Below are 47,708 nucleotides of genomic sequence, written 5' to 3'. Positions count from 1 at the left end.
CCCCGGCCCTCTTCGTTTGCAGACCGAAAGACCGGCGCCGTCAGGCCGTCCGGTCGACCTGCGCCGGCTGGGTGCCGGAACGCGCCGTCTGCGCGGCCTCGCGCTCCGCGTAGGCGCGGGCCTTCAGCACCGTCACGCTCGGCAGCTGGACGACGATGTCGCCGGAGGCCGGATCGACCACCTGATAGACCATCTGCCGCGCCTCGGCGTCGCGCACGTACTGCGCGCGGTAATCCGCCTCCGTCGGCGCCGGGGAGGGGGTGTCCGCGTCCGCGCTCAGGTCGAGCTTCACCGCCGGCTCCAGCGGGGTGCGCTCGGGCTCTGCCGCGACCGCGCGCGCCGGCGGGGCAGCCGGGACGGGCGCGACGACGGGCGCCGGCCGTTCCGCCGGTTGCACGCTGCCGATCTCGCTCATGGCCATGGGCCTCCGATAGATTACTGAGCTCCATCTGGCGCCCGGATGATGACCGCGGCTTTAACGCGGGCGGGGGCTTTCGGAAGAACCGTTAACGCGCGGTGACCGGCAGCGGAGAAATTGTACGGGCTCGGACCGAGCACAAAAAAGGCGGCGGGCGCCTATCGGAACCCGCCGCCCTCCCGCTCAGGAATTGTTCGACCCGCCTACTCGGCGGCGTCGACGTAGAGTTTGCCGCCCTCGGCCAGGAACTCCTCGGACTTCGCCTTCATGCCGGCCTCGCGCTGGGCCTCGGACATGACGGGCGCCGTGTGGATCACCGCGCCCGCCTCCTCCATGGCCAGCACCTCGGCGCGCAGATCCTGCGTGATCTTCATCGAGCAGAATTTCGGCCCGCACATCGAGCAGAAATGGGCGACCTTGTGGGCGTCCTTCGGCAGGGTCTCGTCGTGGTAGCTGCGCGCCGTGTCGGGATCGAGGGAGAGGTTGAACTGGTCCTCCCAGCGGAAGTCGAACCGCGCCCGCGACAGGGCGTCGTCGCGCAGCTGCGCGGCCGGGTGGCCCTTGGCGAGATCGGCGGCGTGGGCGGCGATCTTGTAGGTGATCACGCCGGTCTTCACGTCGTCGCGGTTCGGCAGGCCGAGATGTTCCTTTGGCGTGACGTAGCAGAGCATCGCGGTGCCGAACCAGCCGATCATCGCGGCGCCGATGCCGGAGGTGATGTGGTCGTAGCCCGGCGCGATGTCGGTGGTCAGCGGGCCGAGCGTGTAGAACGGCGCCTCGCCGCACTCGCGCAGCTGCTTCTCCATGTTCACCTTGATCTTGTGCATCGGCACGTGGCCGGGGCCCTCGATCATCACCTGGCAGCCCTTGTCCCAGGCGATCTTGGTGAGCTCGCCCAAGGTCTCGAGCTCGGCGAACTGCGCGGCGTCGTTGGCGTCGGCGATCGAGCCGGGGCGCAGGCCGTCGCCCAGCGAGAACGACACGTCGTAGGCCCGCATGATGTCGCAGATCTCATCGAAGCGCTCGTAGAGGAACGACTCGCGGTGCCCGGCGAGGCACCAGCGCGCCATGATCGAGCCGCCGCGCGAGACGATGCCGGTGACGCGGCGCGCGGTCAGCGGCACGTGGGCGAGGCGCACGCCGGCGTGGATCGTGAAGTAGTCGACGCCCTGCTCGGCCTGCTCGATCAGCGTGTCCTTGAAGACCTCCCAGTCGAGTTTGAGCGGGTCGCCGCCGACCTTCTCCAGCGCCTGGTAGATCGGCACGGTGCCGATCGGCACGGGGGAGTTCCGCACGATCCACGAGCGGATGTTGTGGATGTTGCGCCCCGTCGAGAGGTCCATCACCGTGTCGGCGCCCCAGCGGATCGACCAGACCAGCTTCTCGACCTCATCAGCCGCCGAGGAGGTGACGGCCGAGTTGCCGATATTGGCGTTGATCTTGACCAGGAAGTTCCGGCCGATCGCCATCGGCTCCAGCTCGGTGTGGTTGATGTTGGCCGGAATGATGGCTCGGCCGCGGGCGATCTCGTCGCGCACGAATTCGGGGGTGATGAAGGCCGGCACCGCCGCGCCGAAATTCTCGCCGTCCGCGAGCGCGGCCTCGGCCCGCTCCAGCATCTCTTCGCGACAGAGGTTCTCTCGATGGGCGACGTAGATCATCTCCTCGGTGACGATCCCGGCGCGGGCGAACTCGTACTGGGTCACCATCTGGCCCGGCGCGGCCTTGCGCAGCGTGCGCTCGGCCGGGCAGGCGGCGACCAGCTTGTCGGCGGAGGCGAAGCCGTTGTCCTCGGGCTTGACCGCGCGGGGCTCGGCCGTGGCGTAGCCGCGGGCGGCGATCCAGGGCTCGCGGACCTGGGGCAGGCCGGCGCCGAGGTCGATCCGCGCATCCGTCTCGGTGTAGGGCCCGGAGGGATCGTAGACGCGGACCGGCGCCTCGTTCGGGTCGGTCAGCGCGATCTCGCGGAACGGCACCCGGATGTCGTCGCGGCCGGCAACCGGCGCGTAGACCTTGCGCGAGCCGTGAACCGGGCCGGTGGTGACGCTCTCGGGCGCGCCCTTCACGTCTTTGGGCAGGACGGGTGCGTTCATCGTGGATCTCTCCCTGGTTTTTTGGAGCGATCCGAATCCCGGACAGGGGGCGATGAGAGTCCGGCCCGCCAAGCAGGCCGCAGGTTCCCGTCCCTCCGCCGGTATGAGCCGGATCAGGTTCAAGGGTCAGGGCCGCCGGGCCCAATCTCAGCCCCCCACACGGGGGCTCCCCTCGGAACGGCCGCGAGCCTCCGTGGTTTACGGGGCCTTGTCAATGGCGCGGGTGCGACCGCGCCTGACAGGCCGTGGCCGCTCACCAGCGCCGGGCGCATCCGCGATCGTGCCGGATCCGCACTTCGCCGCGCCCTCCGCGTCTCGTGCGCGGCGCGAGCGGGACTATAACAGGTGCGTCCCCCGGCCCGAGCGTCCCGATGCGCCTCCTGCTCCTCCTGTTCGCCGCCGCGGCCATCCTCTACGCGGTGGGGGTTGGAGCCCTGGCCCTGGTCCAGCGGCGGCTGATCTATCCCGGCGCCTATGCGGACGCCGCCCCCCCGGGCGAGCGAACGGTACCGCCGGGAACCGCTGCCATCCGCGCCGAGACCCCGGATGGGGAGCGGCTCTACGCCCTTTGGCGGGCACCGCGCCCGGGCTGCGGCGTGGTGGTGAGCTTCCACGGCAACGCCTCGATGCCGGAGTTCCACGCGGAGCGCTTCGCCGCCGATCCCTGGCGCACCGCAGGCTGGGGCGTGCTGGCCCCGGCCTATCGCGGCTATCCCGGCTCGACCGGCGCGCCCTCCGAGGACGGGCTGATCGCCGACGGGCTCGCGGCTGTGGCCGAGGCGCGCGCGCGGGCGCCCGGCAGCCCGATCCTGCTGCACGGCCACTCGCTTGGAGCGGCGGTGGCGGTCGCGGTCGCGGCGCGCCTGCAGCGGGCCGACGCGCCGGCCGGCCTCTACCTGGAGGCGCCGTTCGACTCGATGGTCTCGGCCGCGCGCGTCCATTTCCCGGGGGTGCCGGGCTGGCTCCTGCGCGACACCTACCGGTCGGACCAGCGCATCGCGGAGCTTCCCGGCCCGATCCTGATCGTACACGGAACGGACGACCCGGTCGTGCCGGCCGCGCTCGGCCGCCGGCTGGCGGAGGCCGGCGAGGCCCGGTTCGCGCTGATCCCGGGCGACCATGTCAGCATCCTGGGCGCGCGCGACGCGGAGGCCGCCGCCCTGTTCGCGCGCCCGCGCACGTGTCCCGATGCCGCGGCGGCCGAGGCCCGCTGAACCGGGCGCCCCGCACCATATGTGCGGTCGGGAGGCGCGGATTGGGCAGACGGGACCGCAGGTGGCGCGACGACGATCCGGCGACGCACGGGCCGCTGGCAGCCGCGCCGGTAATCTGCCCGCTCTGCGACCGGCCGATCCCGCCGGGCGCGCGCTCCAGCCTGCATCACCTCACGCCGAAGCTGAAGGGCGGCACGCACAGGGGCACGGTGCGGCTGCACCAGATCTGCCACTCGGCGATCCACGCCCGCTACAGCGAGGCCGAGATCGCCCGGCGGCTCGCCGACGTCTCGGCCCTGCGGGCGGATCCCGAGATCGCCCGCTTCCTCGCCTGGGTCCGCACCAAGCCCGACGACTTCCACACCGCCACGCGCACGACTCGGGAGCGCCGCGGCGCCCGGCGGGACCGGTAGCGCCTTAACCAAGTCTTCACCCAACGCTGCGCCCGGGCCGCGAATCCTGGCACGATGCGCATGGCGGCCGGTTGCTTATCGGGGGTGAGGAGGCGCGGATGGGTCCGGGAGCCGGAACGACACCGGAAGACAACCTGCGGCTCGCCTGGGTCGACGTGGCCAAGGGCCTCTGCATCCTGCTCGTCGTGACGATGCACGCGACGCTCGGCACGGGCGTCGCGATGGGCGGCGAGGGCTTCCTGCACCCGCTCGTGGCCTTCGCGCAGCCCTTCCGGATCCCGGCCTTCTTCCTGCTCTCGGGCCTGTTCCTCGGCCGGGTGATCGGACGGGGCTGGCGCCCATTCGCCGACAAGCGGGTGGTGCACTTCGCCTATTTCTACGGACTCTGGCTGCTGATCCAGTCGGTGGTGAAGTACGGCGAGATCGCGGGGGAGGGAGGCCCGGCGGCGTTCCTGCGCCACCTCGCGCTGGCGCTCGTCGAGCCCTACGCCTCGCTGTGGTTCATCTACCTCCTCGCCGTGTTCTCGGTGGTGACGAAGCTGCTGCGGCGGCTGCCCGGCCCGGCTCTGCTCGGGGCGGCGGCGCTGCTGCAGGTCTTCCCCCTCCAGACGCCCTCCTACCTCGTGGAAGAGTTCTGCGCCCGCTACGTGTTCTTCGTCGCGGGCTACCTCTTCGCCGGGCGGATCTTCGCCCTCGCGGAAACGGTCCGGGCGCGTCCCGGCTCGGTCCTCGGCGCCCTCGCGCTCTGGGCGCTTGCCCAGGGAGGCCTCGCCCTGACGCCGAGCGCGGGGCCGGGCTCGCCGGCGCTGGCGAGCCTGCCGGGCGTGGGACTCCTGCTCGGAGGCGCCGGAGCCCTGGCCCTGGTGGCGCTCGCGGTGCTGCTGACCGCGTCGGGAGGGCCGGTCGCGCGGGCCCTGCGCGACTGCGGCAACCGCTCGATCGCGATCTATCTCGCCTTCTTCCTGCCGATGGCGGTCACGCGCGCGCTCATCGTCGAGACCGGCCTGATCACGGATGTCGGCGTGGCCTCCCTTGTCGTCACGGCGAGCGCGGCGCTGGTGCCGCTCATCGTCGAGCGGCTGGTCCGCGGCACGCGGCTCTCCTTCCTCTTCCGGCGCCCGCACGCCCTCCACCTCGCCGGAACCGGCGCGGCCGGACGGCCCGACGCGCCGATCTCCTCGCAGCCGGCGCATCTCGGAGCTGGCGGCCCGTAACGCTCAGGGCGCCGCGAAGCGGGCGCCGATCTCCTCGGCGCCGCGCCACACCACCCGGCAGACCCGCGGCTCGGCGAAGGGCCGCGCCGCGAGCACGAAGACTTCCGGCACACAGGCCGGGTCAAGCGAGACCAGCCGCACGCCGTGCTCGGAGAGATCGTAGATCAGGCAGGCCAGGGAGGTGTGCTCGTCCACGGCGATGAGCCCGCTCTCGTCGACGCGCGTGCGGGGGGAGGCGCGACGTTCGGCGGGCTCCGCCGGAAGGCGTGGCGCGCAGTCGGCTACGAGGTTCAGGGCACCCATGGATCAAGCTCTCACGTCGAGGAGACGCCGTGTCGTGTCGTCCGCGGCGCGGGCAACGGCGGCGTTGGCGGCGAAGTCCGCCCGCGACGCGGCGATCTCCTGGGCTGCCTGCGACAGCTCGATCCGCGCCGCCGTCGGCAGGTCGGTTCCGGGAGATGGCCCGGTGGGCTGCCCGGTGCCGGAGGGGCCGGCCCGCATGCGGGCGACCTGCACGGCGGCCTCGGTGAAGCGCGCCTGGGCGGCAGCCATGCCGCCGGCCGCGCTCTGTACGGCATCGATCATCGTAGCCCCCGTCCTGATCCCGGCAGGGATCCGCAAGAGGCCTATCGACGCCGCAATCCTTCAACCGCGGCTTGCGAAACTCGCTCGCATTCGACGCATCGGCGCCTCGTCCCGTGCGCATTGTCTGCAAGGCGCTTGTAGGGTCGTTTGCGGAGCAGATCGCGGGGGCTGGCGACCGCTCGCCCGGCCGCCCCGATGGTAAAGACCTCTTAAACCCGCCGCATTTACGGTGCCGTAGCAGGGTCACGGGCCGGCGCCGGACGCGAGCCGGCACAGCCGCAGGACCAGACACGGGCATGGCGAACGGACGCGGACGGGACCGGGGCGAGCCGAACTTCGACGTGCCGGAAGGCCGCGTCGCGGCGCCCGGCACCCTCGACCTGCGCCTGTCCCGCCAGGATCGGGCGGGAGGCGGCGTGGCGGCATCGGGGCGAGACGGCGGGGCCAAGCGCGGCTCGGGCAACGGCGGCGCGCCCAAGCGCGGTCCGGCCGGCAGCCCGGTCCGGAAGCCGAAGAAGCGGCGCGGCTCGCTCCTCGGCCGGCTGGTCTACGGCTGCGTCGTCCTCGGCCTCTGGGCGGTGATCGGGATCGCCGGCCTCGTCGCCTACCACGCCTCGCAGCTGCCGCCGATCGACCAGCTCGCCGTGCCGAAGCGGCCGCCCAACATCGCGATCCTGGCGAGCGACGGCTCGCTCATGGCCAATCGCGGCGAGACCGGCGGGCGCGTGGTCTCGATCAAGGAGCTGCCGACCTACCTGCCGCGCGCCTTCGTGGCGATCGAGGACCGGCGCTTCTACTCCCATTTCGGCGTCGACCCGGTCGGCATCGCTCGCGCCGTGGCGCAGAACCTGACCCGGCGCGGGGTCGCGCAGGGCGGCTCGACGTTGACGCAGCAGCTCGCCAAGAACCTGTTCCTAACCCCGGAGCGGTCCGCATCGCGAAAAATCCAGGAAGCGATCCTGGCGCTGTGGCTGGAGCACACGTACTCGAAGGACGAGATCCTCGAACTCTACCTGAACCGGGTCTATTTCGGCGCCGGCGCCTACGGCGTCGAGGCGGCGGCGCAGCGCTATTTCGGCAAGCCCGCCAAGAGCGTGAGCCTCGCCGAGGCGGCGATGCTCGGCGGCCTCGTCCAGGCCCCGTCCCGGCTCGCCCCGAACCGCAATCTGCCCGCGGCCCAGGCGCGCGCCGCCCAGGTGCTCGCGGCCATGCAGGAACTCGGCTTCGTGCCGGCCCAGGACGTCAAGGTGGCGCTGGCCCAGCCGGCCAAGCCCGCGGGCAGCCGGGGCGGCGGCTCGGCCAACTACGTCGCCGACCTCGTGATGGACGTGCTCGACGATTTCGTCGGCAAGTTCGAGAGCGACATCGTGGTGCAGACGACCGTCGATACCAGCCTGCAGGCCACCGCCGAGCGGGCGCTCACGGACGAGCTCAACAAGCAGGGCACCCGCTACAACGTCCACCAGGGCGCGCTGGTCTCGATGAAGCCGGACGGCGCGATCCGCGCCCTGATCGGCGGGCGCGACTACGCCCAGAGCCAGTTCAACCGGGCCACCACCGCGAAGCGCCAGCCCGGCTCCTCGTTCAAGCCCTTCGTCTACCTCGCAGCGGTGGAGCGGGGCGCGACGCCCGACAGTGTGCGCGAGGACGCCCCGATCAAGATCGGAAACTGGCAGCCCGAGAACTACTCGCATCGCTACGAGGGGCCGGTGACGCTCCGGAGCGCCCTGGCGCAATCGCTCAACACGGTCGCGGTGCGCCTCGGCCAGGAGGTCGGTCCGAAGGCGGTGGTGCAGACGGCCCAGCGCCTCGGCATCTCGTCGCCGCTCCAGGCGAACGGCTCGATCGCGCTCGGCACCTCCGAGGTGACGCCGCTCGAGATGGTGGGCGCCTACGGGGCCTTCGCCAACGGCGGCACGGGCGTGATTCCCTACGTCATCGCCACAGTGAAGAGCGCGGACGGCAAGGTGCTGTATCGGCGGGGCGAGGGCGGCCTCGGACGGGTCATCGACCCGAACGCGGTGGGCATGATGAACGCGATGATGCACGAAACCTTCGTCTCGGGCACGGCGCGCAAGGGGGACATCGCGGGCTGGGACCTCGCCGGAAAGACCGGCACCAGCCAGGATTTTCGCGACGCGTGGTTCATCGGCTACTCGGGCACGCTCGTCACAGGTGTGTGGCTCGGCAACGACGACGGCGAGCCGACCAAGAAGGCGTCGGGCGGCAACCTGCCGGTCGAGATCTGGAAGACCTACATGAGCGTGGCGCTCAAAGGTCAGACACCGGTGCCGCTGCCCGGCATGAACCGCTGGCGCAAAGCCCCCGAAGCGGCGACCACGGCCTCCGTGGCGACGGCGGGCGGGCCGGAGGAGATCCTCGGCCAGATCTTCGGCACCAACCCGCAGCCGGCGCAGCCGCAACCCCGCCGCCGGCAGGCCCAGCCCCAGGACGACCGCAACTTCTTCGAGAAGCTGTTCGGCGTCGGGGAATAGGTTCGCCGCGCCGAGGGCGCATGGCGTGCCGAGGGCGCGCGACCGGGCGTCTTCCGCGCTCTCCGCGCAGCGATCACGCCGGCCGCGGCAGCCTCCATCCGGCGTCTTGCCCCGGCCGCGGATGGCGGGGAACGCGCCGGCCAGCGGAAACGTCCATGACGAGCCGCGCCGCGCATCGCCGTGTCCGCACCGCCTCGATCCAGCGCTTTCCTCATGCCCGCACACGCCTGCGGTGAGGCCTGCCCGGCGCCGAGTCCCACGCGTTTTCGTAGCAGGTTCATGACGTCCGCCAGCGGCTAACGCGAGCCGCATATCGGCGATCAGCGTGTCCGGAGCGGCCGCCCCCTCGGTACAGGCCCGCGCAGAAGGTGCTCCTGCTCTCACCCAGACCGGGGAGCGCGACGGACGACGCACGGACCGTGCTTATTTGGCTAGACTCTGTTTTTATTCTTATTGCTGCCGTCTATCCGGAATTCAGTTTTCATGAAACTCTGGCGATGGAACAATTTCGATTTTACCGTTTGTTAACCCGCAACGACAGATCTTCTGATGGTCAATCAGCTCTTCCGATCCGTTCGCTGCAGCGGGATTGATGTCATACGCGGCGGTCCTTCCATGCGCTTGTCCCTCAAAACCACCCTCTTCGCCCTGTTCGCGGGCAGCGCCCTGATCGCGGCCGGTCAAGGAACCGTGTCGCTCCTCAAGCTGTCGGCGATCCGACAGGACGTGAAGGAGATCGCCGGAAACTGGCTGCCCTCCATCGCCGCTCTGAACGAGATCAACATCGCGGCGAACAAAGTCCGGCTGCGGCAGTACCGCCTCGTCACGACCTGGGCGGATCAGAGCAGCATCGCGGCCAACCGGAAGCTCTACGAGACGGCGCAGGACACGATGGCGGACGCCCGCAGGGGCTACCGGGCTCTGATCTCCTCGGAGAAGGAGCGCGCCCTGTACGACAGGTTCGCCGCACTGTGGGGGCGCTACGAGGACGCGAGCCGGAGCATGCTGGGCCGGCTTGAAGCCGGTCACCGCGAGGAGGCGACGGCGGAATTCATCGGTCCCAGCATTCTCAAGCTCTACAACGAGGCCACGGCGACCCTTGAGGAGAGCCTCCTGCTCAACCGCGACGGCGCGCAGGCGGATGCCGATGCGGCGGCCGCGAGCGCGGAGGCCGCCTCGCTCGCGGCCATCATCGCGATGATCCTGGCGACCCTCTCGGCGATCGGCGCGGCCGTGCTCGGCTTCCTCCGCATCTCCCGCCCCATCGTCCGCATCACGGGCACCATGGGCAGCCTCGCGGCCGGCGACGTCAGCGGCGCCGTCCCCTACGACGGGCGGCAGGACGAGATCGGCGCGATGGCGGCGGCCGTGCAGGTCTTCAAGGACAACCTGATCCGCACCCGCCAGCTCGAGGCGGAGACGGCGCTCGCCCGCGCCTCCGCCGAGGAGCAGCGCAAGGCCGGCATGCGCCAGATGGCCGACGGGTTCGAGGCGGCGGTGAGCGGGATCATCGGCTCCGTGACCTCGGCCGCGACGGAATTGCAGGCGACCGCGCAGAGCATGTCCGGCACGGCCACCGAAACCGCCGAGCAGACGGTGACCGTCGCGGGCGCGGCCGAGGAAGCGGCCGCCAACGTCCACACCGTCGCGGCCGCGGCGGAGGAGCTGGGCGTATCGGTTCAGGAGATCGGCCGACAGGTCTCGGGCTCCTCGACCCTGGCGCAGCAGGCGGCGAGCGCCGCGGACCAGACCACGCGTCTCGTCAACGAGCTCAGCCAGTCGGCGGACCAGATCGGCACGATGATCGGTCTGATCTCGAATATCGCGAATCAGACCAACCTGCTGGCCCTCAATGCCACGATCGAGGCGGCGCGCGCCGGAGAGGCCGGACGCGGCTTCGCGGTGGTCGCCGCAGAGGTGAAGGAGCTCGCCAACCAGACCGGGCGCGCGACCGAGGAGATCGGGCAGCGCATCGGGCAGATCCAGGGCGTGACCGAACAGGCCGTCGGCGCGATCGAGGGCATCGCCGACCGCATCCGCGAGATCAACGCGGTCGCGGGTAGCATCGCGGCGGCGGTGGAGCAGCAAGGGGCCGCCACGCAGGAGATCGTGCGCAACGTCGCCCAGGCCTCGACCGGGACGAGCGAGGTGACCAGCAACATCGTCAGCGTCGCGCGCGCCTCGGAGGAGACGGGCGCGGCCGCGACGCAGGTCCTCGGCGCCGCCTCCGAGCTGTCGCGGCAATCCGCGCACCTCTCGACCGAGGTGGCGCGCTTCCTCTCGACGATCCGCGCCGCGTGAACCGCGGCGGGGCGGATCGCACAGAGCCGTGCCCGGACGCCTGAGCGTCCGGGCAGCACACGTCTCGCCGTCGCGCCCGCCCCTTCAACCGGCCAGAAGGGGCGCGAGGAAGTCCTCCAGGGCGGCCAGCACGAGGTCGGGGCGCTCCTCCTGCAGGGTGTGGCCGCAATCAAGGGCGTGGCCGCGCACGTCGTCGGCCTTCTCGCGCCACGTCGCCAGCACGTCGTAGGTCCGGCCAACCGTCCCCTTCGCGCCCCAGAGCGCCAGCAGCGGCACCGCGATGCGCCGGTCGGCGTCGGCGGCGTCGTGCTCCAGATCGATCGTCGCCGCCGCCCGGTAATCCTCGCAGATCGCGTGGCGGGTCGCCGGATCGCGGTAGACCCTGAGATACTCGGCGAAGAGTTCCGGAGACGGGCTGCCGGGCGTCTTCGACTGCCCGTCCACATGGGTGCGCAGGAAGAATTCCGGGTCGGCGCCGATCAGGCGCTCCGGCAGCGGCGCGGGCTGGATCAGGAAGAACCACCAGAAATAGGCGGTCGCGAAAGCCTTGTCGGTGCGCGCGTACATGGTCGCGGTCGGCGCGATGTCGAAGAGGGCGAGCCGCGCCACCACGTCGGGATGGTCGCGCGCCAAGCGGTGCGCGACGCGCCCGCCCCGGTCGTGGCCCACCACCGCGAACCGCGTGTGCCCGAGCGCGCGCATCACGGCGACCGCGTCCGCCGCCATCGCGCGCTTGGCGTAGTTGGCGTGGCCGGGGCCGCCCTCCGGCTTCTCGGAATCGCCGTAGCCCCGCAGGTCCATCGCCACCACGCTGAAGCGCCGGGCGAGGTGAGGGGCCACCGCGTGCCACGTGCTGTGGGTCTGCGGGTGGCCGTGGAGCAGCAGGAGGGGCGGGCCCGAGCCGCCGGTCGCGGCGCGGATTCGGACGCCGCCCGCATCGATGTCCTGCAGCGTGAAGCCGGCCAGGAAGGGATCCGCCTTCGTCATGATCCACCCATCGTCGCGGGAGCCGGGACGGGCGTAGCGGAGCGCCGCGGAGATCGGAAGGGCGCGGAGCGCCCGCGGACCGATGATCCCGTGCGGATGTGCCCGTGCGGATGTGAGGCCGCACGGATCGCCGGGCTCAGGCCGCCGCGCTGAGGCGCAGGAGCGGCGGGATCAGCGCGGCGGCCGAGTCCTCGACCGCGAGCCCCTGCGTGCGGATCACGAGGTCCGGCGCCTCGGGCGCCTCGTAGGGGGCCGAGATGCCGGTGAAGTCCGGGATCTTGCCGGCCCGCGCCCGGTCGTAGAGCCCCTTCGGGTCGCGCGCCTCGCAGACCGCGAGCGGCGTGTCGATGAAGACCTCGAGGAACGGGACGTCGCCCGCGATGCGGCGGGCCATGGCGCGCTCCTCGCGGAAGGGCGAGATCAGCGAGACCACGACCACGAGCCCGGCCTCGGCCATCAGCCGGGCGGTCTCGGCGGCGCGGCGGATGTTCTCGGCGCGGTCGGCGGCACTGAAGCCGAGATCGCGGTTGAGTCCGTGGCGCAGGTTGTCCCCGTCGAGCACCATCGTGTGGCGGCCCGCCTCCGTCAGCGCGCGGTCGGCGGCGTTGGCGATGCTCGACTTGCCGGCCCCCGACAGGCCCGTGAACCACGCGATGGCCGGCCGCTGGCCCAGCGCCCGCCAGCGCTCCTCGCGGGGCTGCAGGGTGTGCCAGGTCAGGTTGTCGGAGCGGGTGGGACGCTCGGCGAACTGGGGCTGGGACAAGGGTGCGATCTCTGGGTCGGTCTCTCCGGCGTCGGCGCGGACGCTGGATCTTCGGGTGTATGCGACGCGTGGAATGGATTGCCTTTTAGGCAACCCGCCCGGCGAACGAAACCAGTGTTTTCCGCAGGGCCCTCACGCGAAGCCGATCTGCCGGGCGCGGCCGGCACCGAGCGCGCAGAGGGCGGCACCCGCGGCCAGAGCACAGAAGAGCAGCGAGGAGGCGGCCCAGCCGCCGAAGGCCTCGTGGGCGAGGCCGAAACCGAGGGGCCCCAGCGAGGCGCTGGTGTAGCCGACGCCCTGCGCCATGGCCGAGAGCGCGGCTGCGCCCTGCGTGTCGCGCGCGCGCAGCACGATGATGGTGAGCCCCAGCCCGAAGCAGCCGCCGATCCCGAAGCCGAGGGCGAGCGTTGCCGGGACCAGCAGCGCGACGGGCCCGTGCACGACCGCGAGGTAGCAGGCGACGGTGAGCCCCACGATGCCGAGCGCCGCCCCGCGCTGGTCCTTGAGCTTCGCGGCGAGGGTGGGCAGCAGCAGGGCGGCCGGCGCCTGACCGACGCTCATCAGAGCCGCGACGAACCCGGCATCGACGGTGCTGAGGCCCCGGTCGTGCAGCACCAGCGGGACCCAGCCGAACAGGATGTAGGCGAGGGAGGATTGCAGGCCCATGAAGCCTGTGACCTGCCAAGCGAGCGACTCGCGCCAGATCGCCCGGCCGGGCGCCGCGGCAGGAACGGGCGTGGCCGGCCGGGCCAGCGGCGCCCAGGCGAGCGCGGCGAGCAGGGCCGGTGCCGCCCAGGCGGCGAGCGCCAGCGACCAGTCCCCGCCGAACAGGCCCTGAAGCGGCACGGTGAGGCCGGCGCCCGCGGCGGCGCCGAGGCAGAGCGTCATCGTGTAGAGGCCGGTCATCAGACCGGCGCGTCCCGGAAACTCGCGCTTGACGAGGCCCGGGATCAGCACGCCCGCGAGCCCGATGCCCAACGCTGCGATGCAGGCCCCGGCAAACAGCGGCCCCAGGCCGCCGAGCGCCCGCAGCGCCAGCCCCGCCGCGACGATCGCGGCGGCCAGCAGGATACCGCGATCCGGCCCCAGGCGCCGCCCGATCGCGGGAGCGAGCACACAGGCGAGACCGAGGAACAGCACCGGCAGGGTGGTGAGCACGGAGGCGCCCGCGGCGCCGAGGCCCGTCTCCCCGCGGATCGCGGCGAGCAGCGGCCCGACCGTGGTCAGTGCCGGGCGCAGATTGAACGCAACCAGCATCAGGCCGCACCCGAGAACCAGCGGGTGCGGCGCCCTCACTGCAGCATTCATGCGCGCATCCCGGTGCGCATGCCTGCGCGCATTCGGGCCCGCAAGGCGCCCAGGAGGCAGGCGGCGAGCATCAGCCCGAAGGGCAGGTCGCCGAGCCGGCCGTAGAGGGTGCCGCCGACGAGGCGCGCGGGAAGATCGGCGTCGAGGACCCGCTCCTTGTCGAGGGGCAGGCTCGCGGTGACGCGCCCGTGCGGGTCGATCACCGCCGAGATGCCCGTATTGGCATCGCGCACCAGGGGCAGGCCCTCCTCGACGGCGCGCAGGCGCGCCTGGGCGAGGTGCTGGCGGGGGCCCGGCGTGTCGCCGAACCAGGCGTCGTTTGTGACGTTCAGGATCAGGCCCGGGCCCGCGCCGGCCGCCTGCGCGGCGTCGGGGGGCAGCACCGCGCCGGGGAAGATCGCCTCGTAGCAGATCGTGGGGGCGACGGGCGGCAGGCCCGGCACGGTGAGGATGCGCTGGGCCGCCCGCTCGCCCGCCGTGAACCCGCCGGGGATCGCCACGAACTGGCGCAGGCCGACCGCCCGCAGGAGCCAGTCGAGGGGCGCCGGCAGATACTCGCCGAAGGGCACGAGGTGGACCTTGTCGTAGCTGTCCGTGATCCGTCCGCCCGGCTCGATCGCCAGGATGGCGTTGTAGTAGCGCAGGCGCTCGCCCGGCAGCGGCTCGTCGGCCCGGGCCGCGCCGGTGAGCAGGATCTGGCCGGGTTCCAGCCCGGCGCCGACCTTGGCGAGCGCGTCCGGGTCGCGCTGGATCAGGAACGGGAAGGCCGATTCCGGCCAGACGATGTGCGTCGGACGCGGCTCGCCGGGCTCGGGCGGACGCTGGGTCAGCTCGACGTAGCGCTCGACGATGTCGTCGCGGTTCTCGGGCCGGAACTTGGCGTCCTGGGGCAGGTTCGGCTGCACGAGGCGCAGGCGCACGTTCGCCACCACCGGATCGGGCGCCGGATCGACCCGCCACGCCCCGTAGAGGGCGAGCGCCGCCAGAACGATGGCGGCGGCAAGGCTCGGCCCGAAGCGGCTGCGCGGGTTCGAGCCGGTGGCAAGCGTCGCCGGCGCGGCGCAGACCAGCACGGCGAGGACGGTGAGCCCGTAGAGCCCGACGACGCTCGCCGCCTGCATCAGCCGGAGGTCCTGGCCGAGAGCCATGCCGAGCGTGTTCCAGGGAAAGCCCGTCAGGATATGCCCGCGCAGCCACTCGGCCGCGCCGATCCCGAAGGCGAGAGCCGCGATCCGGCCGGGGCCGCGGACCCAGAGCGCGCCGGCCGCAGCGAAGCCCGCGCCGTAGAACAGGCCGAGCCCGAAGGGCAGGCCGACGACGCCGAGCGGCATCGCCCAGGCGAACTCCTCGGCCTCGACCAGGAAGGCCGCGCCGAGCCACCAGAGCCCGGCAGTGAGATAGCCGAAGCCCCAGGCCCAGCCGACGAGGCCGCAGGGCAGGAGGCGCCGGAGCGCCGGTCGGTTCGCGGCGGCGGCGTCCGTGAGCCAGACGGCAAGGCTCAGCGAGAGGGCGAGGGCGGGCAGGATGCCGAAGGGCGGCATGGCGAGCGCGGCGAGCGCACCCGCGAGCCAGGCGAGGCCGAGCCGGCGCCATCCGGTGAGGCGCAGGATCGGGCGCAGGAGCCCCGCTCTCCCGCGCGGCCCGTCAGCGGGATGTGCGGCGGTGCGGCTGTGGAGAGGAAGCGTCAGTGCCATCGGTCCGGGACCCGTAGACGGATCCCTTGGCCGGGAAAAGGCGCCGAAAGCGTGACGCCGCCTCGATTACGCCCGCGGCGGCTCCGCGACCGCGGCGGGCGGGGGGAGTGCCAGCGGCACCACCGCCTCGATCCGGGCAGGGCCGCGCTTGAAGCGCAGGCGCTTGAGGCGGCGCGGGTCGGCGTCGAGCACCTCGAATTCCAGCTCGCCCGGCCCGCTGATGGTCTCGCCGCGGGCGGGCACGCGGCCGGCCAGCGTCACCACCATGCCGCCGAGGGTGTCGATCTCCTCGGCCATCTCGCCGACGGCCGCCACCAGATCGACGCCGGTCGCCTCCGAGACCTCGGCGAGCGGGGCGCGGGCGTCCGCCACGAAGATCTCGGCCTCGCCGTCGAGGCGCTGCACGAGTTGGCCCTCGGCCACGTCGTGCTCGTCCTCGATGTCGCCGACCACCATCTCGATCAGGTCCTCGATCGAGATCAGCCCGTCGGTGCCGCCGTACTCGTCGATGACGAGCGCCATGTGGGTGCGCTGGGCCTGCATGCGGACCAGGAGGTCGATGGCCGGCATCGAGGGCGGCACGAACAGGACCGGGCGCTGGATCCCGGTGGAGGCCAGCGTCGCCGAGAGGTCCACGTTGCCGAGGTTGAGCATGCGCAGCGCGCGGGCGGCCCCGCGCCGGGTGCGGGCATCCGGGCTCTCCGGATCGGCCGTGCCCGCGAGCGCCGCCGCCTGCGCGCCCGGCACGGGCGAGCCCCGCCGGGCCTCCGCCTCGGCCCGAGCCGCGATATGGTCGACGAAATCGCGGATGTGGACCATGCCCCGAGGGTCGTCCAGCGTCTCGCCGTAGACCGGCAGACGGGAATGGCCGGCGGTGCGGAACAGGCGCAGCAGGTCGCCGAGGCTCGTCTCGATCGAGACCGCGACGATGTCGGCCCGGGGGATCATCACGTCGTCGACCCGCACCTTGTGCAGGCCGAGCACGTTCTTGAGCATCGCGCGCTCGTAGGGTGAGAACCCGTTCTCGGCCGAATCGGGCTCACTGAGCGCGTCCTCGATGTCGTCGCGGAGGCTGTCGCGCGGCTTCAGGTGAAGCGCCTGGAGAAGGCGGTCGTACCAGGGCTCGCGCGCCTGGCCCTGGTCGCCTTCGAGGGTGCTGGGCGCGGCCTGGGCCGCGCCGCGACTTCGATCGTTGGTCATGTCGTCCGGGTCTGGGGTGAGGTCGCCGAGCGCTCAAGGAGGCGCGTCGGGGGGCTCATCGGAGCGTTCTTCGGCGTAGGGGTTCGGGATCCCGAGCCCGGCCAAAGCCGCGATCTCGAGCGCTTCCATGGCGTCGGCCTCGGCCTCGCCGGTCTCGTGGTCCTGTCCGAGCAGGTGCAGGGTGCCATGAACGAGGAGATGCGCGAGGTGGTCGCGGAACGGCTTCGACTGCTCCGCACTCTCGCGCAGCACCGTGTCATACGCAAGAACCACGTCGCCGAGGGGCGTCGCGACGCCCGCATGGCGCGGCTGGGGGGCCGCCGGAAAGGAGAGCACGTTCGTGGGCTTGTCCTTTCCGCGCCACGTGCGGTTGAGCTCCTGCACGGCGGCATCGTCGGCGAGCAGCACGCTCACCTCCAGGGCGCCCGCGAGCCGCTCGGGAGCGGCGGCTATCCCCGCCTCGACGGCGCGAATCACCAGGGCATCGAGGTCGTGCAGAGCCTCCGCCCAGCGCGCGTCCTCGACCGCCACATCAATCTCGGTCCCGCTCTCAATCTCCGTCTGCGGCATGGTCAGGCGAGGGGGCGGCGGCGCGGGTTCGGATTGCGGTCGGCCTCCGATTCGCCGTGCGCGGAGCGCTCGTAGGCGGTGACGATGCGGCGGACGAGGTCGTGGCGCACCACGTCCACGTCCTTGAAGGTGATCCGCCCGATCCCCTCGACGCCGTCGAGAACCGAGACCGCCTCCACGAGGCCGGACTTCTGGCCCGGCGGCAGGTCGATCTGGCTCGGGTCGCCCGTCACGATCATGCGCGAGCCCTCGCCGAGCCGGGTGAGGAACATCTTCATCTGCATCGAGGTGGTGTTCTGCGCCTCGTCGAGCAGCACCACGGCGTTGGTGAGGGTCCGCCCGCGCATGAAGGCCAGCGGCGCGATCTCGATGATGCCGGTCTGCAGACCGCGGTCGACGTGGCGCGCCTCCATGAAGTCGTAGAGGGCGTCGTAGATCGGGCGCAGATACGGATCGACCTTCTCGCGCATGTCGCCCGGCAGGAAGCCCAGGCGCTCGCCCGCCTCGACGGCCGGACGCGACAGGATCAGCCGCTCGGCATGGCCCTGCTCCAGGAGCGAGACCGCGTGCCCGACCGCGAGCCAGGTCTTGCCGGTACCGGCCGGCCCCTCGGCGAAGACCAGCTCGTTGGTGCGCAGCGCCCGGATATAGGCGTCCTGCGCGGCGTTGCGGGCACGGACCGCGCCGCGGCGGCGCGTGGCGATCTGCTCGAAATGCTGGCCGTTGCCGCCGGAACCGTTGCCGTTCCCGGTATCGGCCGGGATCTCGGCGGTCGGGAACAGGCTGCCCTGCACGGTCGCTTCCTGAATCGCTCCGTCGACGTCGCCGAGGGTCAGCGGGCCGCCCGCGCGGGCGCGGTCGTAGAGCTTCTCGAAGACGCGGCGGGCGAGCTCGGCGGCGTCCGGCGGGCCCTTCACCACGAGGTGGTTGCCGAGCGCGGTCGCGGTCACCTCCAGGCGGCGCTCGATATGGGCGACGTTCTGGTCGTACTGGCCGAAGACGAGGCTCGCGAGGCGGTTGTCGTCGAAGGTCAGCGAGATCTCGGCGGTCTCGTAGGGGCCGCGGGGGCCGGCGCTCCGGGGGCGCGGCGCGCCCCGCCCGGCCGAACCGTCAGATGGCGTCAAAGGCAGGTCCTCTGGTGACGGGACGTAGATAAGTCCTCCCGCGCGCGACGGGAGGGGCGCGGTGTCGCCTCACGCGGCCGCGGCCCGCTGCACCAGCTCGCCGTAGAGGCTGTTCGCCCCCGCCTCGCGGATGCGGACCGCGACGACGCTGCCGATGGTCGAGGCCGGCGCCTCGAAATGGACGGCCAGCATGTGCGGCGTCTTGCCGGCGACCTGGCCCGGATGGCGGCCGGCCTTCTCGACCAGAACGTCCACCACCTGCCCCTCGGCGGCGCGCTGGTAGGCGTGGCGCTGCCGGTCGAGCAGCGCCTGGAGCGCGGCGAGGCGCTCGGACTTGACGGCCTCCGGCACGGCGTCGGCCCGCTCGGCCGCGGGGGTGCCGGGGCGCGGGCTGTACTTGAACGAGAATGCGCTCTCGAAGCCGACGTCTTCCACGAGCCGCATCGTGTCGGCGAAATCCGCGTCGGTCTCGCCGGGGAAACCCACGATGAAGTCGGACGACAGGGCGATGTCCGGCCGGCTCGCCCGCACGCGCTCGATCAGGCGGCGGTACTGATCGCCCGTGTGCTTGCGGTTCATCGCCTTGAGGATGCGGTCCGAGCCCGACTGCACCGGCAGGTGCAGGTAGGGCATCAGGGCCGGGATCTCGGCATGCGCCCGGACAAGATCGTCCGCCATGTCGTTCGGGTGGCTCGTGGTGTAGCGGATGCGCGCCACGCCCGGGATGGCGGCCACCGCCCGCATCAGGTCGGGCAGGGTGGCGGCCGCGCCGTCGGCGCCGAGGCCGTGATAGGCGTTCACGTTCTGGCCGATCAGGGTGATCTCGCGCACGCCCTCGGCCACGAGCGTCTCGGTCTCGCCGACGACCGCCGCGACGGAGCGCGAGACCTCGGCGCCGCGGGTGTAGGGCACCACGCAGAAGGCGCAGAACTTGTCGCAGCCCTCCTGCACGGTGAGGAAGGCGGTGACGCCGCGGTTGCGCCGCGCCGGCAGGTGGTCGAACTTGTCCTCGACCGGGAACTCGGTGTCGACGATGCGGCGCTCGCGCGAGCGGGCGATGAGGTCGGGCAGGCGGTGATAGCTCTGGGGGCCCACCACCACGTCGACGGCCGGCTGGCGGCTGACGATCTCGGCGCCCTCGGCTTGCGCCACGCAGCCCGCCACCACGATGCGGGTGTCGAGGCCGGCGCGCTTCCGCTCGCCCTTCAGCTCGCGCAGGCGCCCGAGCTCAGAATAGACCTTCTCGGCGGCCTTCTCGCGGATGTGGCAGGTGTTGAGGACGACGACGTCGGCATCCTCCACGGTGTCGGTCGGCGCGTAGCCCTCGGCGCCCAGCACGTCCGCCATGCGGGCGGCGTCGTAGGCGTTCATCTGGCAGCCGTAGGATTTGACGAAGGCTTTCTTCAACGCGTCCGGTCCCGCTTGTCCGTCGACCGGCCGCGAAACTGTCCGTGCGGCCGGGAGGCGGGCTCTAGCACAGATTTCACCGCGCGTCGCGGCGGCTCAGACCGGCGCCAGATCGCCGGTCGGCACGGGTTCGTCGGAGGGGCGCGCCCCGACCGCGGCGCCGGCCTGAGGCGTCCCGGCCCGCAGTTCCCGCAGGGCGCCCCGCACGGCCGCCTCGGCCTGGGCGGTCGCGCGCTTGCGGTCGGTGCCGGCCTCGAAGGCGATGGGCGCGCCCCATACCACGTGCACGTCGATGGGGCCCTCGCGCAGGAAGGTCGCAAGGTGGGGCGCCAGCTCCATGTCGCCGTACCACGCCACGTCCGGCCGCTCGCCGCGCGTCACCGGCAGGCCGTTGCGGCGCGGATAGGCGAGCGCCAGCGGCTGCAGGCGCAGATGTGGCAGCCGGCCCTCCTCGGCCTCGATGGCCGTGCGGGCGGCGCCGACCAGCGAGGAGCGGAACGGCAGCAGCCGGGTGCCGTCGCCGGTCGTGCCCTCGGCGAAGAGCACGATCAGTTCGCCCGCCGCGAGGCGCTGCCCCAGCGCCCGATTGACCTCGGCGGTCGCCCCGCGGCGCGCCCGGTCAATGAAGAGGGTCTGCTGCAGCACCGCGAACCAGCCGATCACCGGCCAGCCGGCGATCTCGGATTTCGCCACGAAGGAAAGCGGGCGCAGGCTGCCCAACGCCACGATGTCGAGCCAGGAGACGTGGTTGGCCAGCACCAGGGCCGGCTCGCCGGGCCGGGGCGGGGTGCCGCTCTGCGTCACCCGCACGCCGAAGAGCCGGAGGAACAGACGGTGGAACAGCACCGGCGCCCGGCCGGAGGGGCGCCCGAGGCGCAGGCTCAGCCAGTGCGGACCGACGAGAAGGCAGAAGGCCAGGGCCATCACCAGCAGGCGGGCGGCGATGCCGAGCCGCGTCACCGCGGGAGCCTCGTCCGGACGATCACGCGAGGTCCGCCCGCATCGTGAGCGCGGTGGCGCGGCTTCCGTCCGCCTTCAGGTAGTAGCCGGTGCGCTGCCCGACCCGGACGAAGCCGTGCCGGGCGTAGAGCTTCAGCGCGGGCGCGTTGCCCTCGTCGACCTCCAGATGCACCGCGGCGACGCGGGCGCGGGCGAGCGACGCGAGGTGCTCGCGCAGAAGGTGGTGGCTCAGGCCCCCGCCGCGGGCGGAGGGTGCCAGCACGACGGTGAGGATCTCGGCCTCGTCGGCGGCCTGCCGCGAGAGGATGAAGCCCTGGAGCGTGCCGGCGCGCCAGAGAGCGTGGGCGTGGGTCGAGCGCTCGCACAGCATCCGCTCGAACTCGTGCGCGTCCCAGGGCCGGGCGAAGGCGGTGGCGTGAAGCCGGGCCATCGTCCCCGCCTGGGCGGCGTCGGTGAGCGGCGCGACGTAGGGCTGGGGCAGGAGCGCGTCCCACCAGGAGAGCCACCACTCGTAGGGCCAGAACGGGGAGACGGGTCGGCTCATCGGCGGGCGAGCCGGGCATGGTCCTGCGGCTGCGCGTCGGGCCCGCGCAGATACATCGGGCGAGGCAGGGCCTGGGCGGGGTCCGCCACTTGGCCGAGGGAGGCGACCGAGACGATGTCGGGCCCCGCGGTGTCGGCGACCGTCGCGGTCGCGCCGCGGGCCTGGAGCATGGCGGCGAGCGCGGGCGCGCCCGAGCCGACGAGCGTCACCGGCGCGGCGCCCAGCCGCTCGGCGGCGTCCTCGAGGGTGATGTGGGCGGGCGGCACCACGATGCCCTCGCCCGCGCTCAAGGCCAGCAGGTAGACGGCGCCGTGGCGGGCGTCGACCGCGGCGGCGAGCGTGCCCTCGTGGTTGGCGGCGAGCAGCGGCGTCAGCAGGGCGGAGAGCGTGGTGACGCCGACGACCGGCTTGCCCAGCGCCAGCCCGAGGGCGCGGGCGGCCGAGAGCCCGACCCGCAATCCCGTGTAGCTGCCGGGCCCGACCGTCACGGCGATCCGCTCCAAGCTCTCGAAGCCGCCCTCGACGCGGGCCATCACCCGCTCGACCAGGGGCAGCAGGGCCTCGGCATGGCCGCGGGCCAGCGCCATGCTCTCCTGCGCGAGGGGCGACTCGGAGGCGTCGTCGAGGACGCAGGCCGAGCAGAGGTCGAGCGCCGTGTCGATGGCCAGGATACGCAAGCTCACTCCCGTCCGCCGGCGCCCTCCCGCCGGCCCAGTCGATGAAAACGGAAGAACCCTAAGGCAAAACGGCCGCCCCGTCAGGCGGAGCGGCCGTGCTTGCACAGGGTTGGCGCGCGAGTGTTGCGCGCGGGCTTCGCCTGCGGCGACGGCTCAGATCGCCTGGACCTCGCGGATCTGCGGCAGGAAGTGGCGGAACAGGTTCTGCACGCCCTGGCGGAGCGTCGCGGTGGAGGAGGGGCAGCCCGAGCAGGCGCCCTTCATCTCCAGGTAGACCACGCCCTCCTTGTAGCCCCGGAAGGTGATGTCGCCGCCGTCGCCCGCCACAGCCGGGCGCACCCGGGTCTCCAGCAGGTCCTTGATGGTGACGACCGTGTCGTGGTCGGCCGCGTCGTAGAACTCCTCGGAGGTGTCGTCGGCGGCGTCGACCCCGTCCTCCAGCACCGGCGCGCCGGACTGGAAGTGCTCCATGATGGCGCCGAGCACGGCGGGCTTCACCTGCGGCCAGCTGTCGTCGCCCTCGGCCTTGGTGACCGAGATGAAATCGTGCCCGAAATAGACGCCGGCGACTCCCGGCACCCCGAACAGGCGGGAGGCCAGCGGCGAGCGGGCGGCGCCGTCCGCGTCCTTGGCCTCGAAGGTGCCCTCGGGCAGGACCACGCGGCCTGGCAGGAACTTCAGGGTGGCGGGGTTCGGGGTGGCTTCGGTCTGGATGAACATCGCGAAAAGATCCTCGTCCGCTGCGCCGGTTCAAGGCCGGCCGGGAACGGCGCCGCGTGCGCCGCCTCTCATGTGGCCCGGACCCAGGATTTTCTCAACCGCGGCGGCCGCCTCGACAAACCGGCCCCGATCCTGTAACGGCAGCGCCAACTCACAACAGGATCGCCGAAATCCTGGCGTGCCGATCCCATCCGGGGATCCGGGACGCAACGGCTGGAGCATTGCCATGAACATCATCGAGCAGCTGGAGCGCGAGGAAGTCGCGCGCCTCGCCAAGACCATTCCGGACTTCGAGCCGGGCGACACCCTGATCGTGAACGTCCGCGTGAAGGAGGGTGAGCGCACCCGCGTCCAGGCCTACGAGGGCGTCTGCATCGCCCGCTCGGGCGGCGGCCTCAACGAGAGCTTCACGGTCCGCAAGATCTCCTACGGCGAGGGCGTCGAGCGCGTCTTCCCGGTGCACTCCCCGATGATCGACTCGATCAAGGTGGCCCGCCGCGGCAAGGTGCGCCGGGCCAAGCTGTACTACCTGCGCGACCGCCGCGGTAAGTCGGCCCGCATCGTCGAGCGCGTCGAGCGCAACAAGGCCCCGAAGGCGGCCCCCGCCGCTCCGGCCGCCGCCGAGTAATTTTGTTGGGATACGCCGCCCTCTCCGGGCGGCACCCGCGAGGCAAGCCCGCGCCGGTCCGTCCGGGGCGGGTTTTTCTTTGGCCGCGGCGCGTGTACGAGCCCCGCGAAAGCGAATGCCCGGCAGGCACGGACGACGAAGCTGCTTACGCGAGCGATGGGGCGGGCCCAGGAACTTCCCGCCACGATGCAGGACGAGATCGCGCGCCTCGTGCTCGCCTACGCCGGCGCGGATCGGCCGGTCTACACACCATCGCCCGAGGAGGAAGCGGAACTCGACGAAGCGGAGGCCGCCGAGGCGAGCGGCGATTTCGCGACCGACGCGGAGATCCGGGCCATCTGGGCGAAGCACGGCTTGTGAGGCTGCGCTTCTCGCGGCCGGCAGCCCGTCAGCTCGAACGGATCCTCGACCACATCACCCACAGGGCGCGCGCAGCGTGCAGCAGCGCATCCAGGCCGTGATTCAGCTCCTGCCGGACCATCCGCTCGCGGGACAGGCGACCAAGCGAGCTGGCACGCGCCGGATCGTCGTGTCGCCCTATCCCTACGCGATCACCCATCGGGTAGGCGACGGCGAGATCGTCATTCGCGGCGGTCGCCACGCGGCGCGGCGCCCGCTTCCCTGGCCTCTCACCCCCGCCGCAGCGCCTCCAGCACCTTGCCGCCCGGGCGGCCGGTCTGGGGCATGCCGAGCTCGCGCTCGACCGCCTTGATCGCGTCGCGGGTCTTCTGGCCGACCTTGCCGTCCGGCTCGCCGACGTCGTAGCCGCGGCGGGTCAGGCGAACCTGCAGGTCGCGGCGCTCGGCGCGGGACAGCGGCGGGTCGTCGGTCGGCCACTCGGCCTGGACGCCGGGGCGCCCGCGGAGCCGGTCGGAGAGGACCGCGATGGCGAGCCCGTAGGATTCGGCCGCGTTGTAGGAGTAGATCGCGTCGAAGTTCTTCGTCACCAAGAAGGCCGGGCCGTCGATGCCGGCCGGCGCGATGATCCCGGCCGGCCCCTCGCCGGTGAGCGGGCGGCCGTCCACCCGGGTGACGCCGAGCGAGGCCCAGTGGCCGACCGCGTGCTTGTTCTTGCGGCCGGCCGCCGCGACGTTGAAGCCGCGCGGCAGGCGCACCTCGTAGCCCCAGGGCGTGCCGTTGTGCCACTTGGCGGCGCGCAGGAAGTTCGCCGTGGAGCCCACCGCGTCGGCCACCGAATCGACCACGTCGCGGCGCCCGTCGCCGTCGAGGTCGACCGCGAGGCGCTGGTAGGTGGTGGGCATGAACTGGGTCTGCCCGAAGGCGCCGGCCCAGGAGCCGGTCAGGCGCTCGGGCGCGATGTCGCCGTGGGCGATGATCTTGAGGGTGGCGAGCAATTCGCCGCGGAAGAAGTCCCGGCGCCGGTTGCCCGAGCAGGCGAGGGTGGCGAGCGACTGCACCAGCGGCATCTTGCCGAGGTTCTTGCCGAAATTCGATTCGACGCCCCAGACGGCCGCGATGGTGTGCCGGTCGACGCCGTAGCGCGCCTCCGCCTGGGCGAGCGCCGCCGCGTGCTGGCGCATGGCGGCGCGCCCGTCCTCGACCCGCTCCTCGTCCACGAGGGCGGCCATGTAGTCCCAGATCGGCGTCTTGAACTCGGGCTGGGCCTGGGAGAGCTCGATGACCTTGTCGTCGAAGCTGATGCCCGCGGTCGCCGCCCGGAAGGCCTGGGCCGAGACGCCCTGCTGGGCCGCCTGGGCCTGGATGCCGGCGAGGCAGGCATCGAAGCTCGCGCGGGCGGGCACGGCCGCCAGCATCCCGGCAAGCCCCAGCAAGGGCAGGATCGTGGCGCGCGGCGTCGTCGTCATCAGGCGGCTCCTTGCGGTCTCGGATGCCGCCCATTCAAGGCGGCATCAAGGTAAAGGAACCGTGAGCGACCTGCGCCGGGCCTCCGCTCAGGCCCAGCCGCGCTCCGCGAGCTTGGCCTCGTAGGCGTCGATGGCGGGCGCCCGCTCCAGCGTCAGGCCGATCTCGTCGAGGCCGTTCAGCAGGTTGTGCTTGCGGGCCGGGTCGATGTCGAAGTGGAGCGTGCCGCCGTCGGGGCCCCGGATGGTCTGCGCCTCGAGGTCGACGGTGAGGGTGGCGTTCTGGCCCCGCTCGGCATCCTCGAACAGCTTCTCCAGATCCTCCGGCGCCACCACGATCGCCAGGATGCCGTTCTTGGCGCAGTTGTTGAAGAAGATGTCGGCGAAGCTCGTGGAGATCACGCAGCGGATGCCGAAATCGGCCAGCGCCCAGGGGGCGTGCTCGCGCGAGGAGCCGCAGCCGAAATTGTCGCCCACCACCAGGATCTTGGCGTTGCGGTAGGCCGGCCGGTTGAGGACGAAGTCCGGGTTGTCCGAGCCGTCCTCGTTGTAGCGCATCTCCGAGAACAGGCCCTTGCCGAGGCCGGTCCGCTTGATCGTCTTGAGATACTGCTTCGGGATGATGCGGTCGGTGTCGATGTTGATGATCCGCATGGGCGCCGCGACGCCCTCCAGGGTGGTGAACTTGTCCATGGGTCTTCGCGCCGTCGTTCGGGTTCGCGGGCGGATATAGCAGCGGCGGCCCCGGCCCGGAAGTTTATCCGGCCCAGGCCTTCCCATGCTCCGGGCGCAGGCGGCCGTCGTGGAGCGCGGTCGCCACGAGGGCGCCGGCCGCGCCCGCCTGCGCGAGCGCGGCGAGGTCGTCGGGGCCCCGCACGCCGCCCGCCGCGTGGATGCGGGCCCGGGGCGCCCGGCGGCGCGCCGCCCGGAGGCCGTCGAGATCCGGGCCCGCATCGGCGCCGACGCGGGCCAGCGTCATCACGATCACGTCGCGGGGCCAGAGGTCGGCGTCCGCGTGGAGCACGGCCGGCCCGAGCCGCTCGTCGCCCCGGCTGTCGAGGGAGAGCACCGCCCGGTCGCCCAGCGCCCGCACCAGATCGCCGTCGCGCTGGCTCTCGCTGCCGATCACCGGGCGCCCGAGCCCGGCCTCGGCGAAGGCCTCGGTCGCCGCACGCTCGCAGAAGCCGGCATCGACCCAGAGCGTCGTGCCGGGGCACGCCCGCGCGATCGCCTCCAGGGCGGCGCGGTCGGGCTGGGCGCCGTCGATGATCGCGTCGAGGTCGGCCACGTAGAGCAGAGGAGCGGGGAAGGCCGCCAGGATGCCGGCGGCGACCGCGCCGGGAGCCGAGCCCTTTGCCAAGGGCGTCTCGATCGGGGCATAGGAGTCGCGCTCGCCCCGGCGCGCCCGGACCACCTGCCCGCGGCGCAGGTCGAGCACCGGGATCACCGCGAAACCGTCCACTCGCTCCGCCATCGAGACGCCCCTTGTCCGCAGCACCGACATCCAGTCACAGACGAATCGGGTGGGATCTCGGGGGGGTGCACGTCAAGGCGGCCCTCGTCGAGGGCGGCGTCGTGCGCGACGTGGTGCAGGCGGCCTGCCCGCTCTGGCGCGGGCTGCCGGCCCTCGACAAGACGCTGGCCGAACTGCCCGACTGGGCCCGCGGAGAGGCCCTGCACGCCGTCACCATGACGGGCGAGCTGACCGACTGCTTCGCCGACCGCACGGACGGCGTGGCGCAGCTCGCGGGCTGGGCGGCGGCGAACCTCGCGGGCCGCGTGCGGATCTACGCGGGCCGCGCCGGCCTCATTGCGCCCGAGCGGGCGGAGGGCCGCGCTGCCGACATCGCCTCGGCGAACTGGCACGCCACCGCGGCGCTCGTCGGGCGCCATCTGCGCCACGCGCTCCTCGTCGATATCGGCTCGACCACCGCCGACCTGATTCCGATCGTGGACGGTGCGCCGGAGAGCGCGGGCTACAGCGACGCCGAGCGCCTGGAGACGGGAGAGCTCGTCTACACAGGCGTGGTGCGCACGCCGCTGCTGGCGCTCGCCGACCACGCGCCGTTCCGCGGGCGGCGCACCCGGCTGATGGCCGAGACCTTCGCGCATGCGGGCGACGTCCACCGCATCACCGGCGACCTGGCCGAGGGAGCCGACCAGCAGCATACCGGCGATCTCAAGGGCAAGTCGGTGGCCGAGAGCGAGACGCGGCTCGCCCGGATGATCGGCCGCGACCGCCAGGAGGGGAGCGCCGCCGAATGGGCCGCGCTCGCCCGGCACTTCGCCGAGGCGCAGCTGCGCCAGCTCCACGACGCGGCCGCCACGCTGCTGTCGCGGACCGACCTGCCGGCCGACGCGCCCCTGGTCACCTGCGGGGCCGGCGCCTTCCTGGCCGAACGCCTCGCCGCCCGGCTCGGGCGCCCCGCCATCCCCTTCACCGGGATCCTGGCGGCGCGCATCGCGGGCGAGCCCGCCTGGGCCTCGACCTGCGGCCCCGCGGTGGCCGTGGGCCTCATCGCCGCCGACGACCCTCTTGAAGCCGCATCCGGGAGACCCGCATGAGCGCCGTGAAGATCCTCGCCCGCGTCCTGACGAGCCGGGTCGGGCCGCATATCGAGCTGGCGCTCGCCACGGAGGGCGGGGAGGTGGTGAAGGTGCTCGCCACCCACGAGCAGATCGACATGCTGGTGGACGAGCTGGAGGATATCTTGAACTCCTCCGGCGCGCCCGACCCGGACGAGCCGCCGGAAGCCGCCTGAGCGGGCTGCCCGCCCCGGGACGGGCGGACCCTATCGCAAGAAATCCCCGAAGGCGCGCGGGCCGTCGCCGGTCGGGATCTCGCGCACGACCGTCAGCGTCCGCGCGTCGATGACGCCGAGCGTGTTCGAGCCCCAGTTCGCGACGTAGAGGAAGCGGCCCTCCCGGTCCGCCCCGATGCCCTCCGGATGGTCGCCGACGTCGATCGCCCGGAGCGGCTCGAGCGTCGCGAGGTCGAAGGCCGTGACGCTGTTGGCGTACTGGTCGGTGACGAAGCCGCGCCCGCCGGCCAGCGCCACCACGTAGGGCCGCTCGCCCGTCTTCACCCGGCCGATCTCGCGCCGCGCGGGCACGTCGATGACCGAGACGTCGTCGCCCGTGACGTTGGCGGTGTAGGCGCGCTGACCCTCGGCATCGAGGGTCAGGCCGAACGGGTGGTGGCCCACGGGCACCCGGGCGACCTCCCGGCGCGCCGCGATGTCGACCACCGAGACGCTGTCGGCCTCGCGGTTGGCGACCAGCAGGGTCGTGCCGTCCGGCGTCACGGCGAGGCCGGAGGGCGACTTGCCGACGGCGATCTCCCCGTCCGCGACGAGGCGGCCGCCCTCGGGTCGCAGCACCAGCACGCGGGCGGCGTACCAATCGGCGACGTAGACGGTGCCGGCGCGCGGATCGACGCCGATGCCGAGCGGGCCGCCCGGAAGCTTGAGATCCTGCACGACCGTGTCGGTCTTCAGGTCGATCACCGCGAGCCCCGGCAGGTCGGGGCGGGTGACGTAGGCCACGCTCCGGTCGGGCGAGAGCGCGATGCCGGCGGGCGAGCCGGAGACCGGGATGCGCCGCACCACCTTGGCGGCGTCGAGATCGACCACCTCGACGGCGTTGTCGCCCTGGACGGTCACCAGGGCCTCGGCCGCGCGGGCGGAGGGCGGGAGGGCGGCGAGGAGAAGGAAGGCGGCGAGCCCGCGCGGCAGCGCGAGGAGACCGACCCGAGGCCGGCCTCCCGCGGGACGCGCGCGTCCGTCCGGCGTCACGAGCCCTTCTCGACCTTGGCCTTCAGGTTGTCGAGGCCGGCGCGGTAGAGGCCCTGGACGGCCTTCTTGGCGGCCTCGTCGTTGAGGTCCGGCGGCGGATCGTTGTTCATGTAGCCGCGGTAGAAGGCGCCGCGCCACGTCACCTTGGTCTTGTCGCCCTGAGGATCCAGCTCGATCCAGGACGAGTAGTCGTTCACCGGCAGGGTCTTCACGTCGACCTTGTCGATCCGGTACATCAGGCTCTTCTTCTCGGCGTCGTACTTGGAGAGCTCCTCCTGCACCGTGGCGCCGCCCTTCAGCGTCAGCGTGCGGGTGGCCTTCGGCTCGTTGCCGCCCGTGCCCTCGGTCTTCTCGACCACCGGAATCCAGCTGCCGTCCTGGAAGTTGCCGACCACCGCCCAGACCTTGTCGGCGGGCGCGTTGATCTCGACGCTCTCCGAGACCTTCTGGCGCGTGGGCCCGTGGGCCTGCGCGGTAAACGACACCGTGGCGAGCGCCGCCACGGCCGCGAGCCTCATGAACTTCATGGACGTCTCTCCTTCGGGCGCCGTCTAGGGTGCGGCGCCGGGGTTTGCGAGAACCCGCTCGCTGCGGCCGAGGGCCTGCGCGACCTTGTCCTCGATCCAGTCCCAGGCCTCGCGCTCGCGCGGCCCGGCCGTCTTGGATATCGCGATGGCGAGATAGGCCATCTCCGTCAGGATCTTCTCCGGGGTCAGCATGTGCAGCCGCGTCGAGAGGATCGCGGCCTCCAGCACGGCGGCTTGCGCCCGGTTGTAGCCGATGAAGGGCTCGTGGGCGCTCGACCGGATCAGGCGCCCGCGGAAGCGCGGCCGGGTCGCGTCGTCCTCGACCGAGTCCACCGCGAACTCGGCGTGGCCGAAGCTGTCGGCGAGGCGCTTGCCCGGAATCGCCTCGCACGCGACCACCGGCCAGTCGCGCCGGCCCGTGACCGCGCCCGCGATCACCCGGACGTCGCGCGGGCTCGAGGCGGCGAAATGCGGGTTGGCCTCCAGGTTCCGGATCGTCGGCGAGGGCCGGAAGGGGGCGAGGATCCAGGCGTCGCCCTCGCGGATCAGCCCGAACGGCACGAGGTGCAGCTCGCCCTCGGGCGACAGGGTGGTGACGACGGTCTCAAGGATCAGCGGCACGGTCTCAGTCCTCGGCCACCAGCTTGCCGCAGACGAGCCGCGCTCTTCCGGGACGCGGCGTCGCGGCGACATTCGCCTCGGCGCGGGCTTCCTCCGCGCCGACGGTCTCGGGCGGCTCCGCGTCGGCCTCGGCCGGGATCCGCGCGTCGCGGGTGCCGGGGGGCGGCCCGCCGGGGCCCGAATGCTTGGTGTGGCCGGCCTTCTTGAAGGCGGTGGTGTCCTCGGCCTCGGCGTCGGCGGCCGCGCCCCAGACCAGGGGCTCGTCCTGCACGTAGCGCTTGCCCAGCCGCCAAGCGGTCTCGGCCTTGGCCAGCTCGTTCCCGAGATAGAAGGCGTGCGCGCCGTCGCTCGCCACGTTGAGATCCGGGAAGAAGGCCATCGCGTCGGTGCCGACCTTGTGGATGTCGCGGTTGTAGACGTGGATACCGTCCTCGGCGACCGCGATGCGATAGTTCGGGTCGCGGACCTCGGCGGCAAGGGCCGCGATCTCGTCGGGGGTCTGCACGAAGGGGCGCTTGTCGTGAAGTGCCAGAAGTGCCCGTCCGTAGCCCTTGGGCAACGCCGCGTCGGCCTTGGCGGCGTACATGACGCGCCGGGCGGCGTCGTGCTCCTCCACGGTGCGGCGGGTGTGGTTGGAGACCTGCACGATCAGCACGTTGCGGATGGCGAGTTCCGAGCACATTCCCGCGAGCAGCGCCGTGACGCCGAGGCTGTCGGCCTCGGTCAGCTCCGTGAGGTTGCCGGTGCCCATCATCATCTCGGCTTCCGGCCAGCGCGCCCGCACGTCGCGGTAGCGCGCGATGGAATCCACGAAGCCGAAATGGATCGGCTCCAAGATCGGATCGGCCATGTAGGGCAGGCCCGCGCGCTCCATGCGCGCGATGGCGCGGTCGAGGGAGGGCAGGTCGTCGGGCCGCATCGGCACCAGCACCGGCACCGCGCCGGTCTCGAAGGCGAGGCCGAGCGTCTCCTCGTTGAGGCTGAGCAGGTAGTCCGCGCCGGCCTTGGCCCCCCGGGTCAGCTCATCGAGCGAGAAGGAATCGACGCTGACCCGCAGCCCCGCCGCCTTCATCAGCCGGACCGTGTCCTCCAGGTGCGGGAAGGGCGTGTCGGGCAGGCCGCCGAGATCGATCACGTCGGCGCCGCGGCGGGCGAGGTCGAGGCCCTTGGCCAGGATCGCCTCGGGCGTCATCTTCGAGGCGTCCACGATCTCGGCGAAGATGCGCAGGTCGTGGCGGGACAGGTCGACGGTGCGGCCGGCGAGCCCGAGATGGGCCGGCAGGTCCACGATCTCGTCCGGCCCGCGCTCCACCGGCACGCCGAAATGGGCGGCCAGCGCCTCGGGGTTGGCGCGGCAGCGGCCGGGCAGGATCACCCGGGTGGCGCCCTCCGGCAGGGTGACGCGGCGGCGGATGATCTCCTCGGTCATCAGCGCCGCGACCTTCACGCCGGAATCGGCGATGCTCCAGGCGAAGCGCTCGGCCGGCAGGGCGGCGGCGACCTTCTCCAGGCGCGCGCGGGCGAGCTTGCCGGTGATGAAGACGAGATGTTCGGGCTGGCTCACGCGGCGACCCGGCCCTGCGCCGGTCCTTCGATGCGGATGGTGCCCCTGTAGCGCGCCGCGAAGGCCGGGAAAGCCGCGTCAACGAGGCCGAGGCCGGCCCATTCCGCCGGGCCGGTGCCGGGCGGGGCGGCCGAGGACTTCACGAGGATGCAGGCGGCGGCACCGACCTGCCGAGCGAGCCAGAGCGCGAGGCTGTCCGAGGTGACGTCCCAGGTCTCGGGGATGTCGGGGTGGCCGGCGCGAAGGCTCGAAGGATCCCACACCCGCGCGGCATTCCCTCCTCCCGCAGAGGGGGGAGGGAGGGACATCGCGCACCGTGCCAGGCTCGGCTCCAAGCTTAAGAAAACCTCGGCCATCCGCCCCATCGCGTCGAGGGCGAGGCGGTGGGCTAGGGCGTCGTCGAAGCCGAGCGCGCCCTGCGCCGTCCGCACCGCGTCCGCGAAGGGGCCGCCGCCCGGCACGATCAGGCAGGCGCCGTCCGCGCCCGAGGCGAGCCGCCGCAGCCGGGCGCGCAGGCGCTCGGGGTCGGCCAGCAGGCTGCCGCCGAGCTTCACCACGGTGAGCGCCCCGCTCACGCGGCCTCCCGGGCGGGCAGGGCGCTCACGGTGCGCACGGCCTCGGCGACCGCGCGGGGGTCGAGTTCGCGGCGCCGGTCGCCGTCGCGGCAGAGGCCGCCGCGGAAGCCGAGATAGCCCGGCGCGTGCCGGGCGAGGCCCGCGATGTCGGAGATCCGGAGCGAGCCGGCGAGGCCGGAGAGCAGCCCGTGCGCCCGGGCCGCCGCCGTGAAGGCGGCGAGGCGGGCGGGGTCGAGCAGGTCGGTGAGGCGCCGGCCGTCCTTGCCGGCGGTGTCGATCATCGCGCCGGCAAAGCCCGCGGCGGCGAGCGCCGGGACGAGGCCCGCATCGGGCGCGTCCTCGGCGAACAGCACCGCGATCAGCCGGCCGGGGGCGGCGGCGGCGGCGGCCGAGAGCGGGGCAGGGGGGCAGCCGGGCGGGAGCGCGACCTTGACGTAGTCGACGCCGGTGGCCGCCATCGCCCGCACGGCGGACGCCATGTCCCCGGGCGCGGGCTCGCCCGCCACCGCGCTGGTCACCGCGCGGCCGGCGAGGCGCTCCACCAGCGCCCGGACGGTCGCGACCGGCAGCGCGCCGAGCGCGCCGCGCGCCGGGTCCTTGGCGTCGACCAGGTCGGCCCCCGCCGCGCAGGCGAGTTCGGCCTCGGCGACGTCGCGGACGCTGACGAGGAGGCGGGGCGGGGCGGCTTCGGGCAGGGGCGTCAGAACGGTCACGATCTTCCGGGCAGGGGCTCGGCGAGCAGGCGGTTCTTCACCACCCAACGCATCGCGTGCGCCCAGGTATCATCGGTATCGGCCCGGATCACCACCTGTCCGGCCCGCACCGGCTTGCCGCTGGCGGCGTCCAGGATGCGGACGTACAGGTTGAAGATCTGGTTCGACCCCTTCTCCACATAGCCGGTCACGGCCAGCTCCGCACCCAGCGTCTTGGCGATGGGGGCCGCGCAATCCTCGCATTTGTAGAAGGGACCCTGCTTGGCGATCTCGGCCGCCTGGGGCGCGGTATCCACCGGCTCGAGGCCACCCTGCTTGGCGAGCGCCCCCTTCAGCTCGTCGGTGACGAGGGCGAGCTTGCGGGTCTCGTCGGGCCGCGCCCGGCGCCCGCCGACCACGCCCGGATCGAGCAGCTCGATGGGGAAGATGGCGGCCTTCGTGGGGTCCGCCTGCGCCGGGCCGGCCATCCCGGCGGACAACGCGCCGGCGAGGACGGCGAGCGCCGCGAGGCCGGCGAGGCACGCGCGCGAGGGGCTCGAAGGCACCGCGAAGGGCATGGTCGGTCTCCCTGGGTCGCGCTCGTGACGGACCGGCGCGTTCCCCAAGGATCGCGCGCAGGGACGGTTTGGCAATCCCCGGCGCCTCCGGCATCGTCGCCGCACCGATCGGCCGGAGAAGGATCCACGATGCCCTTTGTCAGCGTCACGCGCCTGCGCATCCGGGCGCTCCGCTTCCTGCCGGCCTTCGCGCTCCACGCGATCCGCACGGCCCGGCAGGTGCGGTCGGCGCCGGGCTTCCGGGGCGGGGCGATCCTGCGCGATCGGGACTGGACCTTCTGGACGCTCACGGCCTGGGACGCGCCGGAGAGCATGCGGACCTACATGGGCGCCGGTGCCCACCGGGCCGCGATGCCGCGCCTCTCGCACTGGTGCGACGAGGCCAGCACCGTGCACTGGGACGCGGCGGACCTGCCGGGCTGGGCCGAGGCGGACAAGCGGATGCGCGACGAGGGCCGCGCCACCCGGGTGCGCCATCCGAGCGCGCGCCACGACACCCTGAGCTACCGGCCGCCGCGTCTCTCGGCCTCCGCGCCGCTCGCCCCGAAGCCCCCGCCCGCGCGGATGTGAGCGGGAAATCGGGCGGCGCGGGCCCGCGCGGGCCGGATCCCGGCCGAAGGCCGTTGAGTAGGCGGGGCTTATGCTGTTACCTGCCGGCCGCATGCCCGCACCTGCACGATCCTTCATCCTGGCCCTGGCGCTCACCGGCGCCGCCGCGCCCCCCGCCGGCGCGCAAGCGGCCCAGCAAGCGCCCGCGGCCCAGCAAGCGCCCGCGGCCCAGCAGGATTCCGCAGCCCCGCCCGCGGCGCCGACGCCGTCCGAGACGCGGATCGGCCTGATCTACCGGGTCCAGCCCCAGCCCTCCTCCTACGACGCGGAGGCCGCGCCGGAGGACGAGGGCGTCGCGGGCGCCCGCATGGGGATCGCCGACAACAACACCACAGGGCGCTTCACGAAGCAGAGCTACGCGCTCGACGAGGCGCCGCTGACCGAGGGCGGCCCCGGCGCCGTCGAGACCGCCCGGGCGCTGGTGGCGAAGGGCACCCCCTACATCGTCCTGGCGCTGCCGGCCGACGAGGTGCTGGCGGTGGCCGACGCGCTGAAGGACACGGACGCGGTGATCTTCAACGCCGCCGCCCCCGACGACCGCCTGCGCGGGGCCGATTGCCGGAAGAACCTGTTCCACGTCGTGCCCTCGCGGGCGATGCAGACCGACGCGCTGGCGCAGTACCTGACCCTGATGCGCTGGCGGAAGCTGTTCCTGATCGTCGGCCCGAACGAGGCCGACCGGCTCTACGCCGAGGCGCTGAAGAACTCGGCCCGCAAGTTCGGCCTGAAGATCAGCGCCGAGAAGCCCTGGACCTTCGGGCCGCTCGCCAAGGCGCGCGGCGACACGCCGACCCGGGCCGAGGCGATGGTGTTCACCCGTGGGCTCGACTACGACATGGCGATCGTCGCCGACGAGGCGGGGGACTGGGGCGACTACGTGCCCTACCGCACGGTCGATCCGCGTCCCGTCGGCGGCACGCAGGGGCTCGTCGCCACCACGTGGTCGCCGGTGCTGGAGACCTGGGGCGCCGCCCAGGCGCAGAACCGCTTCCGCCGCCTCGCGGGGCGGCTGATGCGCCCGCTCGACTATCAGGTCTGGACCTCGGTGCGGATCGTGGGCAACGCCGCGACCGTGCGGAAGACCACCGATCCGGCCGCGCTCGCGCCCTTCCTCATCGATCCGGACTTCAACGTCCCGGCCTACAAGGGCGTGTCCCTGAGCTTCCGCCCCTGGGACCGGCAGCTGCGCCAGCCCCTGATTGTGGTGCAGCCGAAGATGCTGGTCTCGGTCGCGCCTGAGCAGGGCTTCCTGCACCAGCGCACGCCGCTCGACACGCTGGGGATCGACCTCCCCGAGACGGCCTGCAAACTCAAGTGATCCACAGGATGCGGCGATGCGCGCCGGGCGCCGCCCCGGCCCGCGCCCTCGCAACCGGCGGGAAACGCACTACAATCTGCCGCAACAACGCCCGCATCGCGGGCCCAGGGAGGATCGGGATGGACCGCTGCGTCACGGCAGTGCTGGGACTTGCCGCGCTGGGATCGGCCGCGCTGATCGGCCTGACGGAGGGCGCCGCCGCCTACACCGTCTACGTCTCGAACGAGAAGGCCAACACGGTCAGCGTCATCGACACCGACACCATGGCGGTGACGGCGACCTGGAAGGTCGGGCGGCGCCCCCGCGGCATCACGGTCCGCCCGGACGGCAAGGAGGTCTTCGTCTGCGCCAGCGACGACGACCGCATCGACGTCCTCGACGCCGCCACCGGCAAGGTGGTGCGCTCGCTGCGCTCCGGCCCCGACCCCGAGCAGTTCATCCTCGATGCCAGCGGCAACCCGCTCTACGTGGCCAACGAGGACGACAGCCAGGTCACGGTCATCGACATCGAGAAGAACCGCGTGCTGGCCGAGGTGCCGGTGGGCGTGGAGCCGGAGGGGATGGGCCTGTCGCCGGACGGGAAGGTCCTGGTCAACACCTCCGAGACCACCAACATGGCCCACTTCATCGACACCAAGACCTTCCAGGTGATCGACAATGTGCTGGTGGATGCGCGGCCGCGGTTTGCCGAGTTCACCACCGACGGCAAGTTCCTCTGGGTCTCGGCCGAGGTTGGCGGCACGGTCAGCGTCATCGACGTGGCGAGCCGGCGCGTGGTGAAGAAGATCACCTTCAAGATCCCGAGCGTGAACGACGAGGCGATCCAGCCGGTCGGCGTGCGCATCACGAAGGACGGCTCGAAGGCCTTCGTGGCGCTCGGCCCCGCCAACCGCGTCGCGGTGATCGATGCCAGGACCTACGAGGTGCAGAAGTACCTCCCCGTGGGCCAGCGCGTCTGGCAGCTCGCCTTCACGCCGGACCAGAAGCTGCTCTTCTCGACGAACGGCACCTCGAACGACGTCTCGGTGATCGACGTGGCGGCCGAGAAGGTCGTCAAGAGCATTCCGGTCGGCCTGCTCCCCTGGGGCGTGGCCGTCTCCCCGCAGTGATTGTTTGGGACCTTTGCCGATGCGCAAGCTTCTCCCGGCGGCCCTGATCGGGCTCGCCGCGCTCGTCGTGGCCCCGGCCTCGGCCCTCGACCTCACCAAGAAGCGGGAGAACCTGCCCGACCTCGTGCTCGGCAACGAGGAGGGCAACGACTTCGTGGTCGAGAACAAGGATATCGAGATGGAGGCGGGGCGTGCCTACCGTCTGCGCATCGTCGCCAAGGGGCGGCAGGAGTACAAATTCTACGCGCCCGAGTTCTTCCGCTACATCTGGCTCAACCAGATCGTGATCAACCACCTGGAGATCCACGGCGGCGGCCCGCCCGACCATCTCGAGTTCGACGATCCGGGCGAGATCGCGATCGAGTTCGTGGCGATCAAGCCGGGGGCCTACAAGTGGGAGGCCCGCGGCCTGGAGGCCAAGGGCATGACCGGCACGATTACGGTGAAGTGACGATGCGCGCCGCTCCCCTCTGCCTCTGCCTCATCCTGCTCTGCGCGCCGGCCCAGGCCGACGACAAGGCCGCGTGCGCGGCCGGCATCGCGATGATCAAGGACGCGCTCTCCAAGACGCCGCCCGAATCCGTCCTGCCCAAGCTGAAGAAGGCCCTGCGGGTCGCCGAGCGCGAGCAGGGCGAGGCGGAGTACGACGAGTGCGTCGACGCGGTGGGCGACGCCGAGCGGGCCCTGAAGCGATGAGCGAGGCGCCGGCCCTCTCGGTCGAGAGCGTCAGCCACCGCTTCGGCGCGCGGGCCGCGCTCGCGGACGTGTCGCTCGCCGTGGCGCGCGGACGCTTCATGGCGCTGCTCGGCCCGAACGGCGCCGGCAAGACCACGCTCTTCTCGGTGATCACGCGCCTCTACAACAACCAGGAAGGGCGCGTCGCGATCTTCGGCCACGGCCTCGATCGGGAGCCATCGCGGGCGCTCGCCCGGCTCGGCGTGGTGTTCCAGGCCCGCACCCTCGATACCGACCTGACCGTCGAACAGAACCTCGCCTACCACGCGAGCCTGCACGGCATCGCCCGCCGGGCCGCGCGCGAGCGGATCGCGGTCCTGCTCGACCGGGTCGGTTTGGCCGACCGGCGGGCCGACAAGGTGCGCACCCTGTCGGGCGGCCAGTCGCGCCGCATCGAGATCGCCCGCTCGCTGATCCACCGCCCGAGCCTCCTGCTCCTCGACGAGCCGACGGTGGGTCTCGACCTCGAATCGCGGGCCGACATCGTCGCCATCGTGCGCGCCCTGGTGCGGGAGGAGGGGCTCTCGGTGCTCTGGGCCACCCACATCTTCGAGGAGATCTCTTCGGAGGACGACGCGGTGGTGCTGCACCGGGGCCGGATCGTCGCCCGCGGCACGGCCGGCACGATCGGGCAGGGCGCCGAGAGCCTGGAGGACGCCTTCCGGCGCCTCGTCGCCGAGCCGGGGAGGCGGGCCGCGTGAGCACGTCCGCGAACCCCACGAGCCGCCGCGCGCCGGCCCATCTCGGCCGGCTGGATGCCGTCGGCTACCTGATCTGCCTCGGCGGCATCGTCCGCCGGGAGCTCCTGCGCTTCTTCAACCAGAAGGAGCGGTTCTTCTCCGCGATGGTGCGCCCGCTCGTCTGGCTGTTCATCTTCGCGGCGGGGTTCCGCAACACGCTCGGGGTCTCGATCGAGCCGCCCTACCAGACCTACGTGCTCTACGAGGTCTACGTGGTGCCGGGGCTCGCGGTGATGATCCAGCTCTTCAACGGCATGCAATCCTCGCTCTCGATGGTCTACGACCGCGAGGTCGGCTCGATGAAGGTGCTGCTGACGAGCCCCTATCCGCGCTGGCTGCTGCTGCTCGCCAAGCTGATCGCGGGCGTCTCGGTCTCGGTGGTGCAGGCCTACGCGTTCCTCGCGGTGGCGTGGTTCTGGGAGACCGACATCCCGCCGCTCGGCTACCTCGCGGCGCTGCCGGCCTTCCTGGCCTCGGGACTGATGCTCGGCGCCATCGGCCTGTTCCTGTCCTCGCTCGTCCGGCAGCTCGAGAACTTCGCCAGCGTGATGAACTTCGTGATCTTCCCGATGTTCTTCGCCTCCTCGGCGCTATACCCGCTCTGGCGCATCCGGGAATCCTCCGAGACCCTGTACTGGATCTGCCAGTGCAACCCCTTCACCCACGCGGTGCAGCTCGTGCGCTTCGCCCTCTACGGGCAGTTCGAGCCTGTCGCCTGCGCGGTCGTCGTCGGCACGACGCTCGCCTTCTTCACCCTCGCGGTCGTCGCCTACGATCCCGGCCGCGGCATCATGGCCCGGCGCGGCGGCCCGGCCGGAGACAACGCATGATCCGCCTCACGCTTCTCACCACCACCCTGCTGGCTCTCGCCGGCCCGGTGCTCGCCCAGCCGAAGACCGATCCCGACTGGCCCTGCGTGCAGCGCAAGGTCGCCAGCTTGAGCCCCGGCCAGTTCTGGACCGGCCCCGATCTCGGGCCCGCCTCGACCGAGTGGGGCAACGACAACGAGGCCGCCGCGCTCGCGCAGAAGATCGCCTCCCGCCGCACGGAGCTGCAGGAGATCGACGGCCTGCTCGATGCGTATGTGACCAAGCTCGCCGACAAGGCCGCGCGCGAGCAGGGCCTCACCCGGGTCTACGCGGGCGTGTTCGAGGTGATCAACGGCGAGCGCAACAAGGTCATGCACGGCATCGCCCGCTACGCCCAGGGGCAGCGCCGCATGGCCGAGCGCATCCGCGAGGAGGCCGACCAGATCAGCCAGACCAAGGACGCGCCCTCGGCCGCCGACGCGCGGGAGCTGCCCAAGGAGCAGTCCGAGCTGGAGACCAAGTTCGCCTGGGACCGGCGCATCTTCCAGGAGCGTTCCCAGTCCCTGACCTATGTCTGCGAGGTGCCGACGCTCCTTGAGCAGCGCCTCGGCGAGATCGCCCGCAAGATCCAGGCGAAGCTCTGATGGCGTCCGGTTGATCCAGCCCAGACCCGAGCGACTGCCATCATCATTCAGCGGATCGTCGTCCGTCCCCGCACCGTCGTTCCGGGGCGCGCGTTGAGCGAGCCCGGATCCGGAGGGGCGCGCGGAACGTGCAATCCATGAACACCGCAGAATCCGACCCTGGCATCTCGGTGTGCATGGATCCCGGGTTCCGCGACCGTGGGAACTTGGCGGCCCCGGGATGACGGCGTGGGGGACGGAAGGGAAGCCGGCAGCCCGGTCCAGGAGCGAGCTGCGATGAGCGACGAGACCGTCCCGGTCGCGCCCCGGCGTCGCCCCGCCCAGACCCGAATCCTCCCTGCTCGGATCGGGGGGCCCTACCAGGCTCTCTGATAGGGAACGCCTCGACCCGAACGCGATCGCTCCCACCCTGCCGTTGTGGAGACACCCGCAGAAACGACGAACACTTGCCAGATCCTCCCGGGAGCCATTGCCGAAAAGACCTAAGTGTCTGAAATGATATGGCATTTCTGTTGCGCGAACATCACGGGCCGGTGATTCCCGACCGGCCGGCCCCTCAAACACCGCCCGCGTGCCCCCCGGCCGATTGTCGTCCTCCCGCGATCCCGGCATCAGTCGAATTCTAAGCCCCGCACAGAAGGGGCGAGGGTCTGACTGGGTTCTTGAGGGGTTGGGGAATGTCCATGCGGGGGCTCAGAGGCTTCCTGGCCGCGTCCGTCTCGCTGCTGCCGTTCGCGGCGCTGGCGCAGCAGGCGGTCACGCTCGGTGAGATCAGTGTCGTGGCGACGACGCCCGTCGGCGTGTCGGCGGGCAACGGCGCGCCAAGCGTTGTGGCGATCGACGGGCCGGGCGGCCCGGTCGCCCAGGCGCCGGCCACGACCCGCCTGCGCGGCGGCGCCCAGCCGCTCTGGAAGATCCCGAGCACGGTCGAGTCGGTGACCGCTGCCGACCTGAACTTCGACCGCGCGACCTTCAACGCCGTCGAGACGCTGGCCCGGCGCGTGCCCGGCCTCAACATCTCGGACGCCCAGGGGAACAACAACCGCGTCGACATCAACTACCGCGGCTTCCAGGCCTCGCCGGTCACCGGCGTGCCGCAGGGGCTGGCCGTCTACCAGAACGGCGTGCGCATCAACGAGGCCTTCGGCGACACGGTCAACCTCGACCTGATCCCGCAGGTCGCGATCAACCGCATCGACGTCGTCACCGGCAACCCGGTCTTCGGCCTGAACGCGCTCGGCGGCGCGATCAACATCCAGATGAAGAACGGCTTCACTTGGCAGGGTACCGAGATCGTCGCGCTCGGCGGCTCGGACGCGCGCACCGCCGGCTCGCTCCAGTACGGCAAGATGATCGGACCGTGGAGCTTCTACTTCGCGGGCGACGGCCTGAACGACCGCGGCTGGCGCTACCAGTCGCCGAGCACGATCGGCCGCGTCTACGCCGACCTCGGCTACCGCACGCCGGATTCCGAGTTCCACCTCATCGGCCAGCTCGCGCGCACCTATTTCGGGGCCGCCGCCGCCACCCCGGTCGACTTCACGCACGTCGATCCGCGGGCGATCTTCACCTACCCACAGACCACGACGACGGAGGTCGGCACGCTGCAGATGACCGGCCGCGTCGACATCTCGCCGACCTGGGACCTGTCGGGCAACGCCTATTTCCGCCGCTTCAGCCAGCGCTACATCGACGGCAACGACGGCGACTTCGAGAACTGCTCGCGCAACTCCTCGTTCCGCGGCCGCCTCTGCTACGAGGATGACGGCTTCGAGCAGGCCCCGGGCCAGAGCCGCAACGCCTTCACCAACCAGTTCCTGATCCTCGGCCGCGGCGCCGGGGCCAACGGCATCCCGTTCACGGCGGGCGTCCCCTACGGCACGCTCGACGTCACCAAGACGGAGGCCACCGGCTACGGCGGCTCGCTCCAGGCGGCCAACCGCGACAAGGTCTTCGGCTTCGGCAACAGCTTCGTGGTCGGCGGCTCGATCGACGTGGCGAACTACAGCTACAAGTCGTCGAGCACGCTCGGCGTGATCAACCCGGATCTCAGCGTCACCACAAACCCGAACAACCCGTTCTACGGCAACATCCCGGGGCTCGGCACGGACTTCATTCGCACCGCGGGCGCGCTCGGCATCGCGCCGAGCTCGGTCACGGGCAACAACCTCTACATGGGCCTCTACACGACCGACACGATCGACCTGACCGACGCCCTGTCGCTCACGGCCGGCGCGCGGCTCAACTTCGCGCGCATCTCCAGCCAGGACCAGACCGGCTTCTCGCCGGACGTGACGGGGACGCACTACTTCAGCAAGATCAACCCGCTGGCCGGCCTGACCTACCGGTTCTCGGACGCGATCTCGCTCTACGGCGGCTACTCGGAGTCGAACCGTGCGCCGACCCCGCTGGAGCTCGCCTGCGCCAACCCGCTGCGGCCCTGCCTGATCCCGAACTCGCTCGTCGCCGACCCGCCGCTCAAGCAGGTCACCGGCCAGACCTACGAGGTGGGCTTCCGCGGCGCGCTGCCGAACTTCTACGACGGCGGCTTGGTGAACTATAAGATCGGCGCCTTCCGCACCGACCTGACCAACGACATCCTGTCGCTCGCCACCCCGGGCAACGCGGCCCGCGGCTACTTCGTGAACGTGCCGGCGACCCGTCGCCAGGGCGTCGAGGTCGGGCTCGAATACGTTTCCGACTGGCTCTCGGTCTATGCCAACTACGCGCTGATCGACGCCACCTTCCGCTTCAACGGCACGCTCTCCTCGCCGAACAACCCGCTCTCGGACGAGGGCGCGATCTTCGTGGTGCCGGGCAACAAGGTGCCGCTGATCCCCGACCATCAGTTCAAGGTCGGCTTCGACGTCGAGTTGCTGCCGCGCTGGCGCGTCGGCATGGCGCTGCAGGCCTTCTCGTCGGCCTATTACCGCGGCGACGAGTCGAACCTGAACCGCAAGCTGCCGCCGTGGTACGTGCTGAACCTCAACACGAGCTACCGCGTGAACCCGAACCTCGAAGTGTTCGGCTACGTCACCAACCTGACGAACAACCGCTACAGCAACTTCGGCACGTTCTTCGAGCCGGGCCTCGTCGCGAACCGCTATCCCGTGAACGACCCGCGCACCACGACGCTCGGGCAGCCGCTCTCGGTCTACGGCGGCATCCGCTACACCTTCGGCGAAGCGCCCGTGCCCATGGCCGAGCCGCAGCCGCTGGTGCGCAAGTACTGAAGCGACACGGGATGGCGGGCCGCAGGGCCCGCCTTCAGCCCGGATCGACCCAGCGGACCTGCCCGGTCCGCGGGGTTTTTCCGTTCCGGGCCTGCGGCCTCAGGTCTCGGGAACGGGGTTGCGCAACCGTCGATTGCCACGGGCGAACACGACCCCGAACCGAGACACGGAGACACGCCCGATGCGGATGATTCCTGCCCTTGCCGGCCTGCTGCTGATGACCGCGCCCGCGCTCGCCACGCCCTGCGCCGACGAGATCGTGACGCTGGAGAAGCGCCTCGACAGCGCGGGGGCCGCGCAGGTGACGGGCACGGTGCCGCCGGGCGGCCCTGCCTCCTCGAACTCGGACAAGGCCCTCGACAAGGCGCCGAACGTCAAGCCGAGCGACCCGAACAGCAAGTCGACCGCCGCGGGCGTGAACGAGGCGCGCAAGCTCGTCGAGAAGGCCCGTGCCGAGGACAAGGCCGGCAACGCCGACGCCTGCCGCGACACCATCCTGAAGGCCAAGGAGAAGGCCGGCGCCCTGCCGTAGCGCACCCGCTCCGCGCAGCCGCGAACGACGAGGGGCCGCCCGGCCAGGCCGGGCGGCCCCTTTCGCATGCCGGCCCTCAGGGTCCGCTCAGTAGGCGTTCTCGGCCTTGAGCAGGGCGAAGGGCGTGGTCAGCAGGATCTGCAGGTCGAACAGCACCGACCAGTTCTCGATGTAGTAGAGGTCGTGCTCGACGCGGCGCTGGATCTTCTCGCTCGTGTCGGTCTCGCCGCGCCAGCCGTTGATCTGGGCCCAGCCGGTGATGCCGGGCTTGACCTTGTGGCGGGCGAAGTAGCCGTCCACCACCTGATCGTAGAACGTGTTGGCGGCCCGCGCCCCGATCGCGTGCGGGCGGGGCCCGACGAGGGAGAGGTCGCCCTTCAGCACGTTGAAGAGCTGGGGCAGCTCGTCCAGCGAGGTCTTGCGGATGAAGCGGCCGACCGGGGTGACGCGCGGGTCGTCCCGGGTGACCTGACGCACGGCGCTCGGGTCGCACTGATCGACGTACATCGAGCGGAACTTCAGCACCTCGATGACCTCGTTGTTGAAGCCGTGCCGCTTCTGCCGAAACAGGACAGGCCCGCGCGAGGTCAGCCGCACGGCTGCCGCCACCCCGAGCATCACGGGGGCGAGCCCGATGAGCAGCAGCGCGCCGACGCAGCGGTCGAACACCGCCTTCACCACCACGTCCCAGTCGGCAATCGGCTTGTCGAACACGTCGAGCACCGGCACCGAGCCGAGATAGGAGTAGCTGCGCGGGCGCAGGCGGAGCTTGGTGGCATGGGCCGAGAGCCGGATGTCGATCGGCAGCACCCAGAGCTTGGCGAGCATCTGCAGAATGCGCGACTCGGCCGAGATTGGGATCGTGAAGACGACGAGGTCGAGCCGGGTGTGGCGGGCATAGGCCACGAGGTCGCTCACCGTGCCGAGCTTCGGGTAGCCCGCCACCACGTCGCCGGAGCGCGCGTCGCCCCGGTCGTCGAACACGCCGACGACCCGGATACCGCTCTCCTTCTGGGTCTCCAGGGCGGCGATCAGTTCCTCGGCCGCGGGGCCGCCGCCGACGATAGCGGTGCGCCGGTCGAAGCGCCCCCGGCGGGTCTGGTCGCGGATCACCCGGCCGAGGGTGATGCGGCCCGGGAGCAGCAGGGGGAGGCCCGCCGCGAAGTAGCTGCCGAGCCAGAGCCGCGAGTAGTTGTCGCCGAGCTTCGTCACGAGCAGGACCGCGGCGATCGCGAGGAAGCTCAGCGCCCAGCCGCCGCACAGGGTGACGGCCGACTTGAAGACGTTGCGGAAGGCCGCGATGCGGTAGGCACCCGCGACCTGGAACAGGCCGACCGAGACCGCGGCGATGCCGACGACGGCGCCAGCGTAGCGCACCCCGAAAGGCACCGCCCCGCCGAGCAGGGCCGCGTGCAGGGCGACGCCCAGCGCACAGATCGCCCCGAACTCGGCCATGCGCACAAGCCCGGCGACGACCACCGTCGAGATCGCGCCCGGGGCCACGGGGGCCGCGGTCTCGGCGAGCGGCGCGCGCGGCGCGTCCGTCTGGCCGGGCGGACCCGCCGCCTTCAGGATATCGCGGACATCGAACGCACTCATCGGACGCTTCGCCCCTGCCGCACCCGTCTGGTCATCCCCCGATCCTGCCAGAGCGGCCTATCGGAATGTTTAAGCGGAGGCCGGGCCGGGCCGTCCGGCGGCCGGCAACGGAGCGCGCGCCCGGGCCCGGAAGCCGGCCTCGTAGCCCGAGAGCACGCTCTCACCCATGCTGCGCATCGAGAAGCGGGCGCGCACGGACTCGCTCAGTGCGCGGAATCGGGCGTCGCGGACGGCCGGCTCCGCGTCGAGCAGGCGGGCCACGGCCCCGGCCAGCGCTCCCGCGTCCCGCGGCGGAACGAGGTCGCGCGCAGCGTCGCCGAAGATCTCCGGGATGCCGCCGACATCGGTGGCGACGAGGGGCTGGGCGGCGGCCGCCGCCTCCAGCACGACGTAGGGCAGCGATTCGGCAAAGGAGGGCACCACCATCACCCGGCCGCGGGCCAGCACGGGGCGGATCGGCTGGGCCGGCTCGAAGGCGACGGCGGTCCCGAGCCCGAGCGCGGCGGCGCGCGCGGCGAGCGCGGCCTCGTCCGGGCCGGAGCCCACCATCAGCAGGCGCAGGGGGCGGCCGGCGGCGTGCAGGGCCGCGAGGGCGTCGAGCAGCACCGGCAGGCCCTTGGCCTCGCGCAGCTCGCCGACGTAGACGAGGTCGAACGGGTCCTCCGCCCGCAGCACCGGCGCGAATTCCGCCTCGTCGATGCCGTTGTGGACGATGCGGGTCACCGTACGGCCGGGCCCAACATAGGCCCGGTGGCGCCCGGCCACGTAGGCGCTCTCGAACAGGAACACGTCGGTGCGGCGGGCGAGCAGCCCCTCGACACCCATGTAGAGCCGGTGCAGAGGGCTGCCGGGCCGGTAATTGTAGCTGCCGCCGTGCGGCGTATAGGCGCGGATCGGGCCGCATCCCACTCTGCGGACGGGGGCGAGGCGGGCATAGGCGCCCCCCTTAGCACCGTGGCCGTGCAGCACGTCCGCCCCGACGGCCTCGGCCCGGCGCGCCACCGCGCGGAGCGCCGCGAGATCGCCTGGGCCGGGGTTGCGCCGCATCGGCACGCGAAGCACGCCGAGCGCGAGCATCGGCGCCAGCGTATCGAGCATCTGCTCGGCGCGCGCGCCGCCCGTGGTCGCATCGCAGACGAGGCCGACCGCGTGACCCGCGGCCGCCTGAAGGCGCGTGAGATCGACCACGTGCCGGAACAGGCCGCCGACCGGGGCGCGGAAGACGTGCAGGATCCGGCGCGGTGCGCCGGCATCGGGCGGGGTCGGGGACACGGCGCTCTCCGCAACGGACGGCAACGGATCTGGGCCGCACTCTGGCTCCCCGCCATGGGCGCCCGGTTAAGCGCGGTGGCCGCCCGCCGGGATTTCCAGCGACAGGGTCAATAGCGGACTAAGAGCATCTCATAGAACGCCCGATCCCCGGGAGCCCTGCCTCTGGGACGACGCGGCGGGCGCTTCGCGGATGTCGAGGTCCCGGACAGGCGTCGCCGGGTCCGGCCGGCGTCCCGCGCGGCGTCAATCGGCTCGCGCACCGTCGAGCAGGCGTTTGAGCCCGGTGACGAGGTCGGGTTCCTGCAGCGGCTTCTCGATGCGCGGCTTGCCGCTGTAGCCCGGCAGGCGGTCGAGGCGCCGGTCTCCGGTCGCGAGCAGGTAGGGGACGCCGAGCACGTCGAGCCGGTCCGCCAGGGCAAAGACCGTGTCGCCGCCGAGACCGATCTCGAGCCCGCCTGCGCGCCCGATCTGGAGGACGGCGGCATCGGGCCTGCGCCGGTCGACCAAGCCGCAGGCCTGCTCGATCCGGGCCACCGGTCCCATCACGTCGGCGCCGGCCGCGCGCAGCCACCGTGCCACCTCGGTGGCGACCAAGTAATCGTCCTCGACCAGAAGAATGTGCAGGCCCGCCAGAGGTGCGGGAGGATCGCCCATGAAGGTGCCCCGATACGCGAGCCCGCAGGCTGCCAGCGTGTGGGAACAGCGAACAACAAACTGGATCAAGGGCCGGCGGCGGGTCCCGACCGGGCGGGCCTCTCAAGCCGCTTCCTCCAGCACCGTCCCGAGCCCTCAAACCGGGGCCGCCTCGGCGGAACCCGGAACCCATGGACGCCGAAGCTCGGGACTGAACCTGCGCGCCCCTTCGGTTCCGGTCTCGCTCATCATGCGCGCCGGAGTGACCGCGGAGAGAGCCCGACCGAACCCTTCGATCGGACTGGGCAGCAGGCCGGATCGTCAGGGTGCCGCGCCGCGCGGTGCCGCGGCGGAGGGCTTGGCGGACGGTTGATTGTCCGTCGGGCCGGTCCGCAGGAAGGTGAGGACGATGCCGGCCACGCTCAGGAAGAGGGCGGCGGCGAGAATGACAAACAACCAACGGGGCATGCGCAATCATGTAGCGCGCGGCGCCCTGCCGGCGAGGGGCGGCAGGGCGGGCAGGAGGGCGGCCGCGACCGCCCATGTGAAGCCTCAAGCGTGGGCCGGACAGCCGATCAGGCGGCCTTGCGGCGGCCGCCGGCCTCGCGCTCGGCGAGGGCACCGGGGCGTCCGAGGCCGATCTGCTTGGCCAGCGCGGAGCGCTGGGCGGCGTAGGCGGGGGCGACCATCGGGTAATCGTCGGGCAGGCCGTACTTCTGGCGGTAGGCGCGCGGGTCGAGGCCGTGGGTGGTGAGGTGGCGCTTGAGGGTCTTGTAGGTCTTGCCGTCGATGAAGCTGATCAGGCCCTCGTCGGTGAGCGACTTGCGGATCTGGGCGGCAGTGGGCTTCTCGACGGGCGCCTCGGCCTCGGCGGGAGCCGCACCCGCGCCGGTCAGACGTTGCAGGGCCGCGTGCACGCCCGCGATCAGACCGGCCAGCTCGGCCGCAGGAACGGAGTTGTTCGACACATAGGCCGACACGATGTC

The 47,708-nt window shown here is 72.1% G+C and carries 52 protein-coding genes and 1 riboswitch; of the genes, 19 read left to right on the top strand and 33 right to left on the bottom strand.

The annotated features are described in order from the left end of the window. Window positions 1–40: 40 nt before the first annotated feature. Together MFF54_RS18445 and thiC are read right to left on the bottom strand one after the other, a co-directional pair. Window positions 41–415, bottom strand: a complete 375-nt coding sequence (locus MFF54_RS18445) for a hypothetical protein (RefSeq protein ID WP_238304275.1) — start codon at window positions 413–415, stop codon at window positions 41–43. A gap of 206 nt (window positions 416–621) precedes the next feature. After that, a complete protein-coding gene (thiC, locus tag MFF54_RS18440; RefSeq protein ID WP_238304274.1) occupies window positions 622–2,511 on the bottom strand; it encodes a phosphomethylpyrimidine synthase ThiC in 1,890 nt (629 codons plus the stop codon). Window positions 2,512–2,584: 73 nt separating this feature from the next. Then, a riboswitch (TPP riboswitch) is annotated at window positions 2,585–2,694 on the bottom strand. A 188-nt stretch (window positions 2,695–2,882) separates the two neighbouring features. Between thiC and MFF54_RS18435 the strand changes: the two genes are divergently transcribed. From MFF54_RS18435 to MFF54_RS18425, 3 genes are all read left to right on the top strand, one after another. After that, window positions 2,883–3,725: an alpha/beta hydrolase gene (locus MFF54_RS18435; RefSeq protein WP_238304273.1), complete on the top strand. Its 843-nt coding sequence runs from the start codon at window positions 2,883–2,885 to the stop codon at window positions 3,723–3,725. A gap of 41 nt (window positions 3,726–3,766) precedes the next feature. Continuing rightward, window positions 3,767–4,138, top strand: a complete 372-nt coding sequence (locus MFF54_RS18430) for an HNH endonuclease family protein (protein ID WP_238304272.1) — start codon at window positions 3,767–3,769, stop codon at window positions 4,136–4,138. Between the two features lie 98 nt (window positions 4,139–4,236). Further along, the gene (locus MFF54_RS18425; protein ID WP_238304271.1) at window positions 4,237–5,352 is read left to right on the top strand and encodes an acyltransferase family protein; all 1,116 of its coding nucleotides are present in this window, start codon (window positions 4,237–4,239) and stop codon (window positions 5,350–5,352) included. 3 nt (window positions 5,353–5,355) lie between these two features. Here MFF54_RS18425 and MFF54_RS18420 read toward each other — a convergent pair whose 3' ends face one another. Both MFF54_RS18420 and MFF54_RS18415 read right to left on the bottom strand, forming a co-directional pair. Continuing rightward, on the bottom strand, window positions 5,356–5,655 hold the full coding sequence (locus tag MFF54_RS18420; protein WP_238304270.1) for a PilZ domain-containing protein: 300 nt from the start codon (window positions 5,653–5,655) through the stop codon (window positions 5,356–5,358). 3 nt (window positions 5,656–5,658) lie between these two features. After that, window positions 5,659–5,937 (bottom strand): flagellar protein, encoded by a 279-nt coding sequence (locus tag MFF54_RS18415; protein ID WP_238304269.1) that lies wholly within the window; start codon window positions 5,935–5,937, stop codon window positions 5,659–5,661. 296 nt (window positions 5,938–6,233) lie between these two features. Between MFF54_RS18415 and MFF54_RS18410 the strand changes: the two genes are divergently transcribed. After that, window positions 6,234–8,432, top strand: a complete 2,199-nt coding sequence (locus tag MFF54_RS18410) for a transglycosylase domain-containing protein (protein ID WP_238304268.1) — start codon at window positions 6,234–6,236, stop codon at window positions 8,430–8,432. A 474-nt stretch (window positions 8,433–8,906) separates the two neighbouring features. Here MFF54_RS18410 and MFF54_RS18405 read toward each other — a convergent pair whose 3' ends face one another. Next, on the bottom strand, window positions 8,907–9,116 hold the full coding sequence (locus tag MFF54_RS18405) for a hypothetical protein (RefSeq protein ID WP_238304279.1): 210 nt from the start codon (window positions 9,114–9,116) through the stop codon (window positions 8,907–8,909). Between MFF54_RS18405 and MFF54_RS18400 the strand changes: the two genes are divergently transcribed. Continuing rightward, entirely contained in the window at window positions 9,048–10,733 is a 1,686-nt protein-coding gene (locus MFF54_RS18400) for a methyl-accepting chemotaxis protein (RefSeq protein ID WP_238304267.1), read from the top strand. The two genes, MFF54_RS18405 and MFF54_RS18400, sit on opposite strands and share 69 nt — an antisense overlap. A gap of 84 nt (window positions 10,734–10,817) precedes the next feature. On the opposite strand, the gene MFF54_RS18395 is transcribed toward MFF54_RS18400, so the two are convergent. The 12 genes from MFF54_RS18395 to MFF54_RS18340 form a co-directional block, all read right to left on the bottom strand. Beyond that, entirely contained in the window at window positions 10,818–11,720 is a 903-nt protein-coding gene (locus tag MFF54_RS18395) for an alpha/beta fold hydrolase (protein WP_238304266.1), read from the bottom strand. A 136-nt stretch (window positions 11,721–11,856) separates the two neighbouring features. Beyond that, entirely contained in the window at window positions 11,857–12,483 is a 627-nt protein-coding gene (gene cysC, locus MFF54_RS18390; RefSeq protein WP_238304265.1) for an adenylyl-sulfate kinase, read from the bottom strand. Window positions 12,484–12,615: 132 nt separating this feature from the next. Beyond that, window positions 12,616–13,791 (bottom strand): MFS transporter, encoded by a 1,176-nt coding sequence (locus tag MFF54_RS18385; RefSeq protein ID WP_238304264.1) that lies wholly within the window; start codon window positions 13,789–13,791, stop codon window positions 12,616–12,618. After that, window positions 13,788–15,485 carry an apolipoprotein N-acyltransferase gene (gene lnt, locus MFF54_RS18380; protein ID WP_238304263.1) on the bottom strand — a complete coding sequence of 566 codons (1,698 nt, stop codon included), beginning with the start codon at window positions 15,483–15,485 and terminating at the stop codon, window positions 13,788–13,790. The genes MFF54_RS18385 and lnt overlap by 4 nt, the downstream gene beginning before the upstream one ends. A 66-nt stretch (window positions 15,486–15,551) precedes the next feature. Then, window positions 15,552–16,685, bottom strand: a complete 1,134-nt coding sequence (locus tag MFF54_RS18375) for a hemolysin family protein (protein ID WP_238304262.1) — start codon at window positions 16,683–16,685, stop codon at window positions 15,552–15,554. Between the two features lie 33 nt (window positions 16,686–16,718). Continuing rightward, a complete protein-coding gene (gene ybeY / locus MFF54_RS18370; RefSeq protein ID WP_238304261.1) occupies window positions 16,719–17,255 on the bottom strand; it encodes an rRNA maturation RNase YbeY in 537 nt (178 codons plus the stop codon). A gap of 2 nt (window positions 17,256–17,257) precedes the next feature. Beyond that, window positions 17,258–18,379 (bottom strand): PhoH family protein, encoded by a 1,122-nt coding sequence (locus MFF54_RS18365; protein WP_370880223.1) that lies wholly within the window; start codon window positions 18,377–18,379, stop codon window positions 17,258–17,260. 69 nt (window positions 18,380–18,448) lie between these two features. Then, window positions 18,449–19,786, bottom strand: a complete 1,338-nt coding sequence (gene miaB / locus MFF54_RS18360; RefSeq protein WP_238304260.1) for a tRNA (N6-isopentenyl adenosine(37)-C2)-methylthiotransferase MiaB — start codon at window positions 19,784–19,786, stop codon at window positions 18,449–18,451. A 96-nt stretch (window positions 19,787–19,882) separates the two neighbouring features. Next, the gene (locus MFF54_RS18355; protein ID WP_238304259.1) at window positions 19,883–20,746 is read right to left on the bottom strand and encodes a lysophospholipid acyltransferase family protein; all 864 of its coding nucleotides are present in this window, start codon (window positions 20,744–20,746) and stop codon (window positions 19,883–19,885) included. A gap of 22 nt (window positions 20,747–20,768) precedes the next feature. After that, window positions 20,769–21,290, bottom strand: coding sequence for a GNAT family N-acetyltransferase (locus MFF54_RS18350; protein ID WP_238304258.1), 522 nt, complete (start codon window positions 21,288–21,290; stop codon window positions 20,769–20,771). Then, window positions 21,287–21,967, bottom strand: a complete 681-nt coding sequence (tsaB, locus tag MFF54_RS18345) for a tRNA (adenosine(37)-N6)-threonylcarbamoyltransferase complex dimerization subunit type 1 TsaB (RefSeq protein ID WP_238304257.1) — start codon at window positions 21,965–21,967, stop codon at window positions 21,287–21,289. The genes MFF54_RS18350 and tsaB overlap by 4 nt, the downstream gene beginning before the upstream one ends. A gap of 153 nt (window positions 21,968–22,120) precedes the next feature. Next, window positions 22,121–22,687, bottom strand: coding sequence for a NifU family protein (locus tag MFF54_RS18340; protein ID WP_238304256.1), 567 nt, complete (start codon window positions 22,685–22,687; stop codon window positions 22,121–22,123). 226 nt (window positions 22,688–22,913) lie between these two features. Here MFF54_RS18340 and rplS point away from each other — a divergent pair, with 226 nt between their 5' ends. Together rplS and MFF54_RS18330 are read left to right on the top strand one after the other, a co-directional pair. Then, on the top strand, window positions 22,914–23,315 hold the full coding sequence (rplS, locus tag MFF54_RS18335; RefSeq protein WP_238304255.1) for a 50S ribosomal protein L19: 402 nt from the start codon (window positions 22,914–22,916) through the stop codon (window positions 23,313–23,315). Window positions 23,316–23,471: 156 nt separating this feature from the next. Beyond that, window positions 23,472–23,675, top strand: coding sequence for a hypothetical protein (locus MFF54_RS18330; protein ID WP_238304254.1), 204 nt, complete (start codon window positions 23,472–23,474; stop codon window positions 23,673–23,675). A 28-nt stretch (window positions 23,676–23,703) separates the two neighbouring features. On the opposite strand, the gene MFF54_RS18325 is transcribed toward MFF54_RS18330, so the two are convergent. The 4 genes from MFF54_RS18325 to MFF54_RS18310 form a co-directional block, all read right to left on the bottom strand. Beyond that, entirely contained in the window at window positions 23,704–23,916 is a 213-nt protein-coding gene (locus MFF54_RS18325; protein ID WP_238304253.1) for a hypothetical protein, read from the bottom strand. Between the two features lie 28 nt (window positions 23,917–23,944). Next, on the bottom strand, window positions 23,945–25,141 hold the full coding sequence (locus tag MFF54_RS18320) for a lytic murein transglycosylase (RefSeq protein WP_238304252.1): 1,197 nt from the start codon (window positions 25,139–25,141) through the stop codon (window positions 23,945–23,947). Window positions 25,142–25,228: 87 nt separating this feature from the next. Next, window positions 25,229–25,831: a 3-isopropylmalate dehydratase small subunit gene (gene leuD / locus MFF54_RS18315; RefSeq protein WP_238304251.1), complete on the bottom strand. Its 603-nt coding sequence runs from the start codon at window positions 25,829–25,831 to the stop codon at window positions 25,229–25,231. 64 nt (window positions 25,832–25,895) lie between these two features. Continuing rightward, a complete protein-coding gene (locus MFF54_RS18310) occupies window positions 25,896–26,612 on the bottom strand; it encodes a HisA/HisF-related TIM barrel protein (protein ID WP_238304250.1) in 717 nt (238 codons plus the stop codon). Window positions 26,613–26,623: 11 nt separating this feature from the next. Between MFF54_RS18310 and MFF54_RS18305 the strand changes: the two genes are divergently transcribed. Both MFF54_RS18305 and MFF54_RS18300 read left to right on the top strand, forming a co-directional pair. After that, a complete protein-coding gene (locus MFF54_RS18305) occupies window positions 26,624–27,703 on the top strand; it encodes a hydantoinase/oxoprolinase family protein (protein ID WP_283206294.1) in 1,080 nt (359 codons plus the stop codon). Further along, complete coding sequence (locus MFF54_RS18300) at window positions 27,700–27,900, top strand: hypothetical protein (RefSeq protein WP_238304248.1); 201 nt, start codon at window positions 27,700–27,702, stop codon at window positions 27,898–27,900. Before MFF54_RS18305 ends, MFF54_RS18300 begins: the two co-directional genes overlap by 4 nt. A 30-nt stretch (window positions 27,901–27,930) precedes the next feature. Here the strand turns inward: MFF54_RS18300 and MFF54_RS18295 are convergent, their stop codons facing one another. Genes MFF54_RS18295 through MFF54_RS18265 form a run of 7 tightly spaced genes read right to left on the bottom strand, consistent with a single transcriptional unit; the run spans window position 27,931 to window position 33,489 of the window. Beyond that, complete coding sequence (locus MFF54_RS18295) at window positions 27,931–28,872, bottom strand: YVTN family beta-propeller repeat protein (RefSeq protein ID WP_238304277.1); 942 nt, start codon at window positions 28,870–28,872, stop codon at window positions 27,931–27,933. 56 nt (window positions 28,873–28,928) lie between these two features. Next, complete coding sequence (locus MFF54_RS18290; protein WP_238304247.1) at window positions 28,929–29,459, bottom strand: SRPBCC family protein; 531 nt, start codon at window positions 29,457–29,459, stop codon at window positions 28,929–28,931. Between the two features lie 24 nt (window positions 29,460–29,483). Next, window positions 29,484–30,080, bottom strand: coding sequence for a DUF447 domain-containing protein (locus MFF54_RS18285; protein WP_238304246.1), 597 nt, complete (start codon window positions 30,078–30,080; stop codon window positions 29,484–29,486). Window positions 30,081–30,084: 4 nt separating this feature from the next. Then, on the bottom strand, window positions 30,085–31,644 hold the full coding sequence (locus MFF54_RS18280; RefSeq protein WP_238304245.1) for a DUF6513 domain-containing protein: 1,560 nt from the start codon (window positions 31,642–31,644) through the stop codon (window positions 30,085–30,087). Further along, window positions 31,641–32,219: an amino acid kinase family protein gene (locus MFF54_RS18275; RefSeq protein WP_238304244.1), complete on the bottom strand. Its 579-nt coding sequence runs from the start codon at window positions 32,217–32,219 to the stop codon at window positions 31,641–31,643. Before MFF54_RS18275 ends, MFF54_RS18280 begins: the two co-directional genes overlap by 4 nt. After that, on the bottom strand, window positions 32,216–32,932 hold the full coding sequence (locus MFF54_RS18270; RefSeq protein ID WP_238304243.1) for a (5-formylfuran-3-yl)methyl phosphate synthase: 717 nt from the start codon (window positions 32,930–32,932) through the stop codon (window positions 32,216–32,218). The genes MFF54_RS18275 and MFF54_RS18270 overlap by 4 nt, the downstream gene beginning before the upstream one ends. Then, the gene (locus MFF54_RS18265; RefSeq protein WP_370880224.1) at window positions 32,929–33,489 is read right to left on the bottom strand and encodes a DUF3280 domain-containing protein; all 561 of its coding nucleotides are present in this window, start codon (window positions 33,487–33,489) and stop codon (window positions 32,929–32,931) included. Before MFF54_RS18265 ends, MFF54_RS18270 begins: the two co-directional genes overlap by 4 nt. Before the next feature lie 129 nt (window positions 33,490–33,618). On the opposite strand from MFF54_RS18265, the gene MFF54_RS18260 reads away from it, so the two are divergent. The 10 genes from MFF54_RS18260 to MFF54_RS18215 all read left to right on the top strand — a co-directional run bounded on the left by MFF54_RS18260 (window position 33,619) and on the right by MFF54_RS18215 (window position 43,218). Beyond that, window positions 33,619–34,059: a DUF3291 domain-containing protein gene (locus MFF54_RS18260; RefSeq protein WP_238304242.1), complete on the top strand. Its 441-nt coding sequence runs from the start codon at window positions 33,619–33,621 to the stop codon at window positions 34,057–34,059. A 70-nt stretch (window positions 34,060–34,129) separates the two neighbouring features. Then, window positions 34,130–35,416, top strand: a complete 1,287-nt coding sequence (pedA1, locus tag MFF54_RS18255) for a lanthanide ABC transporter ABC transporter substrate-binding protein PedA1 (protein WP_238304241.1) — start codon at window positions 34,130–34,132, stop codon at window positions 35,414–35,416. A gap of 119 nt (window positions 35,417–35,535) precedes the next feature. Then, on the top strand, window positions 35,536–36,525 hold the full coding sequence (locus MFF54_RS18250; RefSeq protein WP_238304240.1) for a YVTN family beta-propeller repeat protein: 990 nt from the start codon (window positions 35,536–35,538) through the stop codon (window positions 36,523–36,525). A gap of 19 nt (window positions 36,526–36,544) precedes the next feature. Then, window positions 36,545–36,976, top strand: coding sequence for a cupredoxin domain-containing protein (locus tag MFF54_RS18245; protein ID WP_238304239.1), 432 nt, complete (start codon window positions 36,545–36,547; stop codon window positions 36,974–36,976). Window positions 36,977–36,978: 2 nt separating this feature from the next. Then, window positions 36,979–37,221 carry a hypothetical protein gene (locus MFF54_RS18240; protein ID WP_238304238.1) on the top strand — a complete coding sequence of 81 codons (243 nt, stop codon included), beginning with the start codon at window positions 36,979–36,981 and terminating at the stop codon, window positions 37,219–37,221. Continuing rightward, window positions 37,218–37,961 carry a lanthanide ABC transporter ATP-binding protein PedB/LutE gene (gene pedB, locus MFF54_RS18235; protein ID WP_238304237.1) on the top strand — a complete coding sequence of 248 codons (744 nt, stop codon included), beginning with the start codon at window positions 37,218–37,220 and terminating at the stop codon, window positions 37,959–37,961. Before MFF54_RS18240 ends, pedB begins: the two co-directional genes overlap by 4 nt. Continuing rightward, complete coding sequence (gene pedC, locus MFF54_RS18230) at window positions 37,958–38,830, top strand: lanthanide ABC transporter permease protein PedC (protein ID WP_238304236.1); 873 nt, start codon at window positions 37,958–37,960, stop codon at window positions 38,828–38,830. Before pedB ends, pedC begins: the two co-directional genes overlap by 4 nt. Further along, a complete protein-coding gene (locus MFF54_RS18225; RefSeq protein WP_238304235.1) occupies window positions 38,827–39,453 on the top strand; it encodes a hypothetical protein in 627 nt (208 codons plus the stop codon). The genes pedC and MFF54_RS18225 overlap by 4 nt, the downstream gene beginning before the upstream one ends. 683 nt (window positions 39,454–40,136) lie before the next feature. Beyond that, window positions 40,137–42,686 (top strand): TonB-dependent receptor, encoded by a 2,550-nt coding sequence (locus MFF54_RS18220; protein WP_370880226.1) that lies wholly within the window; start codon window positions 40,137–40,139, stop codon window positions 42,684–42,686. 181 nt (window positions 42,687–42,867) lie between these two features. Next, window positions 42,868–43,218 (top strand): hypothetical protein, encoded by a 351-nt coding sequence (locus MFF54_RS18215; RefSeq protein WP_238304233.1) that lies wholly within the window; start codon window positions 42,868–42,870, stop codon window positions 43,216–43,218. Between the two features lie 87 nt (window positions 43,219–43,305). On the opposite strand, the gene MFF54_RS18210 is transcribed toward MFF54_RS18215, so the two are convergent. The 5 genes from MFF54_RS18210 to MFF54_RS18190 form a co-directional block, all read right to left on the bottom strand. Beyond that, window positions 43,306–44,817 carry an undecaprenyl-phosphate glucose phosphotransferase gene (locus MFF54_RS18210; RefSeq protein ID WP_238304232.1) on the bottom strand — a complete coding sequence of 504 codons (1,512 nt, stop codon included), beginning with the start codon at window positions 44,815–44,817 and terminating at the stop codon, window positions 43,306–43,308. A gap of 69 nt (window positions 44,818–44,886) precedes the next feature. Further along, window positions 44,887–46,089: a glycosyltransferase family 4 protein gene (locus MFF54_RS18205; RefSeq protein WP_238304231.1), complete on the bottom strand. Its 1,203-nt coding sequence runs from the start codon at window positions 46,087–46,089 to the stop codon at window positions 44,887–44,889. A 243-nt stretch (window positions 46,090–46,332) separates the two neighbouring features. Next, a complete protein-coding gene (locus tag MFF54_RS18200) occupies window positions 46,333–46,743 on the bottom strand; it encodes a response regulator (RefSeq protein WP_238304230.1) in 411 nt (136 codons plus the stop codon). Window positions 46,744–47,043: 300 nt separating this feature from the next. Further along, window positions 47,044–47,190: a hypothetical protein gene (locus MFF54_RS18195; protein WP_238304229.1), complete on the bottom strand. Its 147-nt coding sequence runs from the start codon at window positions 47,188–47,190 to the stop codon at window positions 47,044–47,046. 107 nt (window positions 47,191–47,297) lie between these two features. Beyond that, the coding region (locus MFF54_RS18190; RefSeq protein ID WP_238304228.1) for a Ros/MucR family transcriptional regulator at window positions 47,298–47,708 on the bottom strand (411 nt) is incomplete at its 5' end.

The organism is Methylobacterium gregans (genome assembly GCF_022179245.1).
GTDB lineage: Bacteria > Pseudomonadota > Alphaproteobacteria > Rhizobiales > Beijerinckiaceae > Methylobacterium > Methylobacterium gregans.
Note: the sequence above shows the minus strand (reverse complement) of the source record. Positions and strands in the feature narration are given on the sequence as shown.

Bases quoted from the DNA above. Each gene is read 5' to 3' on its own strand.
- MFF54_RS18445 (WP_238304275.1), bottom strand. From the start codon at position 415: ATGAGCGAGATCGGCAGCGTGCAACCGGCGGAACGGCCGGCGCCCGTC.
- thiC (WP_238304274.1), bottom strand. From the start codon at position 2,511: ATGAACGCACCCGTCCTGCCCAAAGACGTGAAGGGCGCGCCCGAGAGC.
- MFF54_RS18435 (WP_238304273.1), top strand. From the start codon at position 2,883: ATGCGCCTCCTGCTCCTCCTGTTCGCCGCCGCGGCCATCCTCTACGCG.
- MFF54_RS18425 (WP_238304271.1), top strand. From the start codon at position 4,237: ATGGGTCCGGGAGCCGGAACGACACCGGAAGACAACCTGCGGCTCGCC.
- MFF54_RS18420 (WP_238304270.1), bottom strand. From the start codon at position 5,655: ATGGGTGCCCTGAACCTCGTAGCCGACTGCGCGCCACGCCTTCCGGCG.
- MFF54_RS18415 (WP_238304269.1), bottom strand. From the start codon at position 5,937: ATGATCGATGCCGTACAGAGCGCGGCCGGCGGCATGGCTGCCGCCCAG.
- MFF54_RS18410 (WP_238304268.1), top strand. From the start codon at position 6,234: ATGGCGAACGGACGCGGACGGGACCGGGGCGAGCCGAACTTCGACGTG.
- MFF54_RS18400 (WP_238304267.1), top strand. From the start codon at position 9,048: ATGCGCTTGTCCCTCAAAACCACCCTCTTCGCCCTGTTCGCGGGCAGC.
- MFF54_RS18395 (WP_238304266.1), bottom strand. From the start codon at position 11,720: ATGACGAAGGCGGATCCCTTCCTGGCCGGCTTCACGCTGCAGGACATC.
- MFF54_RS18385 (WP_238304264.1), bottom strand. From the start codon at position 13,791: ATGAATGCTGCAGTGAGGGCGCCGCACCCGCTGGTTCTCGGGTGCGGC.
- lnt (WP_238304263.1), bottom strand. From the start codon at position 15,485: ATGGCACTGACGCTTCCTCTCCACAGCCGCACCGCCGCACATCCCGCT.
- MFF54_RS18375 (WP_238304262.1), bottom strand. From the start codon at position 16,685: ATGACCAACGATCGAAGTCGCGGCGCGGCCCAGGCCGCGCCCAGCACC.
- ybeY (WP_238304261.1), bottom strand. From the start codon at position 17,255: ATGCCGCAGACGGAGATTGAGAGCGGGACCGAGATTGATGTGGCGGTC.
- MFF54_RS18350 (WP_238304258.1), bottom strand. From the start codon at position 21,290: ATGAGCCGACCCGTCTCCCCGTTCTGGCCCTACGAGTGGTGGCTCTCC.
- MFF54_RS18340 (WP_238304256.1), bottom strand. From the start codon at position 22,687: ATGTTCATCCAGACCGAAGCCACCCCGAACCCCGCCACCCTGAAGTTC.
- rplS (WP_238304255.1), top strand. From the start codon at position 22,914: ATGAACATCATCGAGCAGCTGGAGCGCGAGGAAGTCGCGCGCCTCGCC.
- MFF54_RS18330 (WP_238304254.1), top strand. From the start codon at position 23,472: ATGGGGCGGGCCCAGGAACTTCCCGCCACGATGCAGGACGAGATCGCG.
- MFF54_RS18320 (WP_238304252.1), bottom strand. From the start codon at position 25,141: ATGACGACGACGCCGCGCGCCACGATCCTGCCCTTGCTGGGGCTTGCC.
- leuD (WP_238304251.1), bottom strand. From the start codon at position 25,831: ATGGACAAGTTCACCACCCTGGAGGGCGTCGCGGCGCCCATGCGGATC.
- MFF54_RS18310 (WP_238304250.1), bottom strand. From the start codon at position 26,612: ATGGCGGAGCGAGTGGACGGTTTCGCGGTGATCCCGGTGCTCGACCTG.
- MFF54_RS18300 (WP_238304248.1), top strand. From the start codon at position 27,700: ATGAGCGCCGTGAAGATCCTCGCCCGCGTCCTGACGAGCCGGGTCGGG.
- MFF54_RS18290 (WP_238304247.1), bottom strand. From the start codon at position 29,459: ATGAAGTTCATGAGGCTCGCGGCCGTGGCGGCGCTCGCCACGGTGTCG.
- MFF54_RS18265 (WP_370880224.1), bottom strand. From the start codon at position 33,489: ATGCCCTTCGCGGTGCCTTCGAGCCCCTCGCGCGCGTGCCTCGCCGGC.
- MFF54_RS18260 (WP_238304242.1), top strand. From the start codon at position 33,619: ATGCCCTTTGTCAGCGTCACGCGCCTGCGCATCCGGGCGCTCCGCTTC.
- pedA1 (WP_238304241.1), top strand. From the start codon at position 34,130: ATGCTGTTACCTGCCGGCCGCATGCCCGCACCTGCACGATCCTTCATC.
- MFF54_RS18250 (WP_238304240.1), top strand. From the start codon at position 35,536: ATGGACCGCTGCGTCACGGCAGTGCTGGGACTTGCCGCGCTGGGATCG.
- MFF54_RS18245 (WP_238304239.1), top strand. From the start codon at position 36,545: ATGCGCAAGCTTCTCCCGGCGGCCCTGATCGGGCTCGCCGCGCTCGTC.
- MFF54_RS18240 (WP_238304238.1), top strand. From the start codon at position 36,979: ATGCGCGCCGCTCCCCTCTGCCTCTGCCTCATCCTGCTCTGCGCGCCG.
- pedB (WP_238304237.1), top strand. From the start codon at position 37,218: ATGAGCGAGGCGCCGGCCCTCTCGGTCGAGAGCGTCAGCCACCGCTTC.
- MFF54_RS18225 (WP_238304235.1), top strand. From the start codon at position 38,827: ATGATCCGCCTCACGCTTCTCACCACCACCCTGCTGGCTCTCGCCGGC.
- MFF54_RS18220 (WP_370880226.1), top strand. From the start codon at position 40,137: ATGCGGGGGCTCAGAGGCTTCCTGGCCGCGTCCGTCTCGCTGCTGCCG.
- MFF54_RS18215 (WP_238304233.1), top strand. From the start codon at position 42,868: ATGCGGATGATTCCTGCCCTTGCCGGCCTGCTGCTGATGACCGCGCCC.
- MFF54_RS18210 (WP_238304232.1), bottom strand. From the start codon at position 44,817: ATGAGTGCGTTCGATGTCCGCGATATCCTGAAGGCGGCGGGTCCGCCC.
- MFF54_RS18200 (WP_238304230.1), bottom strand. From the start codon at position 46,743: ATGGGCGATCCTCCCGCACCTCTGGCGGGCCTGCACATTCTTCTGGTC.
- MFF54_RS18195 (WP_238304229.1), bottom strand. From the start codon at position 47,190: ATGCCCCGTTGGTTGTTTGTCATTCTCGCCGCCGCCCTCTTCCTGAGC.